45 protein-coding genes and 2 pseudogenes are annotated in these 47,115 nt (G+C 66.7%); 24 read left to right on the forward strand and 23 right to left on the reverse strand.

Annotated features, from left to right (window positions below):
- Window positions 1-62 precede the first annotated feature (62 nt).
- On the reverse strand, window positions 63-272 hold the full coding sequence (locus BM388_RS12745) for a hypothetical protein (protein ID WP_089847289.1): 210 nt from the start codon (window positions 270-272) through the stop codon (window positions 63-65).
- A gap of 65 nt (window positions 273-337) precedes the next feature.
- On the opposite strand from BM388_RS12745, the gene BM388_RS12750 reads away from it, so the two are divergent.
- Complete coding sequence (locus BM388_RS12750; RefSeq protein WP_425431933.1) at window positions 338-544, forward strand: thioredoxin family protein; 207 nt, start codon at window positions 338-340, stop codon at window positions 542-544.
- 189 nt (window positions 545-733) lie between these two features.
- On the opposite strand, the pseudogene BM388_RS12755 reads toward BM388_RS12750, so the two are convergent.
- The 9 genes and pseudogenes from BM388_RS12755 to BM388_RS12795 form a co-directional block, all read right to left on the reverse strand.
- A pseudogene (locus BM388_RS12755) lies at window positions 734-1,189 on the reverse strand (NAD(P)H-dependent oxidoreductase); the annotation flags it as partial.
- Between the two features lie 160 nt (window positions 1,190-1,349).
- Entirely contained in the window at window positions 1,350-2,357 is a 1,008-nt protein-coding gene (yejK, locus tag BM388_RS12760) for a nucleoid-associated protein YejK (RefSeq protein WP_089850748.1), read from the reverse strand.
- 95 nt (window positions 2,358-2,452) lie between these two features.
- The gene (locus BM388_RS12765; protein WP_425431934.1) at window positions 2,453-3,223 is read right to left on the reverse strand and encodes an ABC transporter permease; all 771 of its coding nucleotides are present in this window, start codon (window positions 3,221-3,223) and stop codon (window positions 2,453-2,455) included.
- Window positions 3,220-4,149, reverse strand: a complete 930-nt coding sequence (locus BM388_RS12770) for an ABC transporter ATP-binding protein (RefSeq protein ID WP_089850750.1) — start codon at window positions 4,147-4,149, stop codon at window positions 3,220-3,222. The genes BM388_RS12765 and BM388_RS12770 overlap by 4 nt, the downstream gene beginning before the upstream one ends.
- A gap of 7 nt (window positions 4,150-4,156) precedes the next feature.
- Window positions 4,157-4,363 carry a DUF6494 family protein gene (locus tag BM388_RS12775; RefSeq protein WP_089850751.1) on the reverse strand — a complete coding sequence of 69 codons (207 nt, stop codon included), beginning with the start codon at window positions 4,361-4,363 and terminating at the stop codon, window positions 4,157-4,159.
- A 131-nt stretch (window positions 4,364-4,494) separates the two neighbouring features.
- Window positions 4,495-4,773: a peptidylprolyl isomerase gene (locus BM388_RS12780; RefSeq protein ID WP_089850753.1), complete on the reverse strand. Its 279-nt coding sequence runs from the start codon at window positions 4,771-4,773 to the stop codon at window positions 4,495-4,497.
- Between the two features lie 108 nt (window positions 4,774-4,881).
- Window positions 4,882-5,205, reverse strand: a complete 324-nt coding sequence (locus BM388_RS12785; protein ID WP_089850756.1) for a hypothetical protein — start codon at window positions 5,203-5,205, stop codon at window positions 4,882-4,884.
- A 137-nt stretch (window positions 5,206-5,342) separates the two neighbouring features.
- Entirely contained in the window at window positions 5,343-5,732 is a 390-nt protein-coding gene (locus BM388_RS12790; RefSeq protein ID WP_089850758.1) for a gamma-glutamylcyclotransferase family protein, read from the reverse strand.
- 48 nt (window positions 5,733-5,780) lie between these two features.
- Window positions 5,781-6,707, reverse strand: a complete 927-nt coding sequence (locus BM388_RS12795; RefSeq protein ID WP_089850761.1) for a LysR substrate-binding domain-containing protein — start codon at window positions 6,705-6,707, stop codon at window positions 5,781-5,783.
- Window positions 6,708-6,827: 120 nt separating this feature from the next.
- Between BM388_RS12795 and BM388_RS12800 the strand changes: the two genes are divergently transcribed.
- The 5 genes from BM388_RS12800 to BM388_RS12820 all read left to right on the forward strand — a co-directional run bounded on the left by BM388_RS12800 (window position 6,828) and on the right by BM388_RS12820 (window position 10,607).
- Window positions 6,828-7,697: a pirin family protein gene (locus BM388_RS12800; RefSeq protein ID WP_089850763.1), complete on the forward strand. Its 870-nt coding sequence runs from the start codon at window positions 6,828-6,830 to the stop codon at window positions 7,695-7,697.
- Between the two features lie 75 nt (window positions 7,698-7,772).
- Entirely contained in the window at window positions 7,773-8,396 is a 624-nt protein-coding gene (gene ycaC / locus BM388_RS12805; protein WP_089850764.1) for an isochorismate family cysteine hydrolase YcaC, read from the forward strand.
- A 97-nt stretch (window positions 8,397-8,493) separates the two neighbouring features.
- Window positions 8,494-9,450, forward strand: coding sequence for a pirin family protein (locus BM388_RS12810; protein WP_089850765.1), 957 nt, complete (start codon window positions 8,494-8,496; stop codon window positions 9,448-9,450).
- 17 nt (window positions 9,451-9,467) lie between these two features.
- On the forward strand, window positions 9,468-9,749 hold the full coding sequence (locus BM388_RS12815) for a DUF503 domain-containing protein (RefSeq protein ID WP_089850767.1): 282 nt from the start codon (window positions 9,468-9,470) through the stop codon (window positions 9,747-9,749).
- 129 nt (window positions 9,750-9,878) lie between these two features.
- Entirely contained in the window at window positions 9,879-10,607 is a 729-nt protein-coding gene (locus BM388_RS12820) for an aspartate racemase/maleate isomerase family protein (RefSeq protein ID WP_089850769.1), read from the forward strand.
- Between the two features lie 13 nt (window positions 10,608-10,620).
- Here BM388_RS12820 and BM388_RS12825 read toward each other — a convergent pair whose 3' ends face one another.
- Complete coding sequence (locus tag BM388_RS12825) at window positions 10,621-10,968, reverse strand: putative quinol monooxygenase (protein WP_089850771.1); 348 nt, start codon at window positions 10,966-10,968, stop codon at window positions 10,621-10,623.
- A 189-nt stretch (window positions 10,969-11,157) separates the two neighbouring features.
- Between BM388_RS12825 and BM388_RS12830 the strand changes: the two genes are divergently transcribed.
- Window positions 11,158-12,126, forward strand: coding sequence for a YbgA family protein (locus tag BM388_RS12830; RefSeq protein WP_089850773.1), 969 nt, complete (start codon window positions 11,158-11,160; stop codon window positions 12,124-12,126).
- A gap of 6 nt (window positions 12,127-12,132) precedes the next feature.
- On the opposite strand, the gene BM388_RS12835 is transcribed toward BM388_RS12830, so the two are convergent.
- Complete coding sequence (locus BM388_RS12835; protein WP_089850775.1) at window positions 12,133-12,999, reverse strand: SDR family oxidoreductase; 867 nt, start codon at window positions 12,997-12,999, stop codon at window positions 12,133-12,135.
- Window positions 13,000-13,149: 150 nt separating this feature from the next.
- On the opposite strand from BM388_RS12835, the gene BM388_RS12840 reads away from it, so the two are divergent.
- Window positions 13,150-14,370 carry a methyltransferase gene (locus BM388_RS12840; protein WP_089850777.1) on the forward strand — a complete coding sequence of 407 codons (1,221 nt, stop codon included), beginning with the start codon at window positions 13,150-13,152 and terminating at the stop codon, window positions 14,368-14,370.
- Window positions 14,371-14,376: 6 nt separating this feature from the next.
- Here the strand turns inward: BM388_RS12840 and BM388_RS12845 are convergent, their stop codons facing one another.
- The 4 genes from BM388_RS12845 to BM388_RS12860 all read right to left on the reverse strand — a co-directional run bounded on the left by BM388_RS12845 (window position 14,377) and on the right by BM388_RS12860 (window position 19,177).
- Window positions 14,377-15,495: an extracellular solute-binding protein gene (locus BM388_RS12845; protein ID WP_089850825.1), complete on the reverse strand. Its 1,119-nt coding sequence runs from the start codon at window positions 15,493-15,495 to the stop codon at window positions 14,377-14,379.
- Window positions 15,496-15,513: 18 nt separating this feature from the next.
- Window positions 15,514-17,319: a chloride channel protein gene (locus tag BM388_RS12850; protein WP_089850778.1), complete on the reverse strand. Its 1,806-nt coding sequence runs from the start codon at window positions 17,317-17,319 to the stop codon at window positions 15,514-15,516.
- A 200-nt stretch (window positions 17,320-17,519) separates the two neighbouring features.
- Window positions 17,520-17,990: an aminoacyl-tRNA deacylase gene (locus BM388_RS12855; RefSeq protein ID WP_089850780.1), complete on the reverse strand. Its 471-nt coding sequence runs from the start codon at window positions 17,988-17,990 to the stop codon at window positions 17,520-17,522.
- A 143-nt stretch (window positions 17,991-18,133) separates the two neighbouring features.
- The gene (locus BM388_RS12860; RefSeq protein ID WP_245781541.1) at window positions 18,134-19,177 is read right to left on the reverse strand and encodes a ChaN family lipoprotein; all 1,044 of its coding nucleotides are present in this window, start codon (window positions 19,175-19,177) and stop codon (window positions 18,134-18,136) included.
- Between the two features lie 473 nt (window positions 19,178-19,650).
- On the opposite strand from BM388_RS12860, the gene BM388_RS12865 reads away from it, so the two are divergent.
- Window positions 19,651-21,255, forward strand: coding sequence for a mechanosensitive ion channel family protein (locus tag BM388_RS12865; protein ID WP_089850784.1), 1,605 nt, complete (start codon window positions 19,651-19,653; stop codon window positions 21,253-21,255).
- 201 nt (window positions 21,256-21,456) lie between these two features.
- Window positions 21,457-21,828 (forward strand): hypothetical protein, encoded by a 372-nt coding sequence (locus tag BM388_RS12870; protein WP_245781542.1) that lies wholly within the window; start codon window positions 21,457-21,459, stop codon window positions 21,826-21,828.
- Between the two features lie 66 nt (window positions 21,829-21,894).
- Here the strand turns inward: BM388_RS12870 and BM388_RS12875 are convergent, their stop codons facing one another.
- From BM388_RS12875 to BM388_RS12885, 3 genes are all read right to left on the reverse strand, one after another.
- Complete coding sequence (locus tag BM388_RS12875; protein ID WP_089850829.1) at window positions 21,895-22,332, reverse strand: secondary thiamine-phosphate synthase enzyme YjbQ; 438 nt, start codon at window positions 22,330-22,332, stop codon at window positions 21,895-21,897.
- A gap of 321 nt (window positions 22,333-22,653) precedes the next feature.
- Window positions 22,654-24,240 (reverse strand): BCCT family transporter, encoded by a 1,587-nt coding sequence (locus tag BM388_RS12880; protein ID WP_089850786.1) that lies wholly within the window; start codon window positions 24,238-24,240, stop codon window positions 22,654-22,656.
- 343 nt (window positions 24,241-24,583) lie between these two features.
- Entirely contained in the window at window positions 24,584-25,084 is a 501-nt protein-coding gene (locus BM388_RS12885) for a lactoylglutathione lyase family protein (protein ID WP_089850788.1), read from the reverse strand.
- 94 nt (window positions 25,085-25,178) lie between these two features.
- Here BM388_RS12885 and BM388_RS12890 point away from each other — a divergent pair, with 94 nt between their 5' ends.
- Window positions 25,179-26,048, forward strand: a complete 870-nt coding sequence (locus tag BM388_RS12890) for a LysR family transcriptional regulator (RefSeq protein WP_089850790.1) — start codon at window positions 25,179-25,181, stop codon at window positions 26,046-26,048.
- A 185-nt stretch (window positions 26,049-26,233) separates the two neighbouring features.
- A complete protein-coding gene (locus BM388_RS12895; RefSeq protein WP_245781543.1) occupies window positions 26,234-27,184 on the forward strand; it encodes a GGDEF domain-containing protein in 951 nt (316 codons plus the stop codon).
- A gap of 99 nt (window positions 27,185-27,283) precedes the next feature.
- Here the strand turns inward: BM388_RS12895 and BM388_RS12900 are convergent, their stop codons facing one another.
- Window positions 27,284-28,189 carry a cation diffusion facilitator family transporter gene (locus tag BM388_RS12900; protein WP_089850794.1) on the reverse strand — a complete coding sequence of 302 codons (906 nt, stop codon included), beginning with the start codon at window positions 28,187-28,189 and terminating at the stop codon, window positions 27,284-27,286.
- Window positions 28,190-28,594: 405 nt separating this feature from the next.
- Between BM388_RS12900 and BM388_RS12905 the strand changes: the two genes are divergently transcribed.
- The 3 genes from BM388_RS12905 (at window position 28,595) to BM388_RS12915 (ending at window position 33,877) form a co-directional block, all read left to right on the forward strand.
- A complete protein-coding gene (locus BM388_RS12905; protein ID WP_089850796.1) occupies window positions 28,595-30,274 on the forward strand; it encodes a cation:proton antiporter in 1,680 nt (559 codons plus the stop codon).
- Window positions 30,271-31,236 carry a universal stress protein gene (locus BM388_RS12910; RefSeq protein WP_089850799.1) on the forward strand — a complete coding sequence of 322 codons (966 nt, stop codon included), beginning with the start codon at window positions 30,271-30,273 and terminating at the stop codon, window positions 31,234-31,236. Before BM388_RS12905 ends, BM388_RS12910 begins: the two co-directional genes overlap by 4 nt.
- 427 nt (window positions 31,237-31,663) lie before the next feature.
- Window positions 31,664-33,877: an OsmC domain/YcaO domain-containing protein gene (locus tag BM388_RS12915; RefSeq protein ID WP_089850801.1), complete on the forward strand. Its 2,214-nt coding sequence runs from the start codon at window positions 31,664-31,666 to the stop codon at window positions 33,875-33,877.
- 89 nt (window positions 33,878-33,966) lie between these two features.
- On the opposite strand, the gene BM388_RS12920 is transcribed toward BM388_RS12915, so the two are convergent.
- Window positions 33,967-34,866, reverse strand: a complete 900-nt coding sequence (locus BM388_RS12920) for a LysR family transcriptional regulator (RefSeq protein ID WP_089850804.1) — start codon at window positions 34,864-34,866, stop codon at window positions 33,967-33,969.
- 100 nt (window positions 34,867-34,966) lie between these two features.
- On the opposite strand from BM388_RS12920, the gene BM388_RS12925 reads away from it, so the two are divergent.
- The 4 genes from BM388_RS12925 to BM388_RS12940 all read left to right on the forward strand — a co-directional run bounded on the left by BM388_RS12925 (window position 34,967) and on the right by BM388_RS12940 (window position 40,690).
- On the forward strand, window positions 34,967-36,547 hold the full coding sequence (locus BM388_RS12925) for an NADH-quinone oxidoreductase subunit L (RefSeq protein ID WP_089850806.1): 1,581 nt from the start codon (window positions 34,967-34,969) through the stop codon (window positions 36,545-36,547).
- On the forward strand, window positions 36,544-39,030 hold the full coding sequence (locus tag BM388_RS12930; protein WP_245781544.1) for a YbcC family protein: 2,487 nt from the start codon (window positions 36,544-36,546) through the stop codon (window positions 39,028-39,030). The genes BM388_RS12925 and BM388_RS12930 overlap by 4 nt, the downstream gene beginning before the upstream one ends.
- 151 nt (window positions 39,031-39,181) lie before the next feature.
- Window positions 39,182-39,700, forward strand: a complete 519-nt coding sequence (locus BM388_RS12935) for a GNAT family N-acetyltransferase (protein WP_217641067.1) — start codon at window positions 39,182-39,184, stop codon at window positions 39,698-39,700.
- A gap of 81 nt (window positions 39,701-39,781) precedes the next feature.
- Entirely contained in the window at window positions 39,782-40,690 is a 909-nt protein-coding gene (locus tag BM388_RS12940; protein WP_089850810.1) for a bestrophin family protein, read from the forward strand.
- A 129-nt stretch (window positions 40,691-40,819) separates the two neighbouring features.
- Here BM388_RS12940 and BM388_RS12945 read toward each other — a convergent pair whose 3' ends face one another.
- Window positions 40,820-41,281 (reverse strand): hypothetical protein, encoded by a 462-nt coding sequence (locus BM388_RS12945; protein WP_089850812.1) that lies wholly within the window; start codon window positions 41,279-41,281, stop codon window positions 40,820-40,822.
- 123 nt (window positions 41,282-41,404) lie between these two features.
- Between BM388_RS12945 and BM388_RS17640 the strand changes: the two are divergent.
- Both BM388_RS17640 and BM388_RS12955 read left to right on the forward strand, forming a co-directional pair.
- Window positions 41,405-41,563 (forward strand): annotated as a pseudogene (locus BM388_RS17640) (bestrophin family protein); the annotation flags it as partial.
- Window positions 41,564-41,706: 143 nt separating this feature from the next.
- A complete protein-coding gene (locus tag BM388_RS12955) occupies window positions 41,707-43,620 on the forward strand; it encodes an ABC transporter ATP-binding protein (protein ID WP_089850816.1) in 1,914 nt (637 codons plus the stop codon).
- 282 nt (window positions 43,621-43,902) lie between these two features.
- On the opposite strand, the gene BM388_RS12960 is transcribed toward BM388_RS12955, so the two are convergent.
- Window positions 43,903-44,868 carry an integron integrase gene (locus BM388_RS12960; protein WP_089850818.1) on the reverse strand — a complete coding sequence of 322 codons (966 nt, stop codon included), beginning with the start codon at window positions 44,866-44,868 and terminating at the stop codon, window positions 43,903-43,905.
- Window positions 44,869-45,105: 237 nt separating this feature from the next.
- Here BM388_RS12960 and BM388_RS12965 point away from each other — a divergent pair, with 237 nt between their 5' ends.
- The 3 genes from BM388_RS12965 (at window position 45,106) to BM388_RS18110 (ending at window position 46,929) form a co-directional block, all read left to right on the forward strand.
- Entirely contained in the window at window positions 45,106-45,456 is a 351-nt protein-coding gene (locus BM388_RS12965; RefSeq protein ID WP_089850820.1) for a VOC family protein, read from the forward strand.
- Between the two features lie 104 nt (window positions 45,457-45,560).
- Window positions 45,561-46,019: a hypothetical protein gene (locus tag BM388_RS17645; RefSeq protein WP_139233944.1), complete on the forward strand. Its 459-nt coding sequence runs from the start codon at window positions 45,561-45,563 to the stop codon at window positions 46,017-46,019.
- 130 nt (window positions 46,020-46,149) lie between these two features.
- The gene (locus BM388_RS18110; RefSeq protein WP_245781545.1) at window positions 46,150-46,929 is read left to right on the forward strand and encodes an HNH endonuclease; all 780 of its coding nucleotides are present in this window, start codon (window positions 46,150-46,152) and stop codon (window positions 46,927-46,929) included.
- Window positions 46,930-47,115: the final 186 nt, after the last annotated feature.

Genomic DNA, 47,115 nt, shown 5'->3' on the forward strand with positions numbered 1-47,115 from the left:
CTGCTTGCGCATGTCGACCGGCTCGCGGCACAGGTAGACCCTCAGTCCCGTGTCTGGCCGAATCATCGGGCCACCTCCACGGCGACGAAGCGCTGCGGGCGATGACGAGGTGGTACTGGTACCTCCTGCACCACCAGGCGCTGCTCCCACGCCAGCAGTGACGCCAGCTCCAGTCCCTGCTCCGCTGCGTTCTCACTCAACGGCAATTGCCGAGAGGAAGCATGGAACAGATGGCCCAGCCAGAAGGCCTGTGTCGGGGTCAGGTCGGTCATGGTGTCCTCCTTGGGATCGGGTGACACCAGTCTGATGGACACTATTCAGTTGCAGAAGATGGGGTTTGTGGAGCGCTTACGCCCGTGAGCTCGAGCCGCGGCTGCGCTTCGCCAAGCTGAACACCGAGGAGCAGCAGGCGCTGGCGGCGCGCTTCGGCATCCGCAGCATTCCCACCTTGATCGTCTTCAGGGGTGGCGGGGAAGTTGCCCGCCAGCCGGGGCTGCTGCAGGGGCCGCAGCTGCGCCAGTGGCTACAGCCCTATCTGGCTTAGGGGGATAGAACCTTAGGGGGGATAGAACGACCGGGTCGTCGGGATCGGCCGCCTGGCAGATTACTGCGCCTTGCGGCCCAGCGTCTCCAGGCGGGTGAACCACTTGTGGCAATCGCCCTCGTCGAGACGCTCCACCGAGCCGATCAGCGTCTCGCGGACCGGCGCGAAGCCGACGAAGCCGAGGATATTGCGCTCCAGCGACCTCACGCTGTGGGCGCGATAGACGTGTCGGTAGATCGCCGCCGGCATGCCCATCGTCACCACCACTCGCGCCGAGCGGCCCTTCAGCCCCTTGCGCCCCAGCGGGTTGCCGTCCACGTACTCGAAGGCGAAGTGGGGGCGCATGGCCTGCTCGAGGAAGCCCTTCACCAGCGCTGGCATGTCGCCGAGCCATAGCGGAAAGCACAGCACCAGGTGCTCGCACCAGGCGATGGCGTCTCGTGCCGGCGCGAGGGCCTCGGGCATCGGCTCCTCGGTCCAGGCCCGCTGGCTTCGCAGCAGGGGGAAATCGTGCTCGGCGATGGTCAGGGTGCGCACCTCGTGACCGGCCTGCTCGGCGCCCCGGCGGTAGTGGTCGGCCAGGGCGTGCAGCAGGTGCGGCGCGGCGGTATCGGGATGGCCCTGGAGGATCAGGATACGGCGCATGGCGGGTCTCTCTCTCGACGTGAAGCTCGATAAAGACGACGTGGCTCAGCATAGCCCGCGTCATGTCGTTCGATCGAGATGATAGCGCCTCATCCAGGAAAGCGATTCAAGCAAGGCGACGCCTTCAGAGAGATGACGTCGCGTCGAGAGCGGCGCGCCCTCAGTCCTGGCGCTTGAGCTGCTCGCGCAGCTGCTTGGGCACCTGCTTGATGATCAGGCGATCCTGATCCTCGTCGTACTCGACGCTGGAGCCCAGCAGGTGGGAGTCGAAGCTGATCGACACGCCGCCCGAGCGCCCGGCGAAGCGCCGGAACTGGTTGAGGGTGCGCTTGTCGGGCGGGATCTCCGGGGAGAGGCCGTAGTCGGCGTTGCGAATATGTTCATAGAAGGCGCGCGGCTGCTGCTCGTCTAGCACCTCCGAGAGCTCCTCCAGGGTGATCGGCTCGCCGCGGCTCGCCTGCTCGCTGGCGTAGTCGATCAGCGCGTCGGTCTTCTCGCGGCTGGCCTCTTCGGGCAGGTCCTCATGTTCCACGTAGTCGCTGAAGGCCTTGAGCAGGGTGCGGGTCTCGCCCGTGGCGTCCACCCCCTCCGCGGCGCCGAGCAGGGCGGCGAAGCCCTCCGCGAGCTTCTTGCCGCCGCGATCCTTGGTCCAGGAGAGGTACTGCTTGGAGGGCGAGTCGCCGCGCCACTGGTTGATGTCGAGGCGCGCGGCCAGGCTCATCTGCGTCAGGTTGAGCTGGCGCACCGGCACCACGGCGAGATCGTCGTCGACGCCGAAGCCGCTGCGATGATGCAGCAGCGCCAGGGAGAGGTAGCGGGCGTCGCCGACGCGCTGGTCGACTATCAAGAGGTCGCCGGAGAGCGTCAGGTGGTCACTGATCAGCTCGGCGAGGCGCTTTGCCACGTCGCGGCTGAAGGTGACGAAGTCGCGGCCGCCGTCGAGGGTGTCGGCGAGCTCGGTTGCAAACGGCGAGCTCACCTCGCCCTCGGGCGTGGTGTCGACGAAGTGGCCCCAGGCCTTGGGCTTGGCGTTGAAGGCATCGTTGAGGCCGGCCAGCAGATCATCCAGCGCCGCAGAGGGGGCGAGCTCCTCGGCGGCGGGGGTCAGCGTCGGCGTCTCGCCGGAGGCCGTGTCGATGCGATGGATGATGCTGTGCAGGATCGGCATGGGAGCTCCGTGGTGAAAGAGGCGAGGGCGAGGATGATACCCGCCGGCGGCGCCGCTCGATAGCCGCGCCGCCGGAGGATCAGGGCCCCAGGCGATCAGGGCTTCAGCCGATAGCCGCTCTTGAAGATCCACCCCACCATGGCGAGCGCCACGGACAGGAACAACAGGATCATCCCCAGGCTGACCAGCGGGCTCACGTCGCTGATGCCATAGAAGCTCCAGCGGAAGCCGCTGACCAGATAGACCACCGGGTTGGCCAGGGTCACCGCCTGCCAGAAGGGCGGCAGCATGTCGATAGAGTAGAAGGTGCCGCCGAGGAAGGTCAGCGGGGTGATCACCAGCAGCGGCACCAGCTGCAGCTTCTCGAAGCCGTCGGCCCAGATGCCGATGATGAAGCCGAGCAGGCTGAAGGTCACCGCCGTGAGCACCAGGAACACCGCCATCATCAGCGGGTGGTCGATGGAGTAGGGCACGAACAGTCGCGCCGTGACCAGCACGATCACCCCGAGGATCAGCGACTTGGTCGCCGCCGCGCCCACGTAGCCCACCACCACCTCGACGTAGGACATCGGCGCCGAGAGGATCTCGTAGATCGAGCCCGAGAAGCGCGGGAAGAAGATGCCGAAGGAGGCGTTGGAGACGCTCTGGGTGAGCAGCATCAGCATGATCAGGCCCGGCACGATGAAGGCGCCGTAGCTGATGCCATCCACCTCGCTGATTCGTGTGCCGATGGCCGCGCCGAACACCACGAAGTAGAGCGAGGTGGAGATCACCGGCGAGACGATGCTCTGCAGGATGGTGCGCATGCTGCGCGCCATCTCGGCGAGGTAGAGGGTCTTGACGGACTGCAGGTTCAAGCGCTTCATGGCGAGCGACGCTCCTGGACCAGGCTGACGAAGATGTCTTCCAGCGAACTCTGGCGGGTGTGCAGGTCCTTGACCCGAACCCCTACCGCCTCGAGGTCGGCGAGCAGGCCCGAGATGGTCGAGCCGCCCTCCTGGCGCGCGGCGTCGTAGCTATAGACCAGCGCGTGTCCCTCGTCGGCCAGCGCCAGGCCGTGGCCCGCCAGCGACTCCGGTAGCGCCTCCAGGGGCTCGTCTACCTGCAGGGTCAGCTCCTTGCTGCCGAGCTTGTGCATCAGCGCGTGGGTGTTCTCGACCAGCACGATCTCGCCGCGGCGTATCACCCCGATGCGGTCGGCCATCTCCTCGGCCTCCTCGATGTAGTGGGTGGTGAGGATGATCGTCACCCCTTGGTCGCGCAGGCCGCGCACCACCTCCCACATCTCGCGGCGCAGCTCCACGTCCACCCCGGCGGTGGGCTCGTCCAGGAACAGTACCTGGGGCGCGTGGGAGAGCGCCTTGGCGATCAGCACGCGGCGCTTCATGCCGCCGGAGAGCTCCAGCAGCCGGCTGTTGCGCTTCTCCCACAGGGTCAGCGAGCGCAGCACCTGCTCGATGTGCGCCGGATCCTTGGGCTTGCCGAACAGCCCCCGGCTGAAGCTGACCGTGTCCCACACCGTGGTGAAGGCCTCGTTGGTCAGCTCCTGGGGCACCAGGCCGATCAGCGAGCGGGCGGCGCGGTAGTCACGGACGTTGTCGTGGCCGTCCACCAGCACCCGGCCGCGGCTCGCGTTGACCAGCCCGCAGATCACGCTGATCAGGGTCGTCTTGCCCGCGCCGTTGGGGCCCAGCAGGGCGAAGATCTCGCCACGCTGGATCGTCAGGTCGACATCGACCAGCGCCTGGAAGCCGTCGGAAAAGGTCTTCGACAGCCCCTCGACGCGGATCATCGGAGTATCACTCAAGGGTGATGTCCCCCCTGAATTCGAGGTCCAGTTCGAGGCCCGCTACCTCGACCCTCACGCGCGCCGGCAGGGTCTCGTTACCCGTTAGGCGGCCATCGGCCAGCGCCTCCCGGACGGCCTGCTCGATCTCCTGCTGGGTGTTCACGCCCACGTTCTTCAGCAGCTTTCTGATGCTGTGGTTGAAGGTGTCGTCGTTCATCGAAGGGCTCCTCTGGCGTCGGTGACGATACGGCTTCCTGACATCATCCTCCACTTCATACAGGTACTGTACAAGAAAAAGCCGCGCATGGGTTTCATGCGCGGCTTCTCACAGTCAGTAGCCGGGTGGCCTCAGCTGCGGTCGGTGATTTCCAGCAGGTGGTAGCCGAACTGGGTCTTCACCGGGCCGTGGACTTGGCCCACTTCACCCTCGAACACCACCTTGTCGAACTCCGGCACCATCTGGCCCGGGCCGAAGGTGCCGAGCTCGCCGCCCTGGCGGCCGGACGGGCAGTTGGAGTGCTCGCGAGCGACCTCGGCGAAGTCGCGACCGCCCTCGATCTCGGCCTTGAGTTCGTTACACTTCGCTTCGCTGTCCACCAGGATATGACGTGCGCTTGCCTGAGCCATGTTGCTCTCCTCGACGGTCGGCTGGGATGCCGGTTGATGAACCTGAAAGCATACCATGCCCGTTCGCGAAGATGCCTCGTGGGCATGGGCTCGCGCTTGAGCGGTTCGTCATTCGCCCGCGCCGATGCTGAGTCGGAAGGCCTGCAGGCTGTCGAGCTCCAGGCGATACTCCTCTGAGAACACCGGGTGGCCGATGACGCGGATGTCCAGGCTCGCCTCGGCGCTGCGGTAGACGACCTCGGCGGTGACGTGGGTGTCGGTGACCAGCGGCGCCGTGGGCGCGAAGTCGATCCCTTTCACCTCTACCGCGGTGAGGCCGAGGCCGTCGAGGCGATCGTCGACGGCGCGCGTCAGGCTGGCGTCGTAGTAGAAGTAGAGGCCGCCGTAGACCAGGCCGGCCAGCACGGCGAGGGAGAGAACGAAGCGAACCATGACCGTCTCCTGGGTGATGTCATCAAAGGCGGGTATCGCGAAAAGCGGGTGTCGCGAAGGGCTGATGTCTCGAAGGTGCTGCCTTCGTAAGCGCGTTTTATAGCATAGGCGCGGGCCTGGCGGGGCGGCCAAGGGTATCAACGAGGTTGCCAGGCGCCCTCGCGGATCACCGGATAGCCGGCCACCGGCCGGTTGTAGAGATAGAGCCAGGCGGGCCCGAACGCAGTGGCATGGACGAGGCGATCGTAGTCGCCCTCACGCGGGGTGCGCACCCGATAGTCCTCCAGGCGGTCGAGGTCGGTCAGCAGCCGAGCATCGACCCGAAACACCTCCACCGCGATACCCTGCGAGGGCTCGAGCTTGGCGGCGGGGTAGGGCCCCAGGTCGTAGAGCGTGGTGCCGGTGAGGCGGTCCTCGCCCAGGAAGTCGGCGCCGTCGAGCCAGTGGTGGTTGCGCAGGCCGCGCTTCAAGGTGCCGTAGACGGCGACCAGCGGCGTGCGCAGCACGGCGAGGGTGGGAGTGTGCATGGCCTGTCCTTGCCTCCTCAGGGATGGGGTCGAGTGTCGGCCACGATGTTACCTGACGCCGGCGGTAAGCGTTTCGACATCGACCTTCTCGATTTCTTCGCCGAGGAAATCCAGTAGCGCCCTGACCGAAGGCAACAGGCCGCGCCTCGAGGGGAAGACGACATGCAGGATACCGCCCCGGGGCTGCCACCCCGGTAGCACATCGATCAGACGACCCGCCTGCAGGTCCCGGCCGCCTACCAGCAGGGCCAGCTTGACGACGCCCAGTCCTCCAAGGGCGGCCTCATGCAGGGTCTCTGCGCTGTCCGTCACCAGGCGAGGCCGATGGTGGATCTGGGCCGTCGCGCCATCCGGACCCGCCAGGTCCCAGACATGCTGCTTGTCATGCTGCTCGAAATCCAGGCTCGGTAACTCGATGAGATCGGCAGGCCCTCGAGGGAGGGGGCGATGCTCGAACAGGCCGGGCGCGGCCATCAGGCGCTGGGGACTGCTCGACAGCACCTTCATGGCCAGCTCGCTGTCTTCCAGGGGCGGGAAGCGCACCCGGATCGCCATATCGAAGCCTTCTTTCACCACGTCGACGCGACGACTGGTAGCCTCGACCTGAACCTCCACTTCGGGGCAGCGGGCCATGAAGCGAACCAGCAAGGGCGTGATCAGATAGTGCAGAACGCTGGGTGAACAGCTGAGTTTCACCAGGCCTCGAGGTTCAGCGCGATGGTGCTCGATCAGCTCCTCGGCAGCCTCGGCTTCCACCAGCATGGCCACGCAATGGCGGTAGTAGGCCTGGCCGAGCTCGGTGACCGAGACATGACGCGTCGACCGGTTGAGCAGCCGGGTCGCCAGCTCCTGCTCAAGCTGGCCGATGCGCCGACTCAGTGTCGACTTGGGGATGCCCAGGGCCCGGCCGGCGGGGGCGAAGCCGCCGTGGTCCACTACCTGGACGAAGTAGTAGAGATCGTTGAGGTCGCGCATCGCTCGTCCTTTGAGTGGAACGGTCTGTCCGAATTTTACCCTCTACCGCCGTCGGCGTTCCTTTTCTAGGATTCCTGCATCAGGGCCACGTGTGCCCTTCCTGCCAACAGGAGCTCGATCATGAAGAAGATCCGGAGGATATACGCTGCACCGCATGGTCACTGGGTAGGTGACGGCTTCCCCGTGCGTTCCCTGTTCAGCTATGACCGTATGGGAGCCGAGACCATCAGCCCTTTCCTGATGCTGGATCATGCCGGCCCCTTCAGCTTCAAGCCGGCCGAGCGGCCGCGGGGCGTGGGCCAGCATCCTCACCGAGGCTTCGAGACGGTGATCCTGGTCTACGAAGGAGAGCTGGAGCATCGCGACTCCACCGGAAGCGGCGGCCGGATCGGCGTGGGCGACGTGCAGTGGATGACCGCCGGGGCGGGCATCATCCACGAGGAGTTTCACTCCCGAGCCTTTACCGAGCGAGGCGGTCGGCTGGAGATGGTGCAGCTGTGGGTCAACCTGCCGGCCCGGGACAAGGACGCGCCGGCGGCCTACCAGACGCTGCTCGACGCCGACATTCCCAGCGTGGCGCTGGCGGACGAGGCCGGTCGGGTGCGCGTAGTGGCGGGGCGCTATCTTGATCACGAGGGGCCCGCGAGCACCTTCACCCCGATCAACCTGTGGGACGTGCGGCTGGCCGCGGGTCGGCATGCCACTCTGCCGGTCCCGGAGGGGCATACCACCCTGCTGGTGGTGCTGGAGGGCACCGTCCGGGTCAACGGCGAGACCGTGGTGCGCGAGGAGGCCGTGGTGAGCTTCGAGCGTCACGGCGAGCGGATAGCCCTGGAGGCCAACAACGACGCCAAGCTGCTGCTGTTGAGCGGCGAACCCATCGAGGAGCCGGTCGTCGGCCACGGGCCCTTCGTGATGAACAGCGTGGAGGAGGTCCACCGGGCCTTCGCCGACTTCCAACATGGGAAGTATGGCGCCCTGAGCGGCTAGTGGGAGCACTCCGCTGGCTTTCCCCTCCGGCGGCCTCGCCGCCGGCTTACTCCTTGATGCAATAGGAGCGCGATCATGTCCTTTACCTACAACCGCCTCGACAAGGACGACGTGGCCCTGCTGATGGTCGACCACCAGGCCGGCCTGCTGTCCCTGGTTCGCGATTTCAGTGCGGACGAGTTCAAGAACAACGTCCTGGCGCTGGCTGAGATCGCGAAGTTCTTCGACATTCCCACCATCCTCACTACCAGCTTCGAAGACGGCCCCAACGGCCCGATGGTACCGGAGCTCAAGGAGATGTTCCCTGAGGCGCCCTATCTGGCCCGCCCGGGCCAGATCAACGCCTGGGACAACGAAGACTTCGTCGCCGCGGTCAAGGCCACCGGCAAGAAGCAGCTGCTGATCGCCGGCGTGGTCACCGAGGTCTGCGTGGCCTTTCCCGCGCTCTCCGCCCTGGAGGAGGGGTATGAGGTGTTCGTGGTCACGGATGCGTCCGGTACCTTCAACCAGACCACGCGCGACGCCGCCTGGGATCGCATGTCTCAGGCCGGTGCTCAGCTGACGAGCTGGTTCGGCGTCGGCTGCGAGCTGCATCGCGACTGGCGCAACGACATCGAGGGCTTCGGCGGCTTGCTGGCCGGCCACCTGCCCGCGTACGCCAACCTGATGCAGAGCTACTCTCAGCAGAGCCAGGGTTAAGCGCGGACCGTTTCGGCCCCGGACGGGATGGCATGCTCTAGGCCTACCCTCCGGGGCCGAGCCCCTTTTTCTTTAGCGACTCGCAAGGAGTGATCCCATGAGTACCCTCGTCGATGATCGCGAGTTGGCCTCGTCCCGCGACTGCCCCGTCGTCGACGGCAAGCGTCAGGTCCAGCACGTGGCGCCGCGGACCGCCGATGTCGGCGGGATTCCGGTGAACCGGGTGTTGCCTTCGCGACACCGCCGACTGGTGGGCGCCTGGTGCTTCCTCGACCATGCCGGGCCGGCCGTCTTCAAGGGCAGCTCACGCGGTTTGCGGGTCGGCCCTCACCCGCACATCGGGCTGCAAACCTTCACCTGGATGATCGAGGGCGAAGTGCTGCACCGCGACAGCCTGGGCAATGAGCAGGTGATCCGTCCCGGTCAGGTAAACCTGATGACCGCCGGCCGTGGCATCAGCCACACCGAGGCGTCGGTGGCTGGCGATACGCATCTGCATGCCGCCCAGCTGTGGATCGCCCTCCCCGAAGCCGATCGGCACACGGATCCACGCTTCGACCACTATCCCGATCTGCCGAGTTGGGAGGAGCAGGGGGTCGCCTTCACCCTGCTGACGGGGGAGTTCTCCGACCACAGAGCCCCAACCCTGGCGTTCTCGCCCCTGGTGGGCCTGGATCTCTTCAGCAGGGAAGCGACCACCGTCGAGCTGTCGCTGCGCGAAGACTTCGAATACGGCGTGTTGCCCCTGGAAGGCGAACTGGACGTCGAGGGCGATACCTTTCCTCCCAACGAATTGGCCTATCTGGGCCGTGGGCGGGACAGTGTCACCCTGAGCTTGCCCGACGGCGGCCGAGCCATCCTCGTTGGCGGCGAGCCCCTGGGCGAGGAGATTCTCATTTGGTGGAACTTCGTCGGCCACAGCAAGGCCGAGATCGCCGAGGCCCAGCGCGATTGGGAGACCGGAAGCGTTCGCTTCGGAAGCGTGGGCGAATATGACGGCGAGCGACTGATGCCGCCGCCGTTGCCGTGGCGGCTTTCCGACAACGGGGGGTGATCAATGTCCATCGTCGCATGCGTATCACGATCCTCACCCTGACGTTCGCCTTGCCGGGGTGTCGTTCCCTCAAGGAGAAGCGACAGCGCATGGGGGGCCTGCACGAACGTCTCGGGCGAAACCCGGCGATCGCCGTCTGCGAGAGCGGCGATCACGAGCGCCACGACGCCAGCGAGTGGACCTTCGTGGTGGTGGGCCACACGTCGCGGGCCGTGGCGTCGCTGTGCAGCGAGATCGAGGAGAAGTGCCTGCAGACGGTCGATGGCCGGGTGATGGAGGCGACCCGGGAGCGGCTGTGAGCCGCCTCCCGCGGCAAGTGGCTAACGAGAGACACGCCTTGCCCCGGCGAGCCATTGTCAGCGGGCGGGGCACCTGCGCTAGCCTGTAGGTCGAACGCTCACCCGAACCACCTTTCCGGAGTGTCCGACATGACCCATGCCGACTGCCTGGGCATCCTGCTACCCGACGACGGGCCGGATGACTACGAGTGGATCACCCTGGCAGACCAGACCGACGACCTGCCGCGTCTCGCGCTGGGCCGGGTGGCAAGCGACGGCCACCACGCGCCGGCGGCGCTGCTTGCCCTGGGCGACGTGAAGCGGCTGGCCCCGCCGGGCGAGCGGCTGGTCAAGGAGGCCGGGGCGCGAGCCGTGGTGTGGGCCTGCACCAGTGCCAGCTTCATCGGCGGGCTCGGCTGGGCCCAGGATCAGCGCGCCGCGCTCGAGGCGCGCCTGGGGGTGCCGGTGACCAGCACGGCGCTGGCGTTTCTCGAGGCCCTTGAGGCTCTGGGTCACGATCGGGTCGACCTGCTGAGCCCCTACCCGGACGACGTCACCCTGCGGCTGGTCAGCTTCCTGCGCGAGGGGGGCGTCGGCGTGCTCCACGACAAGGCGCTGGACTGCCCCTATGCCGCGGACTCTCATCGCGCCGACATCCTCGAGGAGGTGCGCCGCTTCGCCGCCCGCCATCCCGATACCGCGCGGCCGCTGCTGATTCCCGATACCGCTATCGATACGCTGGGATTGAGCGAGGCGCTGGTTCGGGAGGCCGGCCGAGAGGTGCTGACCGCCAACCAGGTGTCCCTCTGGGCCGGTCTCCGGCGGCTCGCCGGCGCCTATCGAACGCCCGCGCTGCTCGGGCCGTTGGCCGAGCGCTGAGCCGGCGAGTCGATCAGAGCCTCGGCGCGTCGAACTCGGCCGGCTCGTCGGTGTAGACGCAGACGTTGGCGTCTTCGATATCGCCGTTCGGGTCTTCGAGGTGAGTCGCGAAGAACGCCTGGATCTCCCGGCGCTGGCAGTGCGCCTCGAAGGCCTCGCGGTTGGCCCAGATCTCGTGGAAGACGATCGGATAGCTCTCGCCCTGGGCGAAGGGGTTGTCGATACGGCGGGTGACGGTGTAGTGCAGGCAGGCGTCCTCGCGGTGGGCATTCGGTTCCAGGGCCTGGAGTGCCTGGAAAACGGCGTCTTCCTTGCCGGGCTTGGGCTTGAAGCTGGCGGTGCAGTAAATCTTTTGTGACATGATGACTCCTGATGGGGGAATGCCGCGGCGACCATATCAACAAGCGCGCACTGCCACCAGCCGCGGGGCGCCTGGCCGGCGAGCCGACCGTCCTCGCGCCTGGCTGGCAGCGCGGCATGGCTATGCGACAATAACGCGGCCCCGAGGGGCGCTTGAAGGGTGGCAGCCGGAGAGACGAGGAGAGCGGCAATGACGGAACGGTCGGCAAGCAGGGAACGGATTCCGGTCGGCATCAGCGCCTGTTTGACGGGCGAGCAGGTGCGCTACAACGGCGGTCACAAGCGCTCCCGCTACTGCCTGGAGGTGCTCCAGGAGCGCTTCGCCTTTGAGCCCTTCTGCTCCGAGCTCGCGGCCGGGCTCGGCGTGCCGCGAGAGCCCATCCGCCTGGTCGGCCGGCACGACGAGACGCCCCGCGTGCTGGGCACCCAGGACCCGAGTCTCGACGTCACCGAGCGCCTGGAGGAGGTCAGCCAGGCGTTCGTCGACGGCCACCGCCATCTGCGCGGCTTCATCCTGATGAAGGGCTCGCCGAGCTGCGGGCTCGAGCGCGTCAAGGTCTACCACCCCAACGGCATGCCCAGCCATTCGGATTCGGGCGCCTTCGTGCGCGCCCTGCGCCGCCACTTTCCGGAGCTGCCGCTGGAGGAGGAGGCGCGGCTCAACGATGCCGTGCTGCGCGAGAACTTCATCACCCGGGTCTACGCCTTCGACGACTGGAAGCGCCAGGTCGAAGCCGCGCCCGGCTTCCACGCCCTGCTGCAGTTCCACAGCCGGCAGAAGTACCTGCTGATGGCCCATCACGTGGAGACCTACCGCGAGCTGGGACGCTACCTGGCCGCGGCCAGCAAGCTGCCGCTCGCCGAGGCCATGGCCCATTACCTGCAGCGCTTCATGGCGGCACTCGGCCGGCCGGCGACCCGCAAGGGGCACACCAATGCCCTGCTGCATGTGCTGGGCTACCTCAAGCAGGCCGTCGACGGCGAGGCTCGCCAGGACTTGCTGGCGGCCATCGAGGACTACCGCCTGGGCCACGTGCACCTGGCGGTGCCAATCCGCCTGCTGACCCACTACGTGAAGCGCCACGGCTCGGACTATATCCGCGCTCAGACCTATCTCGACCCGCACCCCTACGAGCTGGGCCTGCGCAACGCCATCTGACGACGCCTATAGCCGGCGCTCGTCGCGTGTGGAGCGCAGCAGCAGGCGATCCAGCAGCCGGGTGCCGAGCACCCGCCTCAGGGTGCCGAACAGGTGCGTCGGCACGGTCACGTAGTAGCGCGCCTTCGGGTGCCGGCTCTCCAGGGCATGCACCAGCTTCTCGACCACCGCCTCGGGCCCGAGTGTGAAGCGCCCGCCGCCGTCGTCGCCGGCCAGTCGCGCCTCCACGGCGCGGTAGGCCTCGGCATGGGCGCTGCCCGCGGTGTCGATATGCGCCTTGAAGGCGCGGTAGGCGGTCTCGCGAAAACGGCTGGTGATCGGTCCCGGCTCAATCAGGCTGACGGCGATGCCACTGCCGTCGAGTTCCAGGCGCAGGGTGTCGGTCAGCCCTTCCAGGGCGAACTTGGAGCAGACATAGGCGCCGCGGTAGGGCAGGGCGGCGAGCCCCAGCACCGAGCTGTTCTGCACGATGCGACCCCCGCCCTGGCGGCGCATCGCCGGTAGTACCCGATAGGTGAGCTCGTGGGTGCCGAGCAGGTTGGTCTCCAGCTGGGCGCGCAGCACCGCCCGGGACAGGTCCTCCACCGCGCCGGGCTGGCCGTAGGCGGCGTTGTTGAACAGCGCCTCGAGCCGCCCGCCGGTCGCCGTCAGCACCGTCTCGACGCAGGCGGCGATCGACTCGCTCTCATTGAGATCGAGGTACACCGCCGTCAGGCCCGCCTCGCGCAGCCGGGTCAGGTCTTCATCGCGTCGCGCGGTGGCGAATACCCGCCAGCCGCGCTCGGCCAGCGCCAGGGCGGCGGCCTGGCCGATGCCGCTGGAGGCGCCGGTGACCAGCACGCTTTGAGAGGATGAGTCGGGAGAGGCGGGCATCGATCGAGCTCCTGGCCGTCGGAGTGGAAAGAGGGCGCGGCGCATCGCCCGCGCCGGCTCGGCAACCCCGCACTCTGTCGGTTGGGGCCCGGCCATGCAAGTCGCTGGCGAAGCCCCTACAATGCGGGCCACTTCCGAGGTCGAGCGTCCATGTCCCCGCCCCTTTCCCCCTCTCCCTCTCATTCCGAACGCTTCGCGCGGCTGACCGAGCTGCTGGCCGAGTGGCAGCATCTGTGGCGCCCGCTGCCGTTCCAGCACTGGGCCTCGCCCTGGGGCGAGGCGTATTCGGCGCTGGAGGGGGCGCTGCTGGCGCTGTCCGACGATGAGGCGGCGCGCCTGCAGGATGCCCCCTTCACTGCCTCGCCGCTCGCCGAGTGGCTGCCGGTGGCGGAACTGTCCGACCAGGTGGACCTGCCCGAGCTCCCCGGCGACGCCCGTGAGCTGCCGGCGGCCTGGGCGGCTCATGTCGGCGGGCGCAAGTGGTCGCAGATCGAGGCCTTCCTGCCCCGGGTGGCGGCATCGCCCGGGGAGCGGCTGGTGGAGTGGTGCGCCGGCAAGGGCCACCTGGCCCGGGCGCTCTCGCGTCGCGACGCGACGGAGGTGACGGCGCTGGAGTGGCAGGCCGCGCTCTGCCGCGACGGGCAGCGGCTGGCCGACCGCCAGGGGGCGGCGGTGCGCATGGCCGAGCAGGACGTGCTGGCCCCCGAGGCGGGGCGCTGGCTCTCGCCCGAGACGCACGTGGCCGCGCTGCACGCCTGCGGCGATCTGCACGGCCGGCTGATCGAGCTCGCCGCCGCTCGAGGCAGCGCCCTGACCCTGGCGCCCTGCTGCTACCAGCGCACCGCCGCGGCCGATTACCGGCCCTTGTCGCAGCAGGGGCAGGAGCGGGCGGCGGCCCTGGGGCTCTCGCTCAGTCGCGAGGAGCTCGCCATGGCGGTGCAGGAGACCGTGACCGCCCCGCGCCACGTGCGTGTACGCCGCGAGCAGGCCGGCGCCTGGCGGCTGGGTTTCGACCTGCTGCAGCGCGAGGTGCGCGGCGTTGACGCCTACCTGCCGGTGCCGAGCCTGGCCTATGGCCGGCTGCCAGTTAGCTTCGAGGCCTTCTGCCGCTGGGCGGCCGAGCAGAAGGGGCTCGACCTGCCGGCCGTCGGCATCGACTGGGCGGCCTTCGAGGCCGCCGGAGCGCGGCGCCGGGCCGCGGTGACGCGCCGCGAGCTGGTGCGCCACCTGTTCCGCCGCCCGCTGGAGGTGTGGCTGGTGCTGGATCGTGCCCTGCGCCTCGAGGAGGCGGGCTTCGACGTGGAACTCGGCACCTTCTGCGCCCGCGAGCTGACGCCGCGCAACCTGCTGCTGCGTGCCTCTCGCCGCTAGGCGGGGCTACTGCGACTCGCGCCGGGCTCGCCAGTCGCGAAAAAGCGCCTGGATGCGCGAGCGGGTGCGGGCGTACCAGGTCTCGTCCTTGGTCATCGCCCGCTCGGCATTCAGCGGGTGGGTCGGGATGTGCAGGCGCATGTCCACGCCGCTCTCGGGGTGGGTGGTGACTTGCACGGTCGCCGAGCGGCGGGCCGGGCCATAGGGGATGTGCCGCGCCAGGTCGGCGAGGCGCTCGGTGTCGGTGGCGAAGCGCAGGAACTCGCGCGCCGCCTCCGGGTGGGGGCCGCCGCGGGGAATCGCCCAGGTCTCGTGCTCCTGGACCTGGCCGTCCCAGAGGATCTCGATGGGCGCGCCACGGTTGACCATGGCATCGAAGAAGCGGCCGTTGTAGCCCGAGGCCATCACCACCTCGCCCTCGGCCAGCAGGCGCGGCGGGGTATCGCCGGCCTGCCACCAGTGAATCTCGTCGAGCGCGTCGAGGCGCTCCAGCGCCAGGTCCAGGCCGCGGCGCGTGCTGAGCAGCCGGTAGAGCTCCTCGCGGGGCACGCGATAGGAGAGCAGCGCCCACTCCAGGTTGACCGCCGGGGTGTCCTGCAGGGCGCGGGGGCCGGGGAAGCGCCGCTGGTCGAACAGGTCGCCGATGCGGGTGGGGCGCCGGCCGGGAAAGGCGTCGGTGCGGTAGGCGACCACGGTGGCGAAGATGCTGTGGGTGATGGCGCAGCGTCCGAAGGAGCCCGGCAGGAAGTCCGCTTCCGCCGGGGTGCCGTCCGGGGCCGGCGCCAGCAGCGCGGGCGAGACCGGCTCGAGCAGGCCCTCGTCGCAGGCCGCCATGGCCTGGCTGCGGGTCATGTCGATCAGGTCCCAGGGCACCTCGCCGGAGGCGACGGCGCGCCTGAGCCCCTCGAGCCCGCCGTCGTACTGCTGCACGCTCACCTGACGGCCGGTGGCGGCGGTGTAGGGCGCGAACAGCGCGGCCTGCTGGGCGCGCTCGTAGGCCCCGCCCCAGCTCAGCACGACGAGGGCGTCGTCGCCCGCCGTGACGGGCGCGGTGGCGAACAGTGCCAGCCATAGCAGGTGCGCCGGCTCTCGGCTTCGCGCTAGTCCTCGTTCATCTTGTTCCATGTTCATCCCGTGCCATGTTCATCCCGTGCCATGTTCCTCCCGTCGCAGCTCGTCGCCGTGTGCCAGGTAGGCGCGGGTGATGCTCGATTCGAAGACCACCCCCAGGAAGGCGCCCTCGGCGTCGACCACCGGCAGGGCCTCCCCGATGACGTCTTCGAGCGCGGCCATGGCGTCCCAGAGCGAGGCGTCGGGCGCCAGCACGGGGCGGGCCAGCGGGGCGATCTCACCCACCCGCTGCGTTGCTCCGCTGTCTCCCGGCGGGGCGTTCTGCATGCCCTGCTGAGTGGCCTCCCGTGCCGCTTCCAGGTCGGCCAGGCTCACGCAGCCCCGATAGCGCCCCTCCGCGTCGACCAGGTAGCCCTCGCCGTGGCGGGCGCGACACAGCGCGGTGACCGCCTCGTCCACCGGTGTCTGCGGCCTGAGAGTCACGCCCTCGTCCGTCAGGTGCTCCATCACCGGGGTCCCCCGCAGCATGGCCCGGCCGCGCCCGGCGGAAAGGTCCAGGCCGCGCTCCACGAGCTGGATGTCGAACAGCGAGCGCCCGAACAGCTGGGCGGCGATGGGGCTCGCCAGGGTCACGCTCGCCAGTGCGGCGGTGGTCAGCGCGTAGCTGCCGGTCAGCTCGAAGACGATCAGCAGGCTGGTCAGGGGCGCGCCGATCACCGGGGCGGTGACTGCCACCATGCCGCAGACGGCATAGAAGACGAAGGTCTCCTGGGGGGCGCCGCTGAGCTGGCCGACCAGGGTGCCACACAGCGCCCCGAACAGGGTGCCGATCACCAGCGCCGGGCTGAATACTCCGCCACCGAAGCCCATGCCCAGGCAGAGCCCGGTGGCGGCGATCTTGAGCACCAGGACCAGCAGCAGCTCGGCGCTGTCGAAGGCGCCGGCGATGGTGGCGAAGCGCAGGGTCTCCTGACCCATGCCGAGGATATCGGGGACCCACAGGGCGGTGAGGCCGAGCAGCGCGCCGGCCAGTGCCGGGCGCAGCGGCGCGGCCAGCGGCAGGCGCCGCGCCAGGCGCCGCGCCAGGCGCGTGACGCCGAGCAGGGTGCTCATGTAGCCCCCCGCTACCAGGGCGCCGAGGCCGCCGATCGCCAGGAAGGCGATGAACTCCCAGGGGCGCGGCACGGCGGTCTCGGCGACGTGGAAGAGCGCGCCGCGCTGGAGGACGTTGGCGGCGATCACATGGCCGACCAGGGCGGCCGCGGCCACCGGAGCGAAGGCGCGCAGGGCGTAGTGGCGCAGCACCACCTCGTGGGCGAAGACGATGCCCGCCAGGGGCGCGTTGAAGGCGGTGGCGATGGCGGCGGCCACCCCGCAGGCGATGGTTACGTTGTCCTCGGAGCGACCCAGGCGCAGCAGCCGGGCGCCGAGCGATCCCAGGGTCGCCCCCAGGTGCACCAGCGGGCCGTACTGGCCGACCGAAGCGCCGGCGCCCAGCGAGATCAGGGCGCTGAGCGCCGAGAGGCCGCCGGCCCGAAGCGGCAGCCGGCCGCGACGCGTCTGCACGGCGGCGATGGCATCGGCCGGGGTATGCGGGCGCCGCTCGGGAATGGCGAGATGCACGAGGCCGACCGCGAGGCCACCGAGCGTCGGCACCGCGACGGTGATGACCAGCAGCAGGCTCGGGTGATCAAACATCATGCGACTGCGCGGCGAGATCAGCAGCAGGTCATTGAGCCCGAGCACCGCGGCGACGAAGCCCACCGCGACCAGCGCGGCGACGGCGCCGATCACGGCGCCCAGCAGGACGAGCCCCAGGAAGCGGGCGACGGCCAGCGGCTCACGGCCGGCGCGGGTGACGGCGAAAAGCGGTTTCATCTACAAGGTGTAGGCGGGGGTCTCGCGCGGGGCAAGGCGTTGAGGCGTCCGACTCGGCGTCGATAACCGTCGGACGGGCGCTCGATGGGCGACACGACGATCGACAAGAGAACGACAATAGAGCGACAAGAAGGCCGCGACCATGAGGCATGGCCGCGGCCGGAAGGGCGCGGTGACGATGGCTGGCCCGGGCCGGCGGCTCAGTGGTGCCGGCTGAAGTGGCCGTGAGGGCTGGCGGTCATCAGGCGGTCGAACTCGCTGCCGCTCATGTGCACCAGGGTCCGGTGGTCGCCGGCCTCGAAGTAGATATCGGGCTGGTGGCGCAGCATGTCGTCGATGTAGACCTGCAGGCCGTAGGCCTGGCCCACCGGGGTGGTGGCGCCGGGATCGCAGTCAGTGAACGTCTCGGCGATCTGTGGCTCCGAGGCCAGCTCGACCTTCTCGTGAAAGAGCGCCGAGAGGCGGTCGAGATCGGCGTCGCAGGTGCTCGGCAGCACGGCCAGACGATAGCCCGCGTCGCCCTTCAACATGACCGCCTTGGCCATCTGGTTTCCAGCAATGTGGGCCCGTTCGGCGACGCGGCTGCTGCTCACCTCGCGGGGGTGGGGGACTTCCTCGAAGTCGATGTCACAGGCGCGGAGATACTCTCGGATCGTCATGGGCATGCTCATGACACTTCCTCCTTCGGCCGCTAGGGCCGGGATCGATAGTGGTGGCCTCCCTGTGGGTTGATGGTGCCTTCCATCCCTTCAGCATAGTCTCTTCGACGACACCGTCCCTTCGACACGCTCTTCAATACCGTCTTTCTGTCTGCTCAGCTCGCGGGGGGAAAGCGCGCCAGCCGCTCCCGGGTGACGCCGTCGCGCATGACCCCCAGCGGCAGCAGGGTGCCCGGGGCCTGGCGGCGCAGGATGAGGTTGAGGTCGGCGGGCACCTCGACGGTGACGCCGGCGGCGGTGACGATCACGTCGCCCGCCGCCAGGCCGGCCTGTTCGGCCACGCTCCCCTCATTGACGCTCACGATACGCACGCCGTCCGGGTGGGCCTCGAGCAGCACGCCCAGGCGCAGCGGGTCGGCGGGCTGGAAGGCGGATTCATCGCCCAGCACATAGCGGGCGTCGGCGTGCTCCGCTGGCGCGGCGCAGTCGCCTTGCGGAGTCCAGGGCAGCAGGCTTTGGTGATCGGTGAGGCCCAGGTCGTTGAGCTGGGCGGGCACGCCGTCGCCGTCGGCCAGGTGCCCCTGGCCCATCAGCCCCACCACCAGCGGGTCGGGCCCTGCCAGGTTGCCGGGGCGCGCGGCGTCTGCCAGGGCGGCGGCCATGGCGCGGTCCCAGACCAGCTGGGCGGCGATGAAGCGCTCAAGGCCCGCGGGGTCGTCATCGAGATCGACATGCCGCTCAAAGATCGCCGTGAGGCGCTCGCGATAGGCCGGCGGGGTGATACCGAAGCGCTCCTCCGCCGGGACGGCCCCCCAGCCCTGCATGGCCAGGCGCCCGCGCAGGGCGGGCGTGACGTTGAGGGCCACCAGCGGAATCCGCTGCATCCGCGCGAAGTGCAGGATCGGCAGGTAGAGCGCGGGATCGAAGCCCCAGGCCTGCTGCCAGTCGCTCGCCGCGAGGAAGTCGTCCTCGTCGAGCTCGCCGGCGCTCCAGGCGTCGAGCGCCGGCTGAGCCTCCCGGGGCAGCATCTCCAGGCCGATCACCATGGACGGGCGATGGGCATGCAGGGCGGCCAGGGTGTAAAGCTGCCAGCGGTGATGATCGAGCCGGTCATGCTGCTCGCCGAGCAGCAGCACCCGACGCTCGGCGAGTTCGGGCATCAGCGCCGCGGTGGAGTGCCGCTCGCCGTCGTCGGTCACCCACTGTCCTGGCGCGGGACACGCCCGGGCCTGGTCGTCGAGGGGCGTGTCGAGGGGCGTGTCGAGAGGAGCAGCGAGGGCGGTGCACAAGGGAACGACCAGGGCAACGACGAGCCAGGCCGGCAGGGCGCGGCGGCTGAGGGAACGAAGGGGCAGCGGACGAGGTGGCGGCATCGGGGGCTCTCGGATAACGTGGCGGGCCATGCCCGGGATCGACCCCCAGCCTACCTCGGAGCTCGATAGCTGGGAAAGCGGCGCCCTTCGAGAACGGTAAAGCGCCGATGAGCGGTCGCTTCTGGCACGACGGTCGCGAGAGGCGGTGTCGGGTCTGGCGCGAGAGATGAGGGGGCCCGAGCCGCTACACTGGATCAACGAGAACCTCGCCTCGCGCTCCCGGCATGGTTGGCCGGCGGCGGCCCGGAGGGCGACGACTGGGGGAACAGGGAATTTCCGACGCTTCGGGAAGGACGCTTATGAAGACTTCGCTTACAGGGATCCTGATGGTGTGGCTGCTGGCCCTCTCCTGTCCGGGCGTGGCCCAGGAGGAGGGCGAGGAGACCCGCTGGTTCAGCGTCGACGCCTTGAATACCGGCCTTGGCCAGCCGCCCGACGAGATCGAGCGCAGGACGCCGCGAGACGCGGTTCGCAGCTTCCTGACGCTGACCCAGGACGAGGACTATGCGGCCGCGGCCCATCTCCTCAATCTCCTCGATCTGCCCCCAGAGGAGCAGGCCGAGCGCGGTGCGGTGCTGGCCAGGCAGCTCGCTGCCGTTCTGCAGCGGGGAGAGTGGATCAACGTCTCGAGCCTATCCTCGCGTCAGGATGCCATGGTCGTGGAGTCCTCGGGCAAGAGCTCCCGCGTTGGCCAGTCACGGCGCAACCTCGAGCTCGCCAGCCTCGACCTCGATGGGCAGAGCTACGAGGTGCGAATCGCCCGCTACCGGGCGGGAGAGCAGGAGCCCGTGTGGCTGATCGCCCCGGAGACGATCACCGCGATCCCCCGGCTCTACGAGAAATATGGCCCCTCCTGGCTGGAGGACCAGATACCGGAGCGCTTCCAGGTCTCCTTCGGCAAGCTGAAACTCTGGGAATGGTTCGCCATCCCGATCTTCCTGTGCCTCATCGGCGCGGTGGGGTGGTTCGCCCATGCCCTGATGGGCCTGCTGGCGAGCCGCCTGCCAGCGGGGCTCTCCAGCGTCTTCGCGCAGATGATCCGGCTGCCCCTGGCCTTCATCGTCATGTCGCTGCTGACACAGTGGCTGCTCGATTACGTGGTCTCCTTCTCGGGCCTGGTCACCGCCATCTTCCGCGGGCTGCTGGTGATCATCATGGCCTGGGGCGTGGGCCTGATCGCGCTGCGCTTGGTGGATACCCTGCTGATCCGGATGACGCGTCGCCTGGTGGGCGAGATCGACGACACCAAGAGTCGCGACGAGCGCCAGCTGCTGACCACTCTCCACGCGCTGCGACGCGCCGTGATCCTGATCACCGTGACGGGCGTGGCGATCTACGTGATCGCCCAGGTCAGCCTGTTCGAGACCCTCGGCGTGACCCTGCTGGCCTCGGCCAGTGTGGTGACGGTGCTGGTGGGCATCGCCGGTCAGGCCGTGCTCGGCAACATCCTGGCTTCCTTTCAGATCTCGCTGACCAAGCCGATCCGCATCGGCGACCTGCTGATCTTCGAGGATCAGTGGTGCTACGTGGAGGGCATCTATTACACCTTCATCCGCCTGCGGACCTGGGATGAACGGCGCCTGGTCGTGCCGGTGAGGTACTTCATCTCGAAGCCCTTCCAGAACCTCTCCTCGAAGAACGCGAAGCTTTGTCAGACCATCGTGCTGACCCTGCACATCAGCGCCGACGTGGCGACCCTGCGGGAAAAGTTCAAGGAGTTCGCGATGGCCGAGGAGAAGGTCACCGATCACCACTCGCTGGCCTGCTACGTGACGGGCCAGCACGAGGCGACGCAGGAGATCTCCTTTTACCTGACGAGCCCGGAGCCCATGGGCGCCTGGGCGGCCGAGGCGCAGGTCCGCGAGAAGCTCCTGGCCTTCATTCGTGACCATCACCCCGAGTAATGGCCCAGGTCGGTGGTGGTGCTCAGCGAGCACGATATTGCCCGGGGCGACACGCCGGAGCACCGGCGGATCCGGCGCCCGGCCAGGGTGGAAAAGATCGACGACGCGTCCAACGCCGAGTCACCGTCCGATGACTAGACGAATCATGCGGCAAGTCGGGCGTATGCACCGGCCCGGCATCGACCACGAGGGACAGGCACGATGAGCGCTCAAAGACGACGCGCCGGCACCGGCGCGGCCCTGAGGTTCGCCACGCTGTTGTTCGCCGCGCTGTCGCTGACGGGGTGTGGCGACGGGGAGGGCATGACCGAGGTGCCGCTGCCGGTGCTGGCCGACAACCCCGCCGCCCACGACGACAGCCGCGTGGCGACCCGTGGCGTGGTGCGCCGCTTCGAGGACCCGCTGCACTACTGGATCGAGGACGAGGACCTGCACCGGGTCGAGATCTTCCCTCACGAGCGCATCGCGACGTATCTCGGCGAGGCCGTGCGGGTGAAGGGACACTTCCGCTTCTCGCCGACAGAAGGTCGCCGGCTCACGCTGGAGCGCGTCGAGCGGCTGGGGGCCGAGTAAGCGCGCCGGGCGATGCGGCCGGTCGGTCGGCCTCGTCGGCGCCCGATGTGGGTCGGCTCGCGGTCGTTACCGCGAGACGCCGTCCATGCTTCCCTGGAGCGTGACGATGAGGCGACGCGAGCCGCCCCGGTCACGATGCTCGCCCAGCCAGATGCCCTGCCAGGTGCCCAGGGCCAGGCGCCCTTCGCGCACGGCTACGGTCAGCTGGGTGCCAAGCAGGCTGGCCGCCACGTGGGCGGGCATGTCGTCATCGCCCTCGAGGGTGTGGCGGAAGTAGGGCAGGTCGCCGGGCACCAGGTCGCGCAGGAAGGCGTCCATGTCGTGGCGAACGTCCGGGTCGGCGCTCTCGTTGAGGGTCAGCGAGGCCGAGGTGTGCAGCAGCTGAAGGTGCAGGAGCCCCACCCTTACCTCGGCCAGCCGCGGCAGGCCGGCGACGATCTCATCGGTGACCTGGTGAAAGCCCCGCGTCCGCGGCGCCAGGGTGATCTCGCGCTGGTCCCACATGGTCTCGATGTCTCCCGTGATGGTGCTGGCGCCCAGCATAGGGGAGGCCGTGGCGACGTGCATCCCGGACGCGTGCGCCGATCGCTCGGTCCCAGGCGTTGGCCGCCCTTGCTCGGGTCACCTTTGGGCTCTGAGGGTGGCTGCCCAGCCCACCGGAGGGGCTGGGCTGCACCGGGCGCTGAGCGATACACGAGGCACGGTGAGACGTGACGGTAAGCGGACGACAAAAGGCCCCGAGTCAGCGATGACTCGGGGCCTTTCTAAACGCTTGTCGCCCCACCTATGCGGCCAGCAGCGCCGCAGGGTCGGTGGCGTGACGCCTCAGTGCTTGGCGGCACTCGCCTTGGCGTTGCGCTCTGCCACCAGGCCCTGCTCGCGGGCCATGGCGTAGGCGGCACGCGGCCCGGTCCACAGCGAGGGCAGCAGCACCAGCGACACCGGGATCGCGGTGATCACGATGAACTGCTGCAGGGCGCTGATCTGGCCGGCCCCCATGTAGAGCAGGATGCCCGCCATGATGGCCATGGCGATGCCCCAGAAGGCGCGAACCAGACGGTTCGGGTCGTCGTGGCCGGTGCAGACCACGGCGATGGCATAGCTCATGGAGTCGCCGGTGGTGGCGACGAAGATGCTGGTCAGCACCAGGATCGCCATCGCCATCAGGCCGCCGCCTGGCAGCGCCTGGGCCACGGTGAGGGTCGCCACGTCGAACTGGAAGTTGTTGAGCGCCTCGGTGAGGTCGATCACGCCGGTCAGCTGGTAGTGGATGCCCGAGCCGCCGAGCAGGGTGAACCACATCGCGGTGGCGATCGGCGCCATCACGGCCACGGCCAGGATCATCTGACGGATCGAACGGCCCCGCGAGATGCGCGCCACGAAGATCGCCATCAGCGGGCCATAGCCGATGAACCAGGCGAAGAAGAACACCGTCCACCACTGCATCCACCAGGCCGGCGCGGTCTCGGAGGTCATGGTCGCCATGGCGAAGAACGAGGTCAGGTATTCGCCGAACCCCTGGGTGAAGGCGTTGGTGAGAAACAGCGTCGGACCGAAGACGAAGATCACCGCGGCGATGGCCAGCGCCAGGAAGACGTTGAACCGGCTGAGGATCTGGATGCCCTTGTGGATGCCGGTCATCGCCGAGGTGACGTAGACCACCGCCAGCGCCAACAGGATCATCAGCTGGGTGCCGAAGCCTTCGGAGGCGCCGAACAGCTCATGCAGGCCAAAGCTCACCTGGGTGGCCAGGAAGCCGATGGGGCCAACGGTGCCGGCGACCACGGCGATCACGCAGCAGGCATCGACCACGCTGCCGAACCAGCCCTTCATGATGCGCTCGCCGAGCACCGGATAGAGCAGGGTGCGCGGCTGCAGCGGCTGGCCCTTCACGTAGTGGGCATGCGCCAGCACCACGGCGGTGAGGGTGCCGAGCACGGCCCAGGCCAGGAAACCCCAGTGCATGAACGACTGGGCGAGGGCCCCGGCGACCGCTTCCGGGGTACCGGCTTCGGTGTCGAAGGCCGGCGGGGTGACCACGAAGTGGTAGATCGGCTCGCCCGCGGCGAAGAACACGCCACCGCCGGCCAGCAGGGTGCACATGATCATCGACAGCCACTTGAAGGTGCTGATCTGTGGCGAATCGAGGTTACCCACCCGAGCATGGCCGGCGGGGGAGATGGCTACGCCCATGCCGACCAGGAAGGTCAGCAGCAGCAGCAGCTGGAAATAGGTGCCCAGCGTCGCGGCGGTCCAGGCGAAACCGCTGGCGATGCCGTCGGCAACGCCCTGGATGTCGTACAGCGAGAGGCCGACGAAGGCGACGATGAAGCCGATGGTAAGCAGCAGCACGAGAGGATCGCCAAGCCGCGACATGAGTCCCGTCTTGGCGGTTTGATCATTCTGGGGCATGGGGGAGATGCTCTAGTTTGGAAGGATTTTCGGCGTCTCCAAAACGCAACGCCGACTAGAGCGCTCGAATTCTGCCACATCAGCGGCCGGTTTTTAAGGGCGAGTCTTAAAGAGGCCACGCCTTGTGGTCATGATCGCTGCGGCCAGGGTGCGTCTCGGGTCGGTCTTGCAGCAGTGCGCTCGGCAGCCGACCCCGGGGCCGGCGACCATAAGAATGGAACATGATCAGCGGGATCGCCATGTTCGCGCCGCTCCGGCCGCCCTCGCCGCGAGGCCCGAGCCGGTGATCCGGCTCGGGCCTCGTGCATGATGGGGAGCATTGCTCGACGCCGGGCGTCGCGGGTCAGTAGGCGCCTTCGCTGTAGGTCAGCTCATAGCTGTGGCTGTAGATCTCGAGGATGTTCCCGAAGGGATCTTCCATGTAGATCATGCGGTAGGGCTTCTCGCCCGGGTAGTAGTAGCGCGGCTTCTCCATGCGCTTTCTGCCGCCGGCGGCGACGATGCGCTCGGCAAGCCCCTCGACGTCGGGGTCCTGCACGCAGAAGTGGAAGACGCCGGTCTTCCAGTACTCGAAGTTGTTCTCCGGATCCTGCGCGTTCTTGAACTCGAACAGCTCGATGCCGATCCGGTCACCGGTCGACACGTGGGCGATCCGGAAGCGGTCCCAGCCGCTGCCGAACACGTCGGTGCACATCTCGCCGATGGCGCTGTCGTCCTCGACGACTTCCGAGGGGGCCATGATCAGATACCACCCCATCACCTCGGTGTAGAACTCCACCGCCCTGTCCAGATCCGGCACCGAGATGCCGATATGTGAGAAGTTTCTCGGGTAAGCGTTGTGCATGATCGTTCCTTTCGCGTGGATGACGGGGCCAGTTTACGAAGCACGAATGATCACTTAAAATTATCATTTATCACCTTCATGAGTCCGGATCGTAATGATCAACCCGAACTGGCTGCAGAGCTTCTGCACCCTGGTGGAAGTGGGGCACTTCACCCGCACCGCCGAGCGGCTGCACATGACACAGTCCGGCGTCAGCCAGCAGGTACGCAAGCTGGAGGAGCAGCTGGGGTGCGCGCTGCTGGTTCGGCAGGGCAAGCAGTTCACGCTCACCGACGCCGGGGAACGCCTGTATCGGGAGGGCCGCCAGCTCGTGCTGTCGCTTGCGAACCTCGAGCAGCGGGTCGCGGCCGACCCGGCCTGCGAGGGCATCGTGCGGGTGATGTCCCCCGGCAGTGTAGGCCTCAAGCTTTACCGCCGCCTGCTGGCCCTGCAGCGCCGCCACCCCGCGCTGGTGATCGACTACCGGTTCGCCCCCAATGCCGACGTGGAACGTGCCGTGGCCGCCGGTGACGTCGATGTCGGCTTCATGACGGCCCGCTCATCGCTTGCTGACGTCAGCACCAAGCCGGTGGCCAGGGAGCCGCTGTTGCTGGTGACGCCCGCCGCGGTCGCCCAGCCCGACTGGGAGACGCTGAGTCGGCTCGGCTTCATCGACCATCCCGACGGCGCGCATCACGCCGGCCTGCTGCTGGGCGCCAACTATGCCGAGTTCGAGCATACTCAGCAGCTCGACAAGGCGGGGTTCTCCAATCAGATCAACCTGATTCTCGAGCCCGTGAGCCTCGGCCTGGGCTTCACCGTGCTGCCGGCTCACGCGGTCGAGGCCTTCGAGCACCCCTCACGGGTCGGGGTTCATCCGTTGGCGCATCCCGTCAGTGAGACCCTCTATCTGGCCGCGCATCGTCGCAAGGCCATGCCGAACCGCGTGGCGACGGTGGTGGCCGAGGCCATGCAGCATCTTTAGCGGGTCATCCACGCAGCGAGCGCGTTCTCGAGACGAGCTGGGCCAGACGAGAGCCGCGGCCACGCGCCGGTCAAGCAGGCGCGCGCTTGTCAGTTGCCGGCGGGCGTGCCAGTCTTCGCGGCGTAACGATCAGGCTCGCGCGCGAGCCCGAACAGGAGAGCGGTGTGGAAAGGCCAGGGAAACCCGTGGACGACGAGAGGCGCGTTGAGGCGCTCCGCTTTCTCGACATTCTTGATACGCCTGCCGAGGAGCGGTTCGACCGCTTGACGCGTCTGGCCAGGCGGCTGTTCGACGTCCCGATTGCCCTGGTCAGCCTGGTCGATCAAGACCGTCAGTGGTTCAAGTCCTCGGCGGGGCTGGACGTTCGGGAAACCGATCGCGATCTCGCCTTCTGTGCGCACGCCATCCACGGCGACGGCGTTTTCATCGTGCCCGATGCGCGGGCGGATGAGCGCTTCGCGGATAATCCGCTGGTCGCGGGTCCGCCCCATATCGGCTTCTATGCCGGCTGTCCCATCACTGACATGAACCAGCAGAAGATGGGCACCCTCTGCATCATCGACTGTCGGCCCCGCGAGCTCTCGAAGGACGATATCGACGCCCTGAAGGATCTGGCGGCCATCGCCGAGCGCGAGCTGGCCATGGTCAAGCTCGCCACCCTGGACGAGCTGACCAGCCTGGCCAACCGCCGCGGCTTCATGACGCTCGCCCATAACAGCCTCGAGCTCTGCAGCCGGCACGGCATGCCGGCCACGCTGGTCTTCATCGACCTGTACAGGTTCAAGGAGATCAACGACGAGCACGGGCACATGGAGGGCGATCGAGCCCTGGTGTCCTTCGCCAACACCCTGGTCAACACCTGTCGGAGCGCCGACATCGTGGCGCGCCTGGGCGGCGACGAGTTCGTCGCCTTCCTGCCCAATGCCTCCCAGCGCGCGGCCGAGGGCTATATCGCCCGGCTGCACGAGGCATTGGAAGAGCACAACCGCGACGCCGATCGCGGCTACGAGATCCAGTTCTCGTCCGGCATCATCGAGTTCCACCCCGAGCAGCACCAGACCATCGACGACCTGCTGCTGGCGGGCGATGCGCTGATGTACGAGAGCAAGGAGCAGGATGAGGCCGACAGGGCCTGATGCGTCGTGTCTTGCTACGCGAGGTCCCCCAGTCACTGACGGTAAGCCCCTGCCTCATAGTGTAAGCGCCGGACGCCTTGGCCCGTTGTGGCGCTCGGTTCAGGTCCAGCGCGGATCGGCGGTGAACGAGACGGTGAACCAGCGCCGCTGTGGCGGGATGCTCAGTCCCGCCGCGATCGCCGTGCGGATCTCGTCGAGCTCGACCATGCCGCGCCCGGCGGCGAAGTCCGGCCGGGTGACGATATGGATCTCGATGAAGTGCCCGCGGCCAGCCTTGGCGACGTGGCTGTTGTAGTCCAGCAGCCCCTCACGGCGCATCACCGGGGCCATCGCGGCGTGCACCTCCCGGTCGATGGCGCTCGGCGCAATCAAGAGCACCTCCTTCATGGCACGACGCACGATGCCGATGGGCACCGGCAGAAAGCCCAGGGTGAGCATCGCCAGCAGCAGCGAATCCACATAGGGCGTAAGGTGCGCGTAGGCGCTGCGCTCGAGGATCAGCGCGATCACGAAGGCCACCAGCAGGGCGCCTGTGATCAGCGCCGCCATCAGCCAGCCGTGCATGTCGATGCGCACGAACTCCGAGCCCACGCCGCGGTTGATCCGGCGCTGGTGCAGCGTCATCGCCGTGCATACCAGAGTGACCACCGCGGCATAGACGATGGCCACGCCGAAGGCCAGCTCATGGCCGCCGGCCATCAGCCCCTGCACGGCATTCAGGAAGGCATAGAAGCACAGCAGCAGCAGGATGGCGCCGTTGAGCGCCGCCACCAGCGGCTCCAGGTGCCAGTAACCGTGCTGGAAGCGCTGGCTGACCTCCCGAGCGACCAGCCGTGTGACCACCAGTGCCAGGGTCGACATGGCCGCATCGATGGTCGAGAAGACGCCGTCGAAGAGGATCGAGCGCGAGCCGGCGAGCAGCCCGAAGGCCACCCCGAGGCCGGCGACGACCAGCGTCATGGCAATGGAGAGCTTGAGGGCGCGCTGTTCGAGGGCGGCGGGCATGGCATCGTCCTTGATGGGCAAAGCCTCGAGTCTAGCCGAGCCCCGGTGCCCTGGGGAGGTAGCGCCGCCTCCCTGGCGAACGACACCACGGGCGCGAATACTGGTGGCCTCACGCGCCCGTCACTCGGTCACGTTCGACTCTTTCTAGGAGCGCCACTACCGCGGCGAGGCGGTCACCATCATGCAGCGCGATCTCGGGCGCCGGCTGGATAAGCGGCGCGACGTGAAGCCCGACGGCGCCCCGATCCTTGGGTAGCCGAAGCGGCATCATCGTGACGCCACCACCTCTCTCAACGGGTCAGATCGTCCGCGACGCGCTAGATTCTAAACTCGAGTGCCGACCGACGCGTCGCGCCAAGAACAGCAGCATCAACACGTGGGGTGATCAACGCCGGAGGGATCGCGATGCTCGAGAGCGTATTTGCCCAGATCGGGATGATCCTCGGTCTTACCGTCGTGGGGGGAGCATTGGCGCAATGGCTGCGCCAGCCGCTGATCGTCGCCTTCATCGGCGTGGGCATCCTGCTCGGGCCTTCGGGATTGAGCCTGGTGGAGCAGCGCACCGAAATCGAGCTGTTCGCCAGGCTGGGCATCGCCCTGCTGCTGTTCGTGGTGGGGCTGAAGCTCGACCTGCACGTCATTCGCACCGTGGGGCCGGTGGCGCTGGCCTCCGGTCTGGGTCAGGTGGTCTTCACCTCGGCGGTGGGGTATCTCATCGCACTCTGGCTCGGCATGTCGCCGGTGACGGCCCTCTACGTGGCCGTGGCCCTGACCTTCTCCAGCACCATCATCATCGTCAAGCTGCTGTCCGACAAGCGGGAGGTGGACTCCCTGCACGGTCGCATCGCGGTCGGATTTCTGATCGTGCAGGACATCGTGGTGGTGCTGGTGATGATTGGCCTGACCGCCTACGGGCAGGCCGACGGCAACGTCAACATGGCCTGGGAGGCCCTGCGGGTGCTGTTGACGGGAGGCGCCATGCTGGTGGGGCTGGCCCTGCTGATGCGCTACGTCCTGCCGTGGCTGCTGCACCGGCTGGCCCACTCCTCGGAGCTGCTGATGCTGTTCGCCATCGCCTGGGCGGTCGTCGGTGCCGTGGGCGGCGAAGCCCTCGGCTTCAGCAAGGAGGTCGGCGCCTTCCTCGCCGGAGTGTCCATCGCCTCCACTCCTTACCGCGAGCAGGTGGCCTCGCGCCTGGTGAGCCTGCGCGATTTCCTGCTGCTGTTCTTCTTCATCGAGCTCGGTGCAACTCTGGACCTCGGCATGCTGGGCGCACAGCTCGGCGCCTCGGCGATCCTGTCGCTCTTCGTTCTGGTCGGCAACCCGCTGATCGTCATGGCCATCATGGGCTACATGGGCTATCGCAAGCGCACCGGCTTTCTCGCCGGTCTGACAGTGGCCCAGATCAGCGAGTTCTCCCTGATCCTGGCGGCGATGGGCCTGGCCCTGGGACACCTGCAGGAGGAGACGGTCGGGCTGATCACCCTCGTCGGACTGATCACCATCAGCGTCTCGACCTACATGATCCTCTACTCGCATGCGCTCTATGAACGTCTGGCGCCTCGCCTCTCGATTTTCGAGCGTCGGGTGCCTCACCGGGAACTCGATGACTGGGAGGATGCCAACAATGAAGTGGACGTCCTGCTGATCGGGCTGGGGCGCTATGGTGCGGCCCTCGCGGCGGACCTCAGGAAGCGCGGCTGTCGCCTGTTGGCGGTGGATTTCGATCCCACGACCGTTCAACAGCATGCCCTCAACCGATACCGGGTGTGCTATGGGGATGCAGAAGATCCGGAGTTTCTGGCCACCCTGCCGCTGCGCCAGGCGCGCTGGGTCGTCAGCACCCTCCGCGACCCCGCCGTCAACCGGATGCTGCTGCATGGCCTGCGCCAGCAAAAGTTCGTGGGACAGGTCGCGATTGCCGTCCGTGACTCTCGGGATGTACAACGCTTCGAGGAGGAGGGCGTGGACCTGGTGCTGGTGCCTTACGAAGATGCCGCCAAGGAAGCCGCCATCCGGGTGATGGCTTCTGCTCCGTCGATCGAACCTCGAGAAGTCGAACCTCGAGAAGGGGATAACGCATGAAACGCTTTCGGAACATCCTGTATGTCGTAGAGCCCTCGGTGGCCCAGGATGGGGGGCTCGCCAGGGCGGCCACCCTGGCAGAAAGCAACCAGGCGTTGCTGACCCTCATCGATGTCTTGCCCGAGGAGACGCTGGATCTGTCGCTGGCGCCTCGAGGGCCATCGGCCGATGCGTTCAGGGACGCGGTGATGGCCGAGCGGCGAACATGGATCGAGTCGCTGATCGCCCCTCATGCCGACCGTATTGCCTACCGGATCGAGGTGCTGACCGGGATCACCTTCATTGAGGTCATCCGGGCCGTGCTGCGGGAGGACCATGATCTCGTGATCAAGACGGCGGAGAACCCGGAGTGGAGTCGGCTGCTGTTCGGCAGCGACGACATGCACTTGATGCGCAAGTGTCCCTGTCCGGTCTGGTTGATGAAACCGGAGGAGAAGCCCAACTATCGACGCATCGTCGCGGCCTTCGATGTCGACGTGCACCGCACCGTGTCTGGTGAAGAGGTGCTCAACGACAGCATTTTGGATATCTCAAGCTCCCTGGCGCTCTCCGACTTCGCCGAACTTCATCTCGTGCATGCCTGGGATACGCCGGAAGCCGGTTTCGTGGGTCTCTGGACCAGCGACCCCGAGACGACGGAGCGCCATCTCATCGAGGGCGAACAGGCCCGCCACAAGCTCGGCATGGAGAGGTTGACGTTTCGACTTCGCGAGCGCATCGGCGACGAGGCCTATGATTATCTCTCTCCGCGGATCCATCTGCCCATGGGCCCGGCACGCAAGCAGATTCCGCTGCTGGTCGGCAAGCTCGAGGCAGACCTGGTGGTGATGGGAACAGTGGCGCGAACCGGAATTCCCGGCTTCATCATCGGCAACACGGCCGAAGCGATGCTCTATCAGCTGCAGTGCTCGGTGCTGGCGCTGAAGCCGCCGGGCTTCGTCTCCCCGGTCACTCTGGAATGACCCCGGCTTGGTATCACCGCCGGCGAGACCTGACACGAGGTGGCTCCCGGCGATCGAGGTCCTGCAAGCGGAGGATCATGGCCTCTCCTCGGAGCATATGGCCCTGTCTTGACGTATACGGTCCCAACGACCCGCCGCCATCGGCGACAAGTAGGCGGCGCTCACGAAGCACGCTCGCTGAGCAGCGTCAGCGTGCGCGTCTACGCGGCCGCTCCCCCCCGAGGAAGCCACGACCTTCTTCCTCTCGGGGCTGATTCGCCCCCGCGACGGCGTGCTCGAGGCGCCGTGTCCTCGACGAGGGGGAGTGATGACGGATGGGCCTAGCGCGACACAGGGATTTTCGGCCGGGGTCGAGACGAGAGGCGGTTAAAGCTGGATAATGGCGGGTTGCGCTTACGCCCCCAGAATCTAACCCCGGTGTTCGTCCATGGAAATCAAGGTCAACTATCTCGACAACCTCCGCCTGGAGGCCAAGTTCGACGACTTCACGGTCATCTCCGACCAGCCCATCCGCTACAAGGGCGACGGCTCGGCACCGGGGCCCTTCGACTATTTCCTGGCCTCCTCGGCGATGTGCGCGGCCTACTTCGTCAAGGTCTACTGCAACGCCCGGGACATCCCCACCGAGAACATCCGGCTGTCGCAGAACAACATCGTCGACCCGGAGAATCGCTACCAGCAGATCTTCAAGATCCAGGTGGAGCTGCCCGAGGACATCTCCGACAAGGATCGCCAGGGCATCCTGCGCTCCATCGACCGCTGCACGGTCAAGAAGGTGGTGCAGACGGGCCCCGAGTTCCAGATCGAGGTGGTGGAGAACATCGACGAGGACGCCCAGGCGCTGCTGATGGGCAAGGCCACGGGCGAGGCGAATGGCGAGGGCACCTGGATCGAGGGCAAGGACCTGCCGCTGGAGCAGACCATCGCCAATCTCTCGGGCCTGCTCGCCGATCTGGGCATGAAGATCGAGATCGCCTCCTGGCGCAACATCGTGCCCCACGTCTGGTCGCTGCACATCCGCGACGCCGCCTCGCCGATGTGCTTCACCAACGGCAAGGGCGCCACCAAGGAGAGCGCGCTGTGCTCGGCGCTGGGCGAGTTCATCGAGCGGTTGAGCTGCAACTTCTTCTACAACGACCAGTTCTTCGGCGAGCAGATCGCCGGCAGCGACTTCGTGCACTACCCCGACGAGCGGTGGTTCAAGCCGGGGCCGAATGACGAGCTGCCGGAGGAGATCCTCGACGATCACTGCCGAGCGATCTTCGATCCGGACGGCGAGCTCTGCGGCTCGAACCTGATCGACACCAATTCCGGCCGGGCCGATCGCGGCATCGTCTCGCTGCCTTTCGTGCGCCAGTCCGACGGCGAGACGATCTACTTCCCCTCGAACCTGATCGAGAATCTCTACCTCAGCAACGGCATGAGCGCCGGCAACACCCTGGCCGAGGCCCAGGTGCAGTGCCTCTCCGAGATCTTCGAGCGCGCGGTGAAAAAGCAGATCATCGAGGAGGAGATCACCCTGCCGGACGTGCCGATGGAGGTGCTTAAGCGCTACCCCGACATCCTCGAGGGCGTCGAGGCGCTGGAGGCCCAGGGCTTCCCGGTGCTGGTCAAGGATGCCTCGCTGGGTGGCCAGTTCCCGGTGATGTGCGTGGCGCTGATGAACCCCAAGACCGGCGGCGTGTTCGCCTCCTTCGGGGCGCATCCGAGCTTTCACGTGGCGCTGGAGCGAAGCCTCACCGAACTCCTGCAGGGGCGCAGCTTCGAGGGCCTCAACGACTTCATGCCGCCGACCTTCAACTCCCTGGCGGTGGCCGAGCCCAACAACTACGTCGAGCACTTCATCGACTCCTCCGGCGTGGTCTCCTGGCGCTTCTTCAGCTCGAAGGCCGACGTCGAGTTCGTCGAGTGGGACTTCTCCGGCAGCAATGCCGAGGAGGCCGCGGGGCTGTTCGGCATCCTCGAGGAGCTCGAGCTGGAGGCCTACATGGCCGTGCACGAGGACCTGGGCGCGCCGGTGTGCCGCATCCTGGTGCCGGGCTACTCCGAGGTCTACCCGGTGGAGGACCTGGTCTGGGACAACACCAACAAGGCGCTGCTGTTCCGCGAGGACATCCTCAACCTCCACGCCCTCGACGACGAGCGGCTGGCCGCGCTGCTGGAGCGCCTGGAGGAGAGCCAGATCGATGACCAGGAAGACATCATCACCCTGATCGGCATCGAGTTCGACGAGAACACCGTGTGGGGCCAGCTGACCATCCTCGAGCTCAAGCTGCTGATCAACCTGGCGCTCGGCCAGCACGAGGAGGCGCTGGAGCGGGTCGAGATGTTCCAGCAGTTCAACGACAACACCGTCGAGCGCGGGCTCTTCTACCAGGCCATGCACGCGGTGCTGGAGATCACCCTCGACGATGAGCTCGAGCTCGACGACTACCGCTACAACTTCACGCGCATGTTCGGCGAGGCGACCATGGCCGCCGTGGTCGGCTCGGTGGAGGGCAGCGTGCGCTTCCACGGCCTGGAGCCGGTCGGCATGCAGCTCGAGGGCCTGGAGAAGCACCAGCGGCTGATCGAGAGCTACCAGAAGCTGCACGCCGCGCGGGCCGCCCGAGCCGCCACGCCGCGCGCCGTCAACGCCTGAGTTCGTCGCGGGCCATGACAACGCCCCCGTGCCGGTGACCCGGCGCGGGGGCGTTTGCGTTGGCGCCGCGCCCGGGGAGACGACTCCCCCTAGGCGAGATCCTTCAGCGGGCGGGCCAGCAGCTCCGAGACCACCGCCGGCATGAACTCCCGGGGCAGGGTGATGGCGTAGAAGTTCTCGAAAACGTTGGGCAGCCGCTCGAAGGAGGTAAGCCGCCCCTGGCGCAGCTCATCCTTGACCACCACTTCCGGCAGCACGCTCAGCGCGCCGCTGTCGCGGGCGAGAAGGCGCAGCATGGCCATGTCGTCGGCCTCGGCGAGTATATCCGGCCGATACTGGTGCAGGCTGCAGTGGCCGTCGAAGCCGCGGCGAATCTCATGATGCCCGCCCGGCAGTACCCAGCGCAGGTCCTCGTAGCCTTCGGGAAAGGGCGTGCCGGGGTTGGAGTCGGGCGGCCCGATGATGGAGAGCGGCTGGCGGGCCAGCAGCTGGCTCTGCCAGGCCGCCTGGGTCGCGCCGGAGGGCTGCAGCTGCGTATTGGTGAGCACCACATCGAGCTGGTGTCGGGCCAGGCCGTCGAGCAGGTCGTCCATGCTCTGGGTGTGCAGGCTGAAGTGCACCTTGTGCCCGCTGCCGTTGAGCAGGGGCGCGATGAAGCCCTCGATGAAGTTTCGCGACATGGTCGCGAGCATGCCGATGCGCACGCGCTGATACTCGGGCTCGATGCCGCGGCCGATCAGCGACTCCAGCTCCTCGCCCTTGGTGAAGATCACCTCGGCGTAGTTGAACACCTGCCGGCCCGCCTCGGTCAGCACCAGGGTGCGATTGCGCCGCTCGAACAGCGGCTTGCCCATCCGCTCTTCCAGCTTGCGGATCTGCGCCGAGAGGGCGCTCTGTGACAGGTGCAGCGACTCGGCGACTCGGGTGAGGTTGCCCTCGCTGGCCACGCGCCAGAAATAGTAGAGGTGGTGATAGTTCAGGCGGCTCATTTCGTTCTCTTTTATAGAACAGTACGTAAATTTATATCTATTTTTTTTAAAAAACCAGGCAACCGATACTGCTCGCTCCACGGACTATCGGAGTCATTCCATGCATGGGAACGAGCTGTTGCTGACCATCCTGCTCACCCTGGTGCCCGTCGTGCTGGCGCTGGGGGCCGTGGCGAGCGCCCGTCAGCCCGGTGAACGCGCCTGGCGCACGGCCCAGGCCACCACCACCGGCGGCCTGCTGCTCTCGGCGCTGCTGCTGGCGCTCTCCGCGGCACAGTGGCTGCCGGCGGTGAGCGGCGCCTGGCAGACCGCCCCGCTGCAGCTGATCATGCTGCTGCTCGCCAACTTCATCGCCTTCGTGGTGGTGCGCTACAGCGCCACCTACCTGCAGGGCGAGCCACGCCAGCCCCGCTTCGTCGCGCTCGTTCAGGCCACGTTCGCGGCGGTCAGCGTGGCGGTGCTGAGCGATCACCTGCTGGTGTTCCTGCTCGCCTGGCTCGCCATTGGCCTGGCCATGCACCAGCTGCTGATGTTCTACCCGGACCGTCCCCGCGCGGCCCTGGCGGCGCACAAGAAGTTTCTCTTCGCCCGGGGTGCCGAGTTGTGTGCCCTGGCGGCCTTCCTGCTGCTGTACCTGCATCACGACAGCGCCCGGATCAGCGTTATCACCGGCGCCTATGCGACGCCGGGCGTGGTGCTCTCCGCCACTGAACAGGCGGCGGCCTGCCTGCTCGCCCTGGCGGCGCTGATCAAGTGCGCCCAGCTGCCGCTGCACGGCTGGCTGATCCAGGTGGTCGAGGCACCCACGCCGGTCTCGGCGGCGCTGCACGGCGGTGTGATCAACCTCGGCGGCTACCTGCTGCTGCTGTTCTCCCCGCTGCTGCTGCACTCCACGCCCGCCCAGGCCCTGATCCTGGTGGTGGCCGGCATCAGCAGCGTGCTGGCGGCGCTGGTCATGACGACGCGCATCAGCATCAAGGTGCGCCTGGCCTGGTCGACCAGCGCCCAGATGGGCCTGATGCTGGTCGAGATCGCCCTGGGGCTCGTCGAGCTGGCGCTGCTGCACCTGCTGGCGCACTCCTGCTACAAGGCCTACGCCTTCCTGAGCTCGGGCGAGGCGGTGCAGGAGGACCTGCAGCGGCGCCAGGCGCCGGGGCGGCGCCCGACGCTCTCGCAGTGGCTCTCGGCGGGGCTTGCCAGCGTGGCGATGGTGGCGGGCCTGGGCCTCATCGTTGTCGCCACCAGCGACTCGACGGCCTTCGACGTGCTCAGCCCCTGGGTGCTGCTGACCCTGGCGCTGACCGTGCTGCTGGCCGAGCGTCGCAGCCTTGTGGCGGCCGATGCCGGAGTTCGCTTCCTGGGCCTGGCCGCGCTGGTGGTGCTCGCCTACTTCACCCTCAAGTCGCTGTTCACCGCGCTGGTGCCGGCGCTCCCGCACACTGCGCCGCTGTGGGCGGATCTCTGGGCCGGCCTGCTGTTCGTGCTGCTGTTCGCCGGCTACTGCCTGCAGCGCTACGGCCTGCACCTGGGCTGGGTGCAGACGCTGAACCTCTACTGCTACGCCGGGTTTTACCTGGACGAGTGGGTCACCCGGAACACCCTGAAACTCTGGCCGCATCCGTTGCCGGGTCGCGTCCGGGCCAAGCAACTGCATACCGCTTCTCGCGAGGGTTCACTATGACGATTCACGAAAACACCCGGGTGGCCTGGATGCCCCAGGCGGTGACGGTGGACGACCACCCGCCGCTGACCACGGCACATGAGCAGGCGCTGGATCAGGCCTGCGCCAGCGTGGCCCCGACCTGGCCGCTGGATCGGCAGATCGCGGTGAGCCCCTTCTGGGCGATGCGCGACGAGCCCATGGCCCGCGTCTCGGCCCGGCTGTCGGCGCTGGCCAACATCCGCTGCCTGATGCCGCCGAGTCACTACCTGGGCGCCTGGCAGCGCGGCGAGATCACCGATGCGCACCTGACCCGGGCGGCGGCGCGGCTCGGCTATCGGGGGAACTACAAGAACCTGCTGCAGGTACTCGACGATCTCGCCCGGCTGCCCCACTGGCACAACATCAGCGACCTGGTGGATGCGCGCCGCGACCGCCAGCACAAGATGGCCTGGCGCGACGAGATCACCCAGCAGATCAGCCAGTTCTGTGCCGCCACCTTTCAGGAGGACGGGCCGCTCAACGCCGCACGGCTGACCGCGCCCACCGACAAGCGCCTGTATCAGCACTGGCGCGACATGACCCTCAAGGATCGCGGCATCGCCATCCTGATGGGCGAGCGGCGGTTGCGGCGCTACTTCGAGACCCTGCCGGCCACCGAGGAGGGCCTCTTCCAGGCCGCCATCGCCGAGCTGGATGTCGATGCCGGCCGGCTCGGCGGCTGCGCCCAGGCGCTGCTGCTCGACCTCAATGGCTGGGCGGCCTGGGTCGCCTATCGGGAGTGGCAGCAGGCGCTGGCCAAGCCCGAGGCCTCATCGACCCCCTCCGAGATGCGCAGCCTGCTGGCGATCCGCCTGGCCTGGGAGCTGGTGCTGTGGCGCTATATTCGCCACGAGCAGCCCGACCAGGCCGAGCGGCTGACGACCCAGTGGCACCGCGAGCTCGTGGAGCTGCCGGAGCAGGTCGAGCGCCATCGCCTCGCGCAGCAGCCGCTGTGGGTGTGGCAGCTCGCCGGCGAACTGGCCTATCAGCAGCCGCTGCAGCGGGCGCTGAGCGAGTCGATCCGCACGCCGGCGCCGACCGCCACACCTCCGGCGCTCCAGGCGGTGTTCTGCATCGACGTGCGCTCCGAGCCGCTGCGTCGGGCCCTGGAGCGGCAGAGCCCGGCGATCCAGACCCTGGGCTTCGCCGGCTTCTTCGGCCTGCCGCTGGAGCATCATCCGGCCGGTTCGGCGCAGGCCCAGCCTCACCTGCCGGGCCTGCTGGCCCCGCAGGTGACGCTCAAGAGCGGCCCTGCCGAGGGCGAGCAATGCGGCGCCGCGCGGCGCAACTGGCAGGCGCGCCTGCAGGAGTGGAGCCGGGCGGCCAGCGCCACCTTCAGCGCCGTGGAGGCCGGAGGGCTGATGTACGCCGGCAAGCTGCTGCGTCGCTCCCTGGCCCCCACGGCCACGCGCGCGCCGCTCGCCATGGATGCGCTCAGCTGGCACTGGCGGGGCAGCGGCGAGACGCTGAGCCTGGCGGACAAGGCGACGCTTGCCCGCACCGTGCTGGGCGCCATGGGGCTCACCGAGCATCTGGCGCCCCGGGTACTGCTGGTGGGCCACACCAGCCACAGCAGCAACAACCCGCACGCGGCGGGGCTCGAGTGCGGCGCCTGCGGTGGCCAGTCGGGCGAGGTCTCGGTGCGCGCCCTGGCGCGACTGCTCAACGACCCCGCGCTGCGCGAGGCGCTGGCCGAGGCCGGCCTCGTCATTCCGGAAGCGACCCGTTTCGTGCCGGCGCTGCACCACACCATCACCGACCGCATCGAGCTGCCGGAAGGCGTGGAGGATGCCTTCGCGCTGAGCGAGGAGGTGCGTTCGTGGCTCGAGCAGGCCGGCGCCCAGGCCCGGCGCGAGCGCGCCCCGCGGCTCGGTCTGGCGGGCGACGGCGCGGCGCTCGAGAAGACCCTCGAGCGTCGCGGCGCCGACTGGTCGCAGACCCGCCCCGAGTGGGGCCTGGCCAACAACGCCAGCTTCATCGCCGCGCCGAGGCGCATTACTGCCCCCATCGATCTCGCCGGGCGCAGCTTCCTGCACGACTACGACTGGCGCACGGATGCCGACTTCGCGCGGCTGGAGCTGATCATGACCGCGCCCATGGTCGTCGCCCATTGGATCAACATGCAGTACAACAGCTCCGTTGCGGACAACCGCAAGCTTGGCAGCGGCAACAAGGTGCTGCACAACGTGGTCGGCGGGCATATCGGCGTGTTCGAGGGTAACGGCGGCGACCTGCGCATCGGCCTGCCGATGCAGTCGCTGCACGACGGCGAGCGCTGGCGCCACGAGCCCCTGCGCCTGAGCGTCTACTTGGCGGCGCCAACAGAGGCGATCGAGGCCATCGTCGCCCGCCACGAGATCCTGCAGTCGCTGGTGGGCAACGACTGGCTGCACCTCTTCGCGCTGGATGACGAGACCGGCGAGATCCTCGCGCGCCGGGAGGGAAGCTGGGTCGCGCCCTAGCGCTCAGCGCAACACGAACGCAAAATGAGTAGCCCCCGAGTCGATCCTACGGCTCGGGGGCTTTTGTTGGCGTCGTCGGCGGGAAGCGCCTCCGCCCATCGACGAGTACGCCATTATCTCCTCATCAAGCGTTTTATCCGGGATTCCTATCGTGAAAGTCTCCGACACCGAGCGACTGACCATCCGGCATTTCGAGGGCGAGGATGCCGACTTTATCGTCCGGCTATTGAACGACCCATCGTTCATTCGCCATATCGCCGACAAGCAGGTGCGCACCCGCGAGGATGCCGTCAGCTACCTCGAAAACGGCCCGATGGCGAGCTACCGAACCCATGGCCACGGCCTGAACCTGGTGCAGCTCAAAGGCGAGGGCACGCCGATCGGCATGTGCGGCCTGGTGAAACGACACGAGCTGGAGGGCCCCGATCTCGGCTATGCGTTTCTGCCCGAATTCTGCGGCCAGGGCTATGCCTTCGAGGCCGCGGAAGCCGTGCTCGAGCAGGGCATGGCAGAGCACGCGCTCGATTCGGTGCTGGCGGTAACGCTGCCGGACAATACGCGCTCCAACCGTCTGTTGAACACGTTGGGCTTCAGCGCGAAGTGGTCCGTGAATCTATACGGGGCATGGAACAACCTCTACGAATATCGCCGTAGCAACGATACCCCCTGAACCAGGGCGCGGGCGCCTCGCTTTCCTCCTTTGGGGCGCTGTGACACCATCGCCGCTTTCGCCGTTCGGAGTCGTTGTCTCGTGATCGTTCGTGATCGCCCCGGTGCGCTCAGGCTGATGCTGGCCTGGAAGGGCTCGGTGCTGCCCCATATCCTTCCTCACATCCTGCTGGCCGGGCTCTTCGCCACGGCCGTCACCTGGGTCTCTCGCCATCACTATCTGGATGGCATCGTCGAATACACGCTGCTGCCGTTCACCCTCATGGGGATCGCTCTGTCGATCCTCTTGAGTGTGCGCAACACCGCGACCTACAACCGCTGGTGGGAGGCGCGCCAGCAGTGGGGGGGCATGGTCTTCGAGGTGCGCAGCCTGGCGCGCACCGGCGGCATCTACCTGAGCCCCGAGCGACGCCGCGAGCTGATGATGCGCGCCCTGGCCCATGCCCACCTGCTGCGCGGGCAACTGCGCGAAGAGGACGTGCGCGCGGACCTGCCGGCCTTGCTCGACCCGGCCCTGGTCGACCAGGCGCTCGCCACCCGCAACCCGGCGGCGTTCATGCTCCAGCAGGCCGGCGACGTGGTGGCCGAGGCGCGTCGGGCAGGGGAGATCGACTCGGTGGGCGCGGCGGCCCTCGACCGGCACCTGCACGGCATGGCCGGCATCCAGGCCGCCTCCGAGCGCATCGCCCAGACGCCGCTGCCGTTCGCCTATACGCTCCTGGCGCATCGCACCGCCTACGTCTATTGCTACCTGCTGCCGTTCGGCCTGGTGCCGGGCGCCGGCTGGTTCACCCCGGTGTTCACCGCCATCGTCGCCTACACCTTCTTCGGGCTCGATCGCCTCTCGGAGCAGCTGGAATTTCCCTTCGGCCGCGAGACCAACGACCTGCCGCTGGACGCCATCTGCCGGGTCCACGAGATCAGCGTGGCCGAGGCCCTGGGCGACCCGGCGCCCGAGCCGCTGCAGCCGGTGGAGTTCGAGCTGCAGTAGACGGGGCGAGCGGCGGCGGTTTTGTCGAAACGCAGGGATCGTGGTTCATGAGCTACTGCCCGGCCCTCACGAGCGGCGCCTCAGCCACGCGAGCCGAAACGAAAAAGCGCCCCGAAGGGCGCTCGTCATTTAGATCTGCAGAGAAGTCCTGCATGGATACTCCGGGGTGAAAGCCTCGGGCAGGACGTTGAACGATCCCTGACTGGGCAGCGCTACCCGCTGGCCATCGGATGTGACGGCCACAATGCTGTGCGACTTGCGCAGATGCTCCCAAGCGTAGAAGAAGTTGTTCTCGCCCACGCGGGAGTTCGTTTCGTAGGGGGTTTGGATCTCATTGCCATCCAGTACCAGCGAAAAATCCCCGTCACCATAGCTGCCGTAGTCGCGGCCGCCTGCGGTAAGCGTCATCTTGACCGGCTCGTACGGGTTGCAGGCAATGTACAGCCTGTCGCCACGCTGGTTGACCGCGGCGTACTCGGTTGTGCCTTGTCCCCAGCCACTCGACCACTGTCCTTTCTCACCGAACGCGATAGCGCTGGTGGACAGCAAGGCAGCGGTGCCGAAGACGAGAGCTCTGGTAAGTCCTTTCATGTATCGTTCCCTGATAAGCCAAGTGGATGTAGTAAGCGTCATCGGCACGGCAGCTCGCTCCTTGAGCCTTAAGGGCTAACAAAAATCAGGGTCTCTCCCTAATTACTCGATTCCTTCTTCGGGCTCGATCGCCTCTCGGAGCAGCTGGAATTCCCTTTCGGCCGCCACACTAACGACCTGCCGCTGGACACCATCTGCCGGGTGCACGAGATCAGCGTGGCCGAGGCGCTGGGCGACCCGGCGCCCGAGCCGCTGCAGCCGGTGGAGTTCCAGCTGCAGTAGGCGGCGCCGGCCTGGATCCCCCATCGCCCGGCAGTTCCGCGAAGGGTCGTCTTGCATCCCCGGGTGCCGGCTGGGTCCTCGCTTGGTTATCCTCCACGAGGCTCGAGAACGTCGAGCTCACTCCCTGCAACCGGACTGCTGCCATGTATCGCGTCCTCCTGCGCTATTTCGAGACCCTGGTGAACCCCTACCCGGAGGACAACCGGGGCACGCCACCCAAAGGGTTATTCGCCTTCATCCTGCACTTCTCAAGGCCGGTGCTGCCGCTGCTGGTCGTGATGTCGCTGCTGACGGCGCTGGTCTCGGCGGCGGAGGTGTTCTTCTTCCACTCCATGGGCGAGCTGGTGGACTGGCTGTCCGGCGCCGAGCGTGAGGGCTTCTTCGCCCAGCATGGCTGGCGCCTGGCCGGGATGGCGGCGCTGGTGGTGATCGGCCTGCCGCTGCTGACCCTGCTGCAGTCGCTGGTGACCCAGCAAGGCATCTTCGGCAACTACCCGATGATCGGCCGCTGGCTGGCGCATCGCCATATGCTCGGCCAGAGCCTGGCCTTCTATCAGGACGAGTTCGCCGGGCGGGTTTCCCAGAAGGTGATGCAGACGGCCCTGGCGATCCGCGAGACGGTGATGAAGCTGATGGACCTGATGGTCTATGTGCTCGTCTACTTCAGCGGCGCCATGCTGCTGATGGGCCGCGCCGAGCCCTGGCTGATGCTGCCGCTGGTGGTGTGGCTTGCTGGCTATATCGGCATCATGTGGGTATTCGTGCCGCGCCTGCGGGCGGTCTCCATGGCCCAGGCCGATGCCCGGGCGGTGATGACCGGGCGCATCGTCGATAGCTACAGCAATATCCAGACCATCAAGCTGTTTGCCGATACCCGTCGCGAACAGGAATACGCCCGCGATGCCATGGAAGGGTTCATGGGGACCGTCTATCGGCAGATGCGCCTGGCCACCGGCCTGACCGTCAGCCTGACGCTGCTCAACTCCTTGCTGCTGGCTGGCGTGGCCGCCATGGCCATCGGCGCCTGGTACCTGGAAGCGGTGTCGCTGGGGATCATCGCCGTGGCGATCGCCTTGGTAATGCGCATCCGCTTCATGTCTGACTGGATTCTCTGGGAAGTGGCGAGCCTGTTCGAGAACATCGGCACCGTGCAGGATGGCCTCAATACCATCGCCCAGGAGCCGGCGGTCCAGGATGCGCCTGATGCCAGGGCGCTGACGGTTCCGCGCGGCGAGATACGCTTCGAGGCGCTGCGCTTCGGCTATGAGCGCCCTGACGGTCAGGGCCGGCGGGTCTTCGACGGCCTCGACCTGACCATTGCCCCCGGTGAGAAGGTGGGGCTGATCGGTCGCTCCGGGGCCGGCAAGTCGACCCTGGCCAACTTGCTGCTGCGTTTCTTCGATCTTGAGGGCGGGCGCATCCTGATCGACGGCCAGGAGATCACCGGGGTGACCCAGGAGTCGCTGCGTCGGCATATCGGCATGGTCACTCAGGACACCTCGCTGCTGCACCGCTCGGTGCGCGACAACATCCGCTACGGCAGCCCCCACGCCAGCGAAGCGCAGATCCAGGAGGCGGTGCGTCGCGCCCATGCCGATACCTTCATCGATGACCTGGTGGACCTCCAGGGCCGCCGCGGCCTGGATGCCCAGGTGGGGGAGCGCGGCGTCAAGCTCTCCGGCGGCCAGCGTCAGCGCATCGCCATCGCCCGAGTGCTGCTCAAGAACGCCCCCATCCTGGTGCTGGATGAAGCCACCTCGGCGCTGGACTCCGAGGTAGAGGCGGCGATTCAGGAGCAGCTCTATACGCTGATGGAGGGCAAGACGGTGATCGCCATCGCCCACCGGCTTTCGACCATCGCCATGCTCGACCGCCTGGTGGTGATCGATGAGGGACAGATCGTCGAGAGCGGCACCCACGCGGAACTGCTGGCCAAGGACGGCCTCTATGCCGCCCTGTGGCGGCGCCAGTCCGGCGGCTTTATCGGCGAGGATATCGATGACGAGGCCGAGCCGGAGCGGGCCGAGCCGGCCTCCGGGCGCGAGGGGCACGACTGAGGGGGCGACGCCAGGGCAGGGCGGCTTGGCGGCCCTGGCGTAAGCCTCGGTGCTGTTCCGGCTAGGGGCGTTTTTATGCGCGGGCGAGTGACGTCTGCGACCAATCGACGTGTGGTTTCTATCAGTAATCTCGCATACGCTGGCGGGTTAAGGTCGCTTAGATAGCCGGGCGGCCTATCGACATCGCCGGAACGCAGGGACTACCGCAGGGATGGCAGGAGGCCATCACGGCTTGCCGGGTAGTGGCGGTAGCGTGGCTGGGGGGCACTGCATCAAACATCATTACCCCAGAGGACTGCGCACGCCGGCAAAGGCGTTGCCCAGCACGTGCGTATAGATCTGCGTGGTTTCGACACTCTTGTGCCCCAACAGCTCCTGCACCGTGCGGATATCTGTGCCCTGGCTCAGCAACTGGGTAGCAAAACTGTGGCGTAGCGTGTGGCAGGAGCCCGGCTTCGGCAACGAGGCGGCTCTCATGGCATTTCTGACGGCTCGTTGTACCGCCGAGGGGTGAATATGATGAAGCACGATCTTGCCGTCGTTATCGAAGCAGGGGCGACTGGCCGGAAATAGCCATTGCCAGGCCAGTGAGACTCCTGCGTTGGGATACTTGCGATCGAGCGCATGAGGCAAGGTCACCGGCACGTTGCCATGTTGCTGGCGATGGACAAGCTGCTTCTCGGCTGTGGCAATTTGATGCTGTAGGGCAGGGATACAGCTGGCAGGAAGCAGCGTCGTTCTGTCCTTGTCACCCTTGCCAGCCCGTACCGTGATGATCTGGCCTTGGATTTCAATGTCCCGAACGCGCAGGCGGCAGGTTTCTATGAGTCGCAGACCTGAGCCGTACATCAAGGTCCCCATCAGGTGCATGTGGCCAGCCAGCTTGCCAAGCACGCGCATCACTTCCTCGTGAGATAAGACCACGGGAAGGCGCCGCGGCCGCCTGGCGCGAGAAAATTCACCGATTTCCCCCAGCGGCTGCTCGAGGATATGGCGATAGAGGAACACAAGGGCATTCAGCGCCTGGTTCTGCGTGGCCGCCGCCACATAGCGGTCTACCGCGAGATGCTCCAGGAACGCCTTCACTTCAGGAGCGCCCATGCTGGCAGGATGACGCACGCCATGGAAACGAATGAAGTAGCGTATCCAGTAGCAGTAGGTCTTCTCGGTACGCGGGCTGTAGCGCTTGACCCGCATGGTGGCCTTCACTCGATCCATCAGCTTGGGTGGTCTGTTGTGCGCGTCCATACGTTGCGGCCTAAAATATGGATGTACATACAGTATTATTGGGTCTGGCAAAACGCGCAAGCGCGCGAATCCTGCATAGGTAGCCGAGCTATTCTTAGGGGATTTGCTATCAATGGGTTATACGGAAAATGGCGCGATCGATAATATTGTGAACGTGTCAGCTCGTTCAAGTCGATATACGAGCACGCGGTATAATCACTGTTAGAGTCAAAACAAGTCAGCCTGCGGGAGGTGAAAGTGAAGGTAAAACGCATAGTCACGAACATTGCGGCAACCAACCCTTCAGAAGCAGACAGGTTTTATGAGGCAATTTTTGGGCTGAAGATCGTGATGGATCACGGGTGGATAAGGACCTATAGCTCGGGCGAGGAAATGACCACACAGGTAAGCGTGGCATCCGAGGGTGGCTCCGGCACGCCGGTTCCTGATCTATCTATAGAGGTGGATAGTTTGGATACAGCTTTGGAGAGAGTGAAGAACGAAGAAATTAAGATCGAGTATGGTCCCGCAAGTGAGCCTTGGGGTGTTCGCCGCTTCTATGTCCGTGATCCTTTCGGGAAACTCATCAACGTATTACAGCATGAGTAATCTTGAGTCAGCTCTAACAAGGCCAGTCACGGCGACGTCTACTGCATTGCGGCTGCGCCTCCATTCCGTAGCCGCGCGTGCTGAGCGGCGTTAAGTGCAAAATCATGGAATACGATTACCGGAAGATCATCAAAGAAGGCTCATCGGACGTTACTTCCGTCAAAGGAAGAAGGCTTGATTCAGCGTTGGCCCACGTCGTTGCAGATGAGATAAATGTCGTTCATCTCTGTTTCGATGGCATATGGTATTCAGTCCACGGGCTAGTTGGTTCCGAAGTAATGGGCTTCAAAAGGCGTGAACGGCAATTTCAGGAGGAAATTATTAATGAAGGTAGCGTTGTATGCAGGCTACCCATTCTGGATCAGTTTGTCGGTTTAGAGGTTGCTGAAGTACGGCATATTGGCGAAGCCTGGAATGGTCATGGGTTTGAGCTAAGTTTCAAGGGTGTTCCAGACAAGACATTAATACTGCAATCGATCTATACCGGGTCTGAGGCAGAAGAATTTAGTGATTGCATGAGGATTGGCGTTGGAAACTACATCTATCAGGTTCCCAGCACTTAACAAGGCGCATCAATACGCGGCCGGTGGCCGCCGGACGCCCTTTTCATTGCGGCTGCGCCTCCATTACAAGGGCGCCGTTGTGCGCTGGCGTTGGGCTATGAGGGGGAGAGGAATGGAGACAATTGAGTCCTTGGAAGAGATTGCCGCGAACCTGCTCGAGTTCGACAGGTATCGAATCTCTTCAGATGCTGGTGAGCGCGCGTTCTACGCGCAGCGCCTTCGGCTCGGGAAGATATTTGGCTGTATGGTCGTCAATGGACGTTTGCTCTTCGGTCCTAGCCGTTTTATCGGCTACAAGAGCAACACGATGACGAAGCACATAGCCTTTGATGGAAAGAGCGGCAGCGTAACGACACCTCGCATTTCGTCTGTTCTGGGAGCTGGCCACGGACCTGATGCTAAGGCCGAGGACGAGTATCGCGCTCTATGCGCTGAAGTTGGTGCCGAGCCTTCTTCCAAGATCCGCACCTATTGGCGGCTGCCGACTGTTAATGGCGCTACAGCGCATGCTAAGACGCGTGGGGAGGAGGGATTCCCGGATGAGGTCGGAGAATACTTTGAGGGCGCCTCGAAGATGGTCCGCGTGAACGTCCATGAGCGCGACCCACGGGCCCGGCGAGAATGCATCGCGCACTATGGGTGTGCTTGTGTTGTTTGCGGGCTCGAGTTTGGACGGATCTACGGCCCTATCGGCGAAGGGTTCATCCACGTTCATCACGTAACGCCGCTCTCAAAGCGTTCGGGCGAGCATATGGTCAACCCGGTCGATGACCTCCGGCCTGTCTGCCCGAACTGCCACGCAATGATTCACACCAGTGATCCGCCCTTCACGGTTGAGGAGTTGCGTGAACTTATCGAGGAAGCCGCCGTTCGGGCGAGGCCCAACAAGGCGCTGGAGCCGACGCGCTAAAGCGCGCGGCTCAGCTTTCACGTTAAATTTCAGCAAGAGTAAATGTCCGTAACAAGAAAGCCCCGAGCCGGTTTCCCGGCTCGGGGCTTTGCGCCTGGATTCATAGAATAACTGCAGCGCTTTGGACCACACGGTAGAGGTAGGAGGGCCAGCGCCGATACCCTCCCTGCTTTACCGACCAAAGTG

This window comes from Halomonas saccharevitans, assembly GCF_900116405.1.
Lineage (GTDB): Bacteria > Pseudomonadota > Gammaproteobacteria > Pseudomonadales > Halomonadaceae > Halomonas > Halomonas saccharevitans.

Coding starts and splice junctions, on each gene's coding strand:
- BM388_RS12930 (WP_245781544.1), top strand. CDS start 36,544: ATGACGATTCACGAAAACACCCGGGTGGCCTGGATGCCCCAGGCGGTG.
- BM388_RS12775 (WP_089850751.1), bottom strand. CDS start 4,363: ATGAACGACGACACCTTCAACCACAGCATCAGAAAGCTGCTGAAGAAC.
- BM388_RS12920 (WP_089850804.1), bottom strand. CDS start 34,866: ATGAGCCGCCTGAACTATCACCACCTCTACTATTTCTGGCGCGTGGCC.
- BM388_RS12835 (WP_089850775.1), bottom strand. CDS start 12,999: ATGCCCGCCTCTCCCGACTCATCCTCTCAAAGCGTGCTGGTCACCGGC.
- BM388_RS12795 (WP_089850761.1), bottom strand. CDS start 6,707: ATGCGCGACCTCAACGATCTCTACTACTTCGTCCAGGTAGTGGACCAC.
- BM388_RS12770 (WP_089850750.1), bottom strand. CDS start 4,149: ATGATCCGCGTCGAGGGGCTGTCGAAGACCTTTTCCGACGGCTTCCAG.
- BM388_RS12825 (WP_089850771.1), bottom strand. CDS start 10,968: ATGTCACAAAAGATTTACTGCACCGCCAGCTTCAAGCCCAAGCCCGGC.
- BM388_RS17645 (WP_139233944.1), top strand. CDS start 45,561: ATGGAATACGATTACCGGAAGATCATCAAAGAAGGCTCATCGGACGTT.
- BM388_RS12945 (WP_089850812.1), bottom strand. CDS start 41,281: ATGAAAGGACTTACCAGAGCTCTCGTCTTCGGCACCGCTGCCTTGCTG.
- yejK (WP_089850748.1), bottom strand. CDS start 2,357: ATGCCGATCCTGCACAGCATCATCCATCGCATCGACACGGCCTCCGGC.
- BM388_RS12900 (WP_089850794.1), bottom strand. CDS start 28,189: ATGCCCGCCGCCCTCGAACAGCGCGCCCTCAAGCTCTCCATTGCCATG.
- BM388_RS12910 (WP_089850799.1), top strand. CDS start 30,271: ATGAAACGCTTTCGGAACATCCTGTATGTCGTAGAGCCCTCGGTGGCC.
- BM388_RS12960 (WP_089850818.1), bottom strand. CDS start 44,868: ATGGACGCGCACAACAGACCACCCAAGCTGATGGATCGAGTGAAGGCC.
- BM388_RS12820 (WP_089850769.1), top strand. CDS start 9,879: ATGACCCATGCCGACTGCCTGGGCATCCTGCTACCCGACGACGGGCCG.
- BM388_RS12885 (WP_089850788.1), bottom strand. CDS start 25,084: ATGCACAACGCTTACCCGAGAAACTTCTCACATATCGGCATCTCGGTG.
- BM388_RS12745 (WP_089847289.1), bottom strand. CDS start 272: ATGACCGACCTGACCCCGACACAGGCCTTCTGGCTGGGCCATCTGTTC.
- BM388_RS12790 (WP_089850758.1), bottom strand. CDS start 5,732: ATGCACACTCCCACCCTCGCCGTGCTGCGCACGCCGCTGGTCGCCGTC.
- BM388_RS12890 (WP_089850790.1), top strand. CDS start 25,179: ATGATCAACCCGAACTGGCTGCAGAGCTTCTGCACCCTGGTGGAAGTG.
- BM388_RS12765 (WP_425431934.1), bottom strand. CDS start 3,223: ATGAAGCGCTTGAACCTGCAGTCCGTCAAGACCCTCTACCTCGCCGAG.
- BM388_RS12855 (WP_089850780.1), bottom strand. CDS start 17,990: ATGAGCATGCCCATGACGATCCGAGAGTATCTCCGCGCCTGTGACATC.
- BM388_RS12850 (WP_089850778.1), bottom strand. CDS start 17,319: ATGAAACCGCTTTTCGCCGTCACCCGCGCCGGCCGTGAGCCGCTGGCC.
- BM388_RS12840 (WP_089850777.1), top strand. CDS start 13,150: ATGTCCCCGCCCCTTTCCCCCTCTCCCTCTCATTCCGAACGCTTCGCG.
- BM388_RS12905 (WP_089850796.1), top strand. CDS start 28,595: ATGCTCGAGAGCGTATTTGCCCAGATCGGGATGATCCTCGGTCTTACC.
- BM388_RS12815 (WP_089850767.1), top strand. CDS start 9,468: ATGCGTATCACGATCCTCACCCTGACGTTCGCCTTGCCGGGGTGTCGT.
- BM388_RS12830 (WP_089850773.1), top strand. CDS start 11,158: ATGACGGAACGGTCGGCAAGCAGGGAACGGATTCCGGTCGGCATCAGC.
- BM388_RS12880 (WP_089850786.1), bottom strand. CDS start 24,240: ATGCCCCAGAATGATCAAACCGCCAAGACGGGACTCATGTCGCGGCTT.
- BM388_RS12785 (WP_089850756.1), bottom strand. CDS start 5,205: ATGGTTCGCTTCGTTCTCTCCCTCGCCGTGCTGGCCGGCCTGGTCTAC.
- BM388_RS12865 (WP_089850784.1), top strand. CDS start 19,651: ATGAAGACTTCGCTTACAGGGATCCTGATGGTGTGGCTGCTGGCCCTC.
- BM388_RS12800 (WP_089850763.1), top strand. CDS start 6,828: ATGAAGAAGATCCGGAGGATATACGCTGCACCGCATGGTCACTGGGTA.
- BM388_RS12955 (WP_089850816.1), top strand. CDS start 41,707: ATGTATCGCGTCCTCCTGCGCTATTTCGAGACCCTGGTGAACCCCTAC.
- BM388_RS12925 (WP_089850806.1), top strand. CDS start 34,967: ATGCATGGGAACGAGCTGTTGCTGACCATCCTGCTCACCCTGGTGCCC.
- BM388_RS12845 (WP_089850825.1), bottom strand. CDS start 15,495: ATGGAACAAGATGAACGAGGACTAGCGCGAAGCCGAGAGCCGGCGCAC.
- BM388_RS12780 (WP_089850753.1), bottom strand. CDS start 4,773: ATGGCTCAGGCAAGCGCACGTCATATCCTGGTGGACAGCGAAGCGAAG.
- BM388_RS12810 (WP_089850765.1), top strand. CDS start 8,494: ATGAGTACCCTCGTCGATGATCGCGAGTTGGCCTCGTCCCGCGACTGC.
- ycaC (WP_089850764.1), top strand. CDS start 7,773: ATGTCCTTTACCTACAACCGCCTCGACAAGGACGACGTGGCCCTGCTG.
- BM388_RS12915 (WP_089850801.1), top strand. CDS start 31,664: ATGGAAATCAAGGTCAACTATCTCGACAACCTCCGCCTGGAGGCCAAG.
- BM388_RS12870 (WP_245781542.1), top strand. CDS start 21,457: ATGAGCGCTCAAAGACGACGCGCCGGCACCGGCGCGGCCCTGAGGTTC.
- BM388_RS12875 (WP_089850829.1), bottom strand. CDS start 22,332: ATGTGGGACCAGCGCGAGATCACCCTGGCGCCGCGGACGCGGGGCTTT.